The 56,774-nt window shown below is 74.9% G+C and carries 50 protein-coding genes and 1 pseudogene (1 of these 51 running past the window's edge); 24 read left to right on the top strand and 27 right to left on the bottom strand.

All coding sequences use genetic code 11. From position 1 onward, the window contains the following. From ACIQTO_RS34335 to ACIQTO_RS34310, 6 genes are all read right to left on the bottom strand, one after another. Positions 1–329 carry the 5' portion of an NUDIX hydrolase gene (locus tag ACIQTO_RS34335; protein WP_402396558.1) on the bottom strand. The gene continues 160 nt to the left of window position 1, outside the view, so only the first 329 of its 489 coding nucleotides appear in the window; the start codon lies at positions 327–329; its stop codon lies off the left edge, out of view. Between the two features lie 54 nt (positions 330–383). Then, positions 384–1,013 carry an acetyltransferase gene (locus ACIQTO_RS34330; protein ID WP_402396555.1) on the bottom strand — a complete coding sequence of 210 codons (630 nt, stop codon included), beginning with the start codon at positions 1,011–1,013 and terminating at the stop codon, positions 384–386. A 26-nt stretch (positions 1,014–1,039) separates the two neighbouring features. Next, complete coding sequence (locus tag ACIQTO_RS34325; RefSeq protein WP_402396552.1) at positions 1,040–1,768, bottom strand: sugar transferase; 729 nt, start codon at positions 1,766–1,768, stop codon at positions 1,040–1,042. Between the two features lie 43 nt (positions 1,769–1,811). Next, positions 1,812–3,020: a glycosyltransferase gene (locus ACIQTO_RS34320; RefSeq protein ID WP_402396550.1), complete on the bottom strand. Its 1,209-nt coding sequence runs from the start codon at positions 3,018–3,020 to the stop codon at positions 1,812–1,814. Continuing rightward, on the bottom strand, positions 3,013–3,846 hold the full coding sequence (locus ACIQTO_RS34315) for a polysaccharide deacetylase family protein (RefSeq protein ID WP_402396547.1): 834 nt from the start codon (positions 3,844–3,846) through the stop codon (positions 3,013–3,015). The genes ACIQTO_RS34320 and ACIQTO_RS34315 overlap by 8 nt, the downstream gene beginning before the upstream one ends. A gap of 276 nt (positions 3,847–4,122) precedes the next feature. After that, positions 4,123–4,347 (bottom strand): hypothetical protein, encoded by a 225-nt coding sequence (locus ACIQTO_RS34310; protein WP_380577601.1) that lies wholly within the window; start codon positions 4,345–4,347, stop codon positions 4,123–4,125. Between the two features lie 576 nt (positions 4,348–4,923). On the opposite strand from ACIQTO_RS34310, the gene ACIQTO_RS34305 reads away from it, so the two are divergent. Then, on the top strand, positions 4,924–5,943 hold the full coding sequence (locus ACIQTO_RS34305) for a polysaccharide deacetylase family protein (RefSeq protein ID WP_402396544.1): 1,020 nt from the start codon (positions 4,924–4,926) through the stop codon (positions 5,941–5,943). A 140-nt stretch (positions 5,944–6,083) separates the two neighbouring features. Here ACIQTO_RS34305 and ACIQTO_RS34300 read toward each other — a convergent pair whose 3' ends face one another. Together ACIQTO_RS34300 and ACIQTO_RS34295 are read right to left on the bottom strand one after the other, a co-directional pair. Further along, a complete protein-coding gene (locus ACIQTO_RS34300) occupies positions 6,084–6,374 on the bottom strand; it encodes a hypothetical protein (RefSeq protein WP_402396541.1) in 291 nt (96 codons plus the stop codon). Positions 6,375–6,486: 112 nt separating this feature from the next. Next, positions 6,487–7,266 carry a glutamate racemase gene (locus tag ACIQTO_RS34295; RefSeq protein ID WP_402396538.1) on the bottom strand — a complete coding sequence of 260 codons (780 nt, stop codon included), beginning with the start codon at positions 7,264–7,266 and terminating at the stop codon, positions 6,487–6,489. Positions 7,267–7,323: 57 nt separating this feature from the next. Here ACIQTO_RS34295 and ACIQTO_RS34290 point away from each other — a divergent pair, with 57 nt between their 5' ends. After that, positions 7,324–8,463, top strand: a complete 1,140-nt coding sequence (locus ACIQTO_RS34290) for a glycosyltransferase (RefSeq protein WP_402396535.1) — start codon at positions 7,324–7,326, stop codon at positions 8,461–8,463. A gap of 25 nt (positions 8,464–8,488) precedes the next feature. Continuing rightward, positions 8,489–9,232 carry an SAM-dependent methyltransferase gene (locus ACIQTO_RS34285; RefSeq protein ID WP_402396532.1) on the top strand — a complete coding sequence of 248 codons (744 nt, stop codon included), beginning with the start codon at positions 8,489–8,491 and terminating at the stop codon, positions 9,230–9,232. Positions 9,233–9,284: 52 nt separating this feature from the next. Here ACIQTO_RS34285 and ACIQTO_RS34280 read toward each other — a convergent pair whose 3' ends face one another. From ACIQTO_RS34280 to ACIQTO_RS34260, 5 genes are all read right to left on the bottom strand, one after another. Further along, the gene (locus ACIQTO_RS34280; protein WP_402396529.1) at positions 9,285–10,484 is read right to left on the bottom strand and encodes a glycosyltransferase family 4 protein; all 1,200 of its coding nucleotides are present in this window, start codon (positions 10,482–10,484) and stop codon (positions 9,285–9,287) included. Between the two features lie 3 nt (positions 10,485–10,487). Continuing rightward, positions 10,488–11,687, bottom strand: coding sequence for a polysaccharide ABC transporter ATP-binding protein (locus ACIQTO_RS34275; protein WP_402396526.1), 1,200 nt, complete (start codon positions 11,685–11,687; stop codon positions 10,488–10,490). Beyond that, entirely contained in the window at positions 11,677–12,585 is a 909-nt protein-coding gene (locus ACIQTO_RS34270; protein WP_402396523.1) for an ABC transporter permease, read from the bottom strand. Before ACIQTO_RS34270 ends, ACIQTO_RS34275 begins: the two co-directional genes overlap by 11 nt. A gap of 156 nt (positions 12,586–12,741) precedes the next feature. Beyond that, complete coding sequence (locus tag ACIQTO_RS34265) at positions 12,742–13,419, bottom strand: thiol:disulfide interchange protein DsbA/DsbL (RefSeq protein ID WP_402396520.1); 678 nt, start codon at positions 13,417–13,419, stop codon at positions 12,742–12,744. 196 nt (positions 13,420–13,615) lie between these two features. After that, the gene (locus ACIQTO_RS34260) at positions 13,616–14,728 is read right to left on the bottom strand and encodes a glycosyltransferase family 4 protein (RefSeq protein ID WP_402396517.1); all 1,113 of its coding nucleotides are present in this window, start codon (positions 14,726–14,728) and stop codon (positions 13,616–13,618) included. A 311-nt stretch (positions 14,729–15,039) separates the two neighbouring features. Between ACIQTO_RS34260 and ACIQTO_RS34255 the strand changes: the two genes are divergently transcribed. The 11 genes from ACIQTO_RS34255 (at position 15,040) to ACIQTO_RS34205 (ending at position 29,667) form a co-directional block, all read left to right on the top strand. Further along, complete coding sequence (locus ACIQTO_RS34255; RefSeq protein WP_402396514.1) at positions 15,040–16,170, top strand: glycosyltransferase family 4 protein; 1,131 nt, start codon at positions 15,040–15,042, stop codon at positions 16,168–16,170. Between the two features lie 345 nt (positions 16,171–16,515). Next, positions 16,516–18,399: an AAA family ATPase gene (locus ACIQTO_RS34250; RefSeq protein ID WP_402396511.1), complete on the top strand. Its 1,884-nt coding sequence runs from the start codon at positions 16,516–16,518 to the stop codon at positions 18,397–18,399. Next, positions 18,396–19,535 (top strand): glycosyltransferase, encoded by a 1,140-nt coding sequence (locus ACIQTO_RS34245; RefSeq protein WP_402396509.1) that lies wholly within the window; start codon positions 18,396–18,398, stop codon positions 19,533–19,535. The genes ACIQTO_RS34250 and ACIQTO_RS34245 overlap by 4 nt, the downstream gene beginning before the upstream one ends. Positions 19,536–19,604: 69 nt before the next feature. Then, on the top strand, positions 19,605–20,720 hold the full coding sequence (locus tag ACIQTO_RS34240) for a GNAT family N-acetyltransferase (RefSeq protein ID WP_402396507.1): 1,116 nt from the start codon (positions 19,605–19,607) through the stop codon (positions 20,718–20,720). Continuing rightward, the gene (locus ACIQTO_RS34235; protein WP_402396504.1) at positions 20,720–22,393 is read left to right on the top strand and encodes a hypothetical protein; all 1,674 of its coding nucleotides are present in this window, start codon (positions 20,720–20,722) and stop codon (positions 22,391–22,393) included. Before ACIQTO_RS34240 ends, ACIQTO_RS34235 begins: the two co-directional genes overlap by 1 nt. After that, a complete protein-coding gene (locus tag ACIQTO_RS34230) occupies positions 22,390–23,583 on the top strand; it encodes a DegT/DnrJ/EryC1/StrS family aminotransferase (protein ID WP_402396501.1) in 1,194 nt (397 codons plus the stop codon). Before ACIQTO_RS34235 ends, ACIQTO_RS34230 begins: the two co-directional genes overlap by 4 nt. A gap of 128 nt (positions 23,584–23,711) precedes the next feature. Further along, a complete protein-coding gene (mscL, locus tag ACIQTO_RS34225) occupies positions 23,712–24,167 on the top strand; it encodes a large conductance mechanosensitive channel protein MscL (protein ID WP_402396498.1) in 456 nt (151 codons plus the stop codon). Between the two features lie 355 nt (positions 24,168–24,522). Further along, on the top strand, positions 24,523–25,371 hold the full coding sequence (locus tag ACIQTO_RS34220; RefSeq protein WP_402396495.1) for a DUF6643 family protein: 849 nt from the start codon (positions 24,523–24,525) through the stop codon (positions 25,369–25,371). Between the two features lie 219 nt (positions 25,372–25,590). Further along, the gene (locus ACIQTO_RS34215; RefSeq protein WP_402396492.1) at positions 25,591–26,478 is read left to right on the top strand and encodes an MOSC domain-containing protein; all 888 of its coding nucleotides are present in this window, start codon (positions 25,591–25,593) and stop codon (positions 26,476–26,478) included. Between the two features lie 322 nt (positions 26,479–26,800). After that, entirely contained in the window at positions 26,801–29,203 is a 2,403-nt protein-coding gene (locus tag ACIQTO_RS34210) for a right-handed parallel beta-helix repeat-containing protein (RefSeq protein WP_402396489.1), read from the top strand. 98 nt (positions 29,204–29,301) lie between these two features. After that, positions 29,302–29,667 carry a DUF6191 domain-containing protein gene (locus tag ACIQTO_RS34205; protein ID WP_402396486.1) on the top strand — a complete coding sequence of 122 codons (366 nt, stop codon included), beginning with the start codon at positions 29,302–29,304 and terminating at the stop codon, positions 29,665–29,667. A gap of 28 nt (positions 29,668–29,695) precedes the next feature. On the opposite strand, the gene ACIQTO_RS34200 is transcribed toward ACIQTO_RS34205, so the two are convergent. After that, positions 29,696–30,292 (bottom strand): TetR/AcrR family transcriptional regulator, encoded by a 597-nt coding sequence (locus ACIQTO_RS34200; RefSeq protein WP_402396484.1) that lies wholly within the window; start codon positions 30,290–30,292, stop codon positions 29,696–29,698. A 116-nt stretch (positions 30,293–30,408) separates the two neighbouring features. Here ACIQTO_RS34200 and ACIQTO_RS34195 point away from each other — a divergent pair, with 116 nt between their 5' ends. Continuing rightward, positions 30,409–30,909, top strand: coding sequence for a DUF4267 domain-containing protein (locus tag ACIQTO_RS34195; protein WP_402396481.1), 501 nt, complete (start codon positions 30,409–30,411; stop codon positions 30,907–30,909). Positions 30,910–31,018: 109 nt separating this feature from the next. Here ACIQTO_RS34195 and ACIQTO_RS34190 read toward each other — a convergent pair whose 3' ends face one another. Both ACIQTO_RS34190 and ACIQTO_RS34185 read right to left on the bottom strand, forming a co-directional pair. Continuing rightward, complete coding sequence (locus ACIQTO_RS34190) at positions 31,019–32,155, bottom strand: PLP-dependent cysteine synthase family protein (RefSeq protein WP_402396479.1); 1,137 nt, start codon at positions 32,153–32,155, stop codon at positions 31,019–31,021. A gap of 198 nt (positions 32,156–32,353) precedes the next feature. Next, positions 32,354–33,535 carry an ROK family protein gene (locus ACIQTO_RS34185; protein WP_402396609.1) on the bottom strand — a complete coding sequence of 394 codons (1,182 nt, stop codon included), beginning with the start codon at positions 33,533–33,535 and terminating at the stop codon, positions 32,354–32,356. Between the two features lie 116 nt (positions 33,536–33,651). Between ACIQTO_RS34185 and ACIQTO_RS34180 the strand changes: the two genes are divergently transcribed. Together ACIQTO_RS34180 and ACIQTO_RS34175 are read left to right on the top strand one after the other, a co-directional pair. Continuing rightward, positions 33,652–34,938 (top strand): MFS transporter, encoded by a 1,287-nt coding sequence (locus tag ACIQTO_RS34180; protein ID WP_402396476.1) that lies wholly within the window; start codon positions 33,652–33,654, stop codon positions 34,936–34,938. Between the two features lie 130 nt (positions 34,939–35,068). Beyond that, complete coding sequence (locus ACIQTO_RS34175; RefSeq protein WP_402396473.1) at positions 35,069–35,644, top strand: HutD family protein; 576 nt, start codon at positions 35,069–35,071, stop codon at positions 35,642–35,644. Positions 35,645–35,774: 130 nt separating this feature from the next. On the opposite strand, the gene ACIQTO_RS34170 is transcribed toward ACIQTO_RS34175, so the two are convergent. Continuing rightward, positions 35,775–36,743, bottom strand: a complete 969-nt coding sequence (locus tag ACIQTO_RS34170) for an esterase/lipase family protein (RefSeq protein WP_402396470.1) — start codon at positions 36,741–36,743, stop codon at positions 35,775–35,777. 114 nt (positions 36,744–36,857) lie between these two features. Between ACIQTO_RS34170 and ACIQTO_RS34165 the strand changes: the two genes are divergently transcribed. Continuing rightward, a complete protein-coding gene (locus ACIQTO_RS34165; protein WP_402396468.1) occupies positions 36,858–38,135 on the top strand; it encodes a PucR family transcriptional regulator in 1,278 nt (425 codons plus the stop codon). Between the two features lie 90 nt (positions 38,136–38,225). Here ACIQTO_RS34165 and ACIQTO_RS34160 read toward each other — a convergent pair whose 3' ends face one another. Next, on the bottom strand, positions 38,226–38,984 hold the full coding sequence (locus ACIQTO_RS34160) for an acyltransferase (protein WP_402396466.1): 759 nt from the start codon (positions 38,982–38,984) through the stop codon (positions 38,226–38,228). Positions 38,985–39,102: 118 nt separating this feature from the next. On the opposite strand from ACIQTO_RS34160, the gene ACIQTO_RS34155 reads away from it, so the two are divergent. Continuing rightward, positions 39,103–39,888, top strand: a complete 786-nt coding sequence (locus ACIQTO_RS34155) for a maleylpyruvate isomerase family mycothiol-dependent enzyme (RefSeq protein WP_402396463.1) — start codon at positions 39,103–39,105, stop codon at positions 39,886–39,888. A gap of 18 nt (positions 39,889–39,906) precedes the next feature. Here the strand turns inward: ACIQTO_RS34155 and ACIQTO_RS34150 are convergent, their stop codons facing one another. Further along, a complete protein-coding gene (locus ACIQTO_RS34150; RefSeq protein ID WP_402396460.1) occupies positions 39,907–40,680 on the bottom strand; it encodes an enoyl-CoA hydratase family protein in 774 nt (257 codons plus the stop codon). A gap of 188 nt (positions 40,681–40,868) precedes the next feature. Between ACIQTO_RS34150 and ACIQTO_RS34145 the strand changes: the two genes are divergently transcribed. Together ACIQTO_RS34145 and ACIQTO_RS34140 are read left to right on the top strand one after the other, a co-directional pair. After that, on the top strand, positions 40,869–41,666 hold the full coding sequence (locus ACIQTO_RS34145) for an ATP-grasp domain-containing protein (protein WP_402396457.1): 798 nt from the start codon (positions 40,869–40,871) through the stop codon (positions 41,664–41,666). A 70-nt stretch (positions 41,667–41,736) separates the two neighbouring features. Beyond that, the gene (locus ACIQTO_RS34140) at positions 41,737–42,150 is read left to right on the top strand and encodes a RidA family protein (protein ID WP_402396454.1); all 414 of its coding nucleotides are present in this window, start codon (positions 41,737–41,739) and stop codon (positions 42,148–42,150) included. A gap of 51 nt (positions 42,151–42,201) precedes the next feature. Here the strand turns inward: ACIQTO_RS34140 and ACIQTO_RS34135 are convergent, their stop codons facing one another. Beyond that, complete coding sequence (locus tag ACIQTO_RS34135) at positions 42,202–43,572, bottom strand: MFS transporter (protein ID WP_402396452.1); 1,371 nt, start codon at positions 43,570–43,572, stop codon at positions 42,202–42,204. Positions 43,573–43,652: 80 nt separating this feature from the next. Here ACIQTO_RS34135 and ACIQTO_RS34130 point away from each other — a divergent pair, with 80 nt between their 5' ends. Beyond that, entirely contained in the window at positions 43,653–44,645 is a 993-nt protein-coding gene (locus ACIQTO_RS34130) for an ArsR/SmtB family transcription factor (protein WP_402396449.1), read from the top strand. Between the two features lie 295 nt (positions 44,646–44,940). Further along, entirely contained in the window at positions 44,941–47,244 is a 2,304-nt protein-coding gene (locus tag ACIQTO_RS34125; protein WP_402396446.1) for a glycosyl hydrolase family 18 protein, read from the top strand. A gap of 138 nt (positions 47,245–47,382) precedes the next feature. Here ACIQTO_RS34125 and ACIQTO_RS34120 read toward each other — a convergent pair whose 3' ends face one another. Beyond that, entirely contained in the window at positions 47,383–48,660 is a 1,278-nt protein-coding gene (locus ACIQTO_RS34120; protein WP_402396443.1) for a geranylgeranyl reductase family protein, read from the bottom strand. Between the two features lie 174 nt (positions 48,661–48,834). Between ACIQTO_RS34120 and ACIQTO_RS34115 the strand changes: the two genes are divergently transcribed. Continuing rightward, a complete protein-coding gene (locus ACIQTO_RS34115; protein WP_402396440.1) occupies positions 48,835–50,199 on the top strand; it encodes a dipeptidase in 1,365 nt (454 codons plus the stop codon). Between the two features lie 120 nt (positions 50,200–50,319). Here the strand turns inward: ACIQTO_RS34115 and ACIQTO_RS34110 are convergent, their stop codons facing one another. The 6 genes and pseudogenes from ACIQTO_RS34110 to ACIQTO_RS34085 all read right to left on the bottom strand — a co-directional run. Continuing rightward, positions 50,320–51,111 (bottom strand): DUF4184 family protein, encoded by a 792-nt coding sequence (locus ACIQTO_RS34110; RefSeq protein WP_402396438.1) that lies wholly within the window; start codon positions 51,109–51,111, stop codon positions 50,320–50,322. Between the two features lie 27 nt (positions 51,112–51,138). Beyond that, positions 51,139–52,206 (bottom strand): NUDIX domain-containing protein, encoded by a 1,068-nt coding sequence (locus ACIQTO_RS34105; RefSeq protein ID WP_402396436.1) that lies wholly within the window; start codon positions 52,204–52,206, stop codon positions 51,139–51,141. 561 nt (positions 52,207–52,767) lie between these two features. Then, on the bottom strand, positions 52,768–53,733 hold the full coding sequence (locus ACIQTO_RS34100) for a C40 family peptidase (protein WP_402396433.1): 966 nt from the start codon (positions 53,731–53,733) through the stop codon (positions 52,768–52,770). 303 nt (positions 53,734–54,036) lie between these two features. Next, positions 54,037–55,458 carry an acyl-CoA synthetase gene (locus ACIQTO_RS34095; RefSeq protein WP_402396431.1) on the bottom strand — a complete coding sequence of 474 codons (1,422 nt, stop codon included), beginning with the start codon at positions 55,456–55,458 and terminating at the stop codon, positions 54,037–54,039. A gap of 211 nt (positions 55,459–55,669) precedes the next feature. Beyond that, a complete protein-coding gene (locus tag ACIQTO_RS34090; RefSeq protein ID WP_402396428.1) occupies positions 55,670–56,632 on the bottom strand; it encodes an electron transfer flavoprotein subunit alpha/FixB family protein in 963 nt (320 codons plus the stop codon). 45 nt (positions 56,633–56,677) lie between these two features. Further along, positions 56,678–56,774 (bottom strand): annotated as a pseudogene (locus ACIQTO_RS34085) (electron transfer flavoprotein subunit beta); the annotation flags it as partial.

Below are 56,774 nucleotides of genomic sequence, written 5' to 3'. Positions count from 1 at the left end.
CCCACCGGGCGGCACCGGAAGACCAGGACCAGGTACTGGGTCATGTCACCGTTGGGATAGGTGACTTCGGGCGAGACATCGACCGCGGCGAGCACCTCGGGAACGACCACCACACCGGTCTCCTCCAGGCACTCGCGCGCCGCGCCGTCGGCGGGCTGCTCACCGGGGTCGAGGATGCCGCCGGGCAGGGCCCAGCGACCGTCGTCGGCCCGGCGGACCAGCAGGACCCGGTCGTCGTCGTCGAAGACGACCGAGACCGCGGCGCTGAGCCAGAGCTTGCGGGTACCGACCACGGCGCGGAGTTCGGCGAGGAACGCGGGGATAGCCATGGTCCGCACCCTATCCGGCGCGCCGCGGACCCCGGGGCACCCGCCGCCGGCCGCCTACCGGGGCGGCGTCCTGACCAGTGGCCCGGCCGGTGAACCGACCACCACCTCGCCGGCCGGGACGTCCCTGGTCACCACGGCGGCCGCGCCCACGAAGGCGTTGGCGCCGATCCTGCGGCCCTGCAGCACCACGGCGTTGCTGCCGACGGTGGCGCCGTCGGCGAGCAGCACCGCGCCGGAGACGTTGCCGCCCGGATAGACCGTCACCCGCTCGCCGAACACGCTGTCGTGGCCGACGGTCGCGTTGTAGTGGACCTGGCTGTGCGCGCCCAGGCGCACGCTGCTGGACACGTACGCGCCACCCATCACCAGGCAGCCGGGGCCGAGTTCGGTGTCGGGCGCGATCAGGGCGCGGGGGTGGACCAGGGTGGCGGGCACCGCGCCCCCGGCGTCCAGCAGCGCCGCGAGCCGCTGCCGGACGGCCGGGTCGGCGATCCCGACCAGGTAGCGCGCGCCGGCCGGGATGTCGTCGGGCCGGCGGACGGGCAGGCCGCGGACGGTCCCGCCGTGCCCGCGGTCGTCCAGGAAGCCGGCGACCGGGACGCCGGCCGCGAGGGCGGTGTCCAGCGCCTCGCGGCCGACGCCCCCCGCGCCGGCGATCCAGAGCTCTCGGTGTTCGGTGGCCATGGCGGCCATCCTGCCCGCTTCCGGGTTCAGGACGCCTCCTCGACGGCGGTGCGGACGGGCGGCGCCAGGCGGGGCGCGGTGGCCTGTCGGGGCAGGCTGATCGTGGTGAGCGGCCGGACGACGGGGTCGGCGGGCCTGGGGACGGCGGTCACGGGCTCGTGAGCGGTCGACGCGGACTCGGGGGGCGCCGGAAAGCCGGGGTTGACCCCGCCTGCGGCGGTGATGCCGCTGGGGCGCAGCAGCACCCCGACGGTGAGCGCGAGGATGCGCAGGTCCAGCGGGAGCGAGCGGTGCTCGACGTACCAGAGGTCGAGTTCGATCCGCTCGGGCCAGGTGATCGAGTTGCGGCCCCGGACCTGGGCCCAGCCGGTGAGCCCCGGCCGGACGTCGAGCCGGCCGCGCTGGCGGTGGGAGTAGTGGACGACCTGTTCGGGCAGGGTGGGCCGGGGCCCGATCACGCCCATCTCGCCGCGGGCGACGTTCCACAGCTGCGGCAGCTCGTCCAGGCTGGTCTTGCGGAGCAGGTCGCCGAGCCAGGTGATCCGGGGCGCGTCCGGCTCCTCGGGAAAGCGTTTGTCCCGCATGGTGCGGAACTTGAGGATCTCGAACTCCTTTCCGTGCCATCCGGTCCTGGTCTGGCGGAAGAGCACCGGTCCGCCCGTCGTGCAGCGGATCAGCAGGGCGATCAGCAGGCCCAGCGGAATCGCGACGATCCCGGCCAGGACGGTGACCGCGAGGTCCCCCCCTCGCTTCATGACGGTCCTTCCCCCTGATGCGGTGTGGTGGGAGTTCGTGGACTCAGTCGACCGTCCAGGGCAGTGCCTTGGCGCGGGCGACGGCCGCGTAGGTCTGCAGGGAGACCCCGGCGACGGCGCGCTGGTCGAAGTGCGCCGCGGCCCGGCTCCGGGCGGCGGCGCCGAGCCGTTCGCGCAGGCCGGGCTCGGTGAGGAGCCGGTCCAGCGCGGTGGTGAGGGCCCGGGCGTCCCCGGGCGGGGCGAGGAGCAGGTGCTCGTCGTGGGTGCCGATCTCCCGGCAGCCGCGGATGTCGCTGAGCACCATCGGCAGGCCGCCGGCGGCGGCCTCCATGGCTGAGCGGGAGAACCCCTCCCGGTAGGAGGGGAGGACGAAGACGTCGAGGGCCGCGTACACCGCGGGCATGTCGCCGCGCGGGCCGGGGAACTCGACGCCGGACTCGGGGCCGTGGGCGTCGGGCTTGTCGGGGTCGTCCGGACCGATCCAGACGAACCGGGCCTTGCCGGCCAGCGCCCGGGCCGCCTCGGCGTACTCGCCGATGCCCTTCTCGGCGACCCTCCGACCGACGCCGCCGACCAGCAGGTCGTCCGGTCCGACGCCGAGTTCGGCGCGGAGCCGGGCCCTGGCGCGGGCCCGGTCACCGGGGGCGGTCGCGAACCGGGTGAGGTCCACGCCGTTGCCCACGACGCGCGAGCGGCGGCCCGGGACGGCCCGGGCCAGGGTCCGGCGGTCCTCGCCGTTCTGATACAGCTCGGCATGCGAGAACCGGGCCGCGAAGGCCTCCGCGCCGAGCACGAACGCCCGCTTGGCGAGCGGGTCGTGGGCCTGCGCCCAGAGGCCGTGGCAGGTGTTGACGACGACCGGGACGCGGGCCAGCCGGCCGAGGACGCGACCGAGGACGCCGGTCTTGGGGTTGTGGGTGTGCAGCACGTCGGGGCGGAGCCGGTTCAGCACGGCGAGCAGCTCGCGGGCGGCCGCGGCGTCGGCGCGTGGGTGCCAGGCCCGGGTCAGGGCGTGCAGCGGCTCGTGCCGGACCCCGATCGCCTCCAGGTCGGGGACGTACGGGCCGGGCGCGCTGATGCCGTAGGTCTCGAAGCCGGCCTCCAGGTCCACCGTGAGTTCGGTGGCGAGCAGGAGCTGCAGGCTCATGTCGACGGTGGTGAGGTGGGCGACGCGCAGCGGCCGGCCACCGGGGCCGCGCAGCCGCGGGACGGGCACCGGCGTCCCGGGCGCGGGGTTCTCGGGCTCAGGCACGGGCGCCCACCGCCTTCGCGGTGGCGACGATCCGGGCGTAGGCACGCTCGGGGATCAGCCGTCCGTAGAGCTTGGCACGGAAGAAGTCGATCGGGTCGGTACGGCGGACGGGCACCCGGCGCAGCCGGACCGGGTCGACGCCGGGCAGGTTGCGCCCGACCTCGCCGGTGGCGGCGGTCCGGAACCTGGCGCGCAGCGCCGTCTCCATCGCGGGTACCGGGACGCCCCAGGTGTAGGCGTAGTGCCGGGGGCGGAGGCCGAGGTGCTGTTCGACGTCGTCGTTGCAGGCGTCCAGCTCGTCGGTGGTGAGCAGTTCCGGGCGGGCGTGGCTGCGGGTGTGGTTGGCGACGGCGCACAGGCCGGAGGCGGTCATCTCGCGCAGCTGCTCCCAGCTGAGCGCGGGGGCGCCCGCGGCCTTGGCGGTCGAGCCCTCCCAGCGCATCTCGCCGCCGACGTGGCCGCTGGCGAGGTAGACGGTGAACGGAAGGGCGCGCTCCCGCAGCAGCGGCCAGGCGTTGTCGTACACATCGGCGAAGCCGTCGTCGAAGGTGAGCACGGTGCCCGGGGTACGGCGGCCGGCCGCGATCCGGTCCGCGGCCTCGTCGAGGGAGACCACCCGGCCCGGCGGCAGCTCGGCGAGCAGGTCGACCTGGGCGGTGAAGTCGGCGGTGGTGACGTCGAGTTCGTCCGGACTGCCGCCGCCGACGCGGTGGTAGATCAGGACGGTGGCGCCCGCTCCGGGCCGGGACCCGACCCGGCGGGCCAGCCCGCGCTTGACCCTGGTGCGGATGCCTTCGGCCGGTCCGGGCACGGCGGTGCCGCTCATCGCTCCCCCCTCTGCGGCGCCCTCCCCGGCGCCGTCAAGTGGCCTCGCACCCGGCGCAGTTGAGTGCCGGACGGAAATCACAGTAGGGGGAACTGTGGGGCTGATGGCCCGAAATTGTGAAAGAAGCGAGAAGGAGTTGGCAGATGGGCCGAAACCGGCCGATCCGACCGGTTGGACTCGATCGGCTGTTCAGTCCGCGACCGGCGGCGGACCGGGCCGGTCACCGACCGCCACCTCCCCGGCCCGGCGGGCCTCGGCGGGCGGCGCCGGAGGGCCTCAGAGGGTGGCGCCGCGCCGGTACCGGAGCAGGGCGAACGCGATCCGGCCGAGCAGCAGCACCCCGGCCGCGAGGCAGCCGGCCACCGCCATCGCCCACGCGGGGCCGTCACTGTCCGGAACCGCCACGGCGACCACGATGCCGAGCGCCAGACAGGCCAGGCCGACCACGGCCAACGGAATCTGGTGGGTGACCAGCGCGCCACCACTCCACACGCGGGCCATCCGGGTCGCACCATGGGGGTGCAAATGATCACGTTCCGCATCTGCCATGAGGCCAAGGTACCCCGGAGCAGCGCGGGAAGCAGCCCGCAGGAAGCGATTCTCCGACTACTCTCCGCAACCACGGCCCGGCACGGGGCGGGCCGTGGCGGCACCCCGGCGCACGCGCGGGGCGCCTGTTTTCGGCCCGCCAAAAATCCTCGGCTGTCCGGTACAACCATCTACGCGGCGTATCCGTCTCCACTACATTGAGCGATCCAGGAGCCGTCCGCGGTGCGGGTTGGGAGTCCCCGCCGAGGACCGGAAAACACCAGGGGGCGGAGCCGCCGTGCCCTGGAGTCGGAGGCCGGGCTCCATCCTCCGGCGGTACCGCCACGCCGCACCGGCGACCGAGGGGGAACCGTGCCGCAGTCCAAGTCCACGACGTCGTCGACCTCCATGGCCCGGATCGGGTCCGTCATCAGTACCCTGCCGAGCGCGACCGTGCGCTCGTTGCCGCAGGCGGCCGCCGGGCAGCCGGCCGCTCGGCAACGGGCGACCGGCCGCCCGGGGGCCGCACAGCCGATGACCGCACAGTCCATGACCGCGCCACCCTCGGCCGCCCGTGCGGTGACCGCCGTCCCCCAGCCGCTGCCCCGCGGCCGGCAGGCCACTCGGCGGCACGCCGCGCGGCCCGAGCCGGAGCGATCCGAGGAGCGCGGCGACTGGTTGCGCTTCGCCCCCGTCCAACCACTGTTCCGGGCCCGGGCCGCGCAGCGGCTCGCCGTGCTCGCCTACCACGGCGTGACCGACCCGCGGTCCTTCGGCGCCCAGCTCGACCGGCTCCGAAGACTCGCCACGCCCGTCTCGCTGGCGGCCGTCCAGCAGGCCGTCGCCGAGCGGCGGCCGCTGCCCGCCCGCAGCGTGCTGGTCACCTTCGACGACGCCGACCGCAGCGTCCTCACCCACGCCCTGCCGGCCCTCAACGACCGGGGCATCCCGGCGGCCGCCTTCGTCATCTCCGAGCTGATCGGCACGGAGCGGCCGTTCTGGTGGCACGAGGCCGACTTCCTGGCCCGGCACGGCGGGCGCGCCCGTTCGCTGAACTGCGGGCACCCCTCGGAGTTGCTGCGCCGGCTCAAGGCCATGCCCGACCCGGACCGGCGGCGCAGCCTCCAGGAACTGCGGGTCAGCGCGGACCGGCGGCCGCCCCGGCAGGACCAGCTCACCCCGGCCGACCTGGTCGCCCTGCGCGAGGGCGGTGTCGCCATCGGCAACCACACCCAGGGGCACCCCTGCCTCGGACGCTGCGACGACGTCACCGTCCGAACCGAGATCACCGGCGCCCACGACGCGCTCACCCGCTGGCTGGGTGAGCCGCCGATCGCGTTCGCCTATCCGGACGGGGGTCACGATCCGCGCGCCGAAACCGTCCTGCAGGAGCTGGGGTACCGGCTGGGGTTCCTCTCCGACCACCGCCTCGGCCCCCGCCTCCCCGACCACCCGCTCCAGATCAGCCGGCTCCAGGTCGACTCCACCACCAGCACCCGCCGCTTCGACACCATCCTGTCCGGGCTCGAACCGGCCTACCGGCGCTGGCGCGGCCAGGCCGTGGCGTAGCGGCCGGGAGCCGGGACGCGGCGCGCCGGAAGTCGGCCGGTCCGACGTCCGGGGCGCCGGCGGCCGGGGCGCCCGCGAGCCCGGCGAGCGGGAGCCCGCTGGTGCCCGGGCAGTCGGCCGGGCGGCGCCTTCCTGCGGGATCAGCGGCCGCGGACGGCTTCACCGAGGTCGCTGCCGTAGGAGGAGCAGCGGATCACCGATCCGTCGGAGTCGAGCTGTCCCACGTACCGGTCGTCGTCACCCGTGGCCCTCACCAGGCACAGGCCCTGGAAGTCGATGATCATCTCGGATGGAGGCGTCTCGTCGCCGGCCTGCCCGGCCCACTCGACCACGACCAGCCGCTGGAGCGGGAGCGGAGCCGCGGTCGCGTCTCCCGACAGCGCGCGTACGCGCTCCGGGGTCCAACCGTCGGGCAGCGCGGAATTCACCACGCGAGGATCGCGGTCCCGGAGCGGCACGGTCCACCCGATTGCCGCTCGACCACCGAGAACGCGATCGGGCCCGGCCGGCGGGCGGCCTCCGGTGGGGCCGGCGGTCGCGAGGTCAGGCGGCCGGGACCGCGGCGGCGGTGAGGTCGCGGCCCTGCGGGTAGAGGAGCACCGCGGCGGGGAGGACCGCGCCGCGGCCCGCGTGAAGGACGGTGAGCGTGCCGCCGCCCCGGCGGGCGGGGTCGCCGGCCCGGCGCAGCGCCTGGGCCGCGACGGCGTCGGCGGAGCCGTGCAGGGTGAGGTGCGCGGCGGCGACCGGCGCGACGGCGGCGCGGATGCGGTCGGCGACCAGCTCGTAGTGGGTGCAGCCGAGCACGAGGGCCGCCGTGCCCGCCGGGGTCCGGGCCGCCGCGTCGGCGACGGCCGCGTCGATCGCGGCGTCGTCGCCGTGCTCGACGGCGTCCGCCAGGCCGGGGCAGGCAACCTCGGTGACGGCAGCCGGTCCGGCGAAGTCCCGGATCAGAGCGCGCTGGTAGGGGCTGCCCGTGGTGGCCGGAGTGGCCCAGATCGCGACCGGTCCGCCGAGCGCGGCGGCCGGCTTGATGGCCGGGACGGTGGCGATGACGGGCAGCGCGGGCTCCAGCTCGGCGCGGAGCGTGTCGAGCGCGTGGACCGAGGCGGTGTTGCAGGCGATCACGAGCGCGTCCGGTTCGAGGGCTGCCGCCGCCCGCGCGCACCCGAGCGCGAGTTCCGTGATCTCCTCGGGCGTGTGCGGGCCCCAGGGCATCGAGGCCGGGTCGGAGGAGAGCACCAGGTCGGCGTCCGGACGCAGGCTCCGCAGCGCGGCGGCGGCGGCCAACAGGCCGATTCCCGAGTCCATCAGTGCGATCTTCACAGGGCAAGACTCTAGTCGATCCACCGGGCCGGGCCCTGGGTACGGCAGACTGCCCGGGTGACCGTCCTGCTGTGGATCGCCGTCCTCTCCCTGCTGGTCTGGCTCTGGCTCGCCTGCTGCCACGGGCTGTTCTGGCGCACCGACGTGCGGCTGCCGCCGCGCCGGCCGCCGGCCCGCTGGCCGCAGGTCGCGGTGGTCGTGCCGGCCCGGGACGAGGCGGAGGTGCTGCCGCTCAGTCTGCCGAGCCTGCTCGCCCAGAAGTACCCGGGGCGGGCCCGGGTGATCCTGGTCGACGACCACAGCTCGGACGGGACGGGCGCGCTGGCGACGGCGCTCGGCAGGGCCGAGGGCCTGGAACTGACCGTCACCACTCCTCCCCCGCTGCCGCCCGGCTGGACCGGGAAGCTGTGGGCGCTGCGGCACGGGATCGAGCTGGCCGGTCCGGACGCCGAGTACCTGCTGCTCACCGACGCGGACATCGCGCACGGTCCGGACTCGCTCGCCGACCTGGTGGCCGCCGCCGAGAGCGACCGCCGGGACCTGGTCTCCCAGATGGCCCGGCTACGGGTGGAGACCGGCTGGGAGCGGCTGATCGTGCCGGCCTTCGTCTACTTCTTCGCCCAGCTGTACCCGTTCCGCCACAGCAACCGGCCGGGGGCCCGGACGGCCGCCGCCGCGGGCGGCTGCTCGCTGGTGCGGCGCGAGGCACTGGAGCGGGCGGGCGGCGTGGCGGCGATCCGGGGCGCGGTGATCGACGACGTGTCGCTGGCCCGGGTGGTGAAGGCGGCCGGCGGCCGGATCTGGCTGGGGCTGGCCGACCAGGTGGACAGCGTCCGACCGTACCCGCGGCTCGGCCAGCTCTGGCGGATGGTCTCGCGCAGCGCCTACGCCCAGCTGCGGCACTCACCGCTCCTGTTGGCCGGGACGGTGGTGGGGCTGGCGCTGGTCTACCTGGTACCGCCGACGGCCACCGTGGCCGGGCTGGTCACCGGGCACGCCGCGGTGGCCGCGGCCGGCGGGGCCGCGTGGGCCTTGATGACCGGGACCTTCCTGCCGATGCTGCGCTACTACCGGCAGCCGGCGCCGGCCGCGCTGCTGCTGCCGTTCACGGCGTCGCTGTACCTGCTGATGACGGTGGACTCGGCGGTGCGGCACTGGCGCGGCCTCGGAACGCGGTGGAAAGGCCGCACCTACTGAACCCCGGGTGGGCCACACTGTTCGAATGGACCGTCAGACGATCTCCCGCCTCGCCCACGCCCACCACCCGATCGCCGCCCCGGTCACCGACGAGTCGGTGGCGCGGCTGCTGGCCCGTGCCACCGCGCACACCGAGGCCGGCCGGGCCCTGGACCTCGGCTGCGGGGAGGCCGGTTGGCTGATCCGGGCGCTCGCCGCGCACCCGCGCTGGCAGGCGGTCGGGGTGGACCTCGACGCCGCCGCGCTGACCCGGGCCCGGGAGACGGCGGAGGCGGTCGGGGTGGAGCGGCGGCTCGGCCTGCACCACCTGGAGGCGGCGGAGTTCAGCGCGCGGGAGCCGTTCGACCTGGTGCTGAGCATCGGGGCGACGCACGCCTTCGGCGGTCTGCTGCCGACGCTCGCCGCGGCCCGCGAGCACCTGGCGCCGGGCGGCCAGGTGCTGGTCGGCGAGGCCTTCTGGGAGCGCGAGCCCACCGCGGCCGTCCTGGACGGCCTGGGTGCGGCCCGGGACGACTTCGCGGACCTGGCGACCACCACGGACCGGGTGATCGCGGACGGCTGGACGCCGGTGTACGGCTATGTCAGCAGCCTCCAGGAGTGGGACGACTACGAGTTCTCCTGGACCGGCTCGCTCGCGCGGTGGGCGCTGGACCACCCGGACCACCCGGACGCGGCGGCCGCCCGCGAGGCCGCCGACCGGCACCGCGCCGAGTGGCTGCACGGCTACCGGGGCACGCTCGGCTTCGTCACCCTGCTGCTGCGCCGCTAGGCAGCCGCCCCGCCGAGCGGACCGGGGAGCGCCGTCACCGCCGCCACCGCCGTCACCGCCCCAGCAGCCGCAGCGCGGCCGGCTTGGTGAACTCGTACCTGGTCATCTGCTCCAGGTCCTTCAACCAGCCGGTCACCCGCGCCGGGCGGGCCAGTACCCGGGTGTACAGGTCCTCGAAGGCGGTGGTGACGCTGTCCAGCGAGAACCGTCCGACCACCCACTCCCGCCCCCAGGCGCCCAGTCGCGCCCGGCGGGCCGGGTCGTCGAGCAGGTCGCGGAGCTGGTCCGCCAGCGGCTCGGGCACCCGCGAGCCGTCGCCGAAGCCGTACATGCAGCGCGAGGCGTGCGGTTCGACCAGGGGACCCGGCTCGTGGACGGCGGTGTAGCCGGCGGCGCCGTGGACGACGACGGGCTTGGCGAAGGCGAGGCCGCGCAGGGCCGACCCGCCCATGCCGAGCACGATGTCGGCGGCGTCGTAGGCCGGTCTCGGGTCGGCCAACTGGCCGGGGACCAGCACGGCTCGGCGGCCGAGCGCGGCGTTGGCCGAAGCCGCGCGGGCGCGCAGCCGCTCCAGGCTGGGACCGGCGCCGACCACGGCGAGCCGCAGCCGCGGGTCGTCGAGCCGCCGCACGGCTTCGACGGTGAGCTCGGCGCCGGCGTCCTTCTCCAGCGCGGGGACCAGCCGGGTGACGATGACCAGCAGCAACTCGTCGTCCCGGATGCCGTGTTCGCGCCGGAACGCGGCGCCGTCCGCCTGGCCCGGCCCGTCGGTGGCGGTGTTGACCGGCGGTTCGATCAGGCTGACGTCCTGGTGTCCGAAGGCCCGGCCGTCCCCCAGCAGCGCGCCGAGGCCCAGCACCAGCGGCTGGTGCCGGGGGATGCCACGCAGCATCCGGATGCCGTAGAAGGTGGTGACCACCGGCAGCCGGCCGTAACGGCCGGGCCCGAAGTAGGAGTTGCGGGCCGCCCGGACCTCCCAGGCGTGCAGCAGCTGGCTGCCGTGCTCGGCGGCGAGCCGGCCGAGCCGGCGGCGGACGTCGGCGCGCGGGGTGTCGGGCCCGCCCGCGACCACCACGTCGAGGCCGTGACCGGCCGCGACGTCGAGCAAGGGGGCCGGGCCCGCCACTCCCTGGGCGAACAGCACCGGATCGTGCCCGCGGTCGCGCAGGGTACGGGCGATGTCGACCGCGTTGAGCTGGGCGCCGCCCAGGGCGAGGTTGTTGAGGTGGACCAGCACCCGGACAGGGCTCACGGGTCACTCCTCCCAGTGGTGCGGGACGAACACCGGGGCGGCCAGCACGACCGCGCGCGGCGGCGAGTCCAGCATCGGCCCGAACACGTCGAACTGGCCGACCGAGTGCCAGCTCATCAGCGTGCCGCCGTCGGTCCTGCCGATGCTGTAGACACCCGCCCAGAGCGTGTAGCGCCCGCGCGGCAGCGGCAGTCGGGGGATCACGCAGGCGACCTGGTGGTCCTCCCCGGTGAGCCGGACTTCGTGGCTGATCTGGAAGATCGGACTGGAGGTGCCCTCGCTGACCCCCAGGTGCAGGGTGGCGTCGCCCCGGTAGTCACCGCCGAGGGTCAGTTCGACCGTCATCGGCTCGTCGGTGGTGAGGCTGTCGCGGTCCTCGCCCCGGAGGGCGTGCTTGAGCAGTCGCAGCGGCTCCCCGGTACGGCCGCCGGACTCCGACTGCGCCTCGATGGAGTCCCGGTAGCCGGCCATCGCCTCCTTGATCCCCGCGTCCACCCGCACCGAGCCCTGCTCCAGCCAGATCCCGCGCCGGCAGATGGACTCCACGGCGGGCAGGTCGTGGGAGACGAAGACGATGGTGGTGCCCTGCTCGGCGACCTCGCGCATCCGGTCCAGGCAACGCTGCTGGAACACGGCGTCGCCGACCGCCAACACCTCGTCCACCAGCAGCACATGGGGCTCCAGGTAGGCGGCGACGGCGAAGCCGAGACGCATCTGCATGCCGGAGGAGTAGAACTTCACCTGCCGGTCGATCGCGCCGCCCAGCCGGGCGAACTCCACGATGTCGTCGAAGCGGCCGGCCACCTCGCGGCGGCGCAGACCGAGCAACGCGCCGAACAGGTAGATGTTCTCCCGGCCCGTCAGGTCCGGGTGGATGCCGGCCCTGATCTCGATCAGGGCGCCGATCCGGCCGCGCACGTCGATCACGCCGCCGTACGGGTACATCACCCGGGTCAGCATCTTCAGCAAGGTGGACTTGCCGGAGCCGTTGGAGCCGATCAGACCGACCGACTCGCCCGGCTCGATGTGCAGGGTGATGTCGCGCAGCGCCCAGCGCCACTCCTCACCCTTCTCGCCGCGCAGCCGGCGGGCCATCGCGTCGACCTTGTCGCGCAGCAGCATCCGCTGCTGGTCGGCCTTGAAGCGCTTCCACACCCGGTCGGTGCGGATGGTACCCAGCGGGTGGGTCTGGCTAGGCGACATCGGCGATCCCCGTCTCCAGCTTCTTGAACAGCAGGTACCCGCCGACCAGGAACACCAGCGAGGAGACCGCGGCGATCGAGGTGATCGTGGCGTCCGGCGCGTCGCCGTACAGCAGGGCGCCGCGGTAGCCCTCGATGACCGCGCCCAGCGGGTTGAAGCCGACGTAGACCTCCTGCAGGCGCTGCGGGATCTGCGCCAGCGGGTACGCGACGGGGGTGGCGAACACGCCCATCTGCGTGATGATCGGCAGCAGGTGGCGGACGTCGCGCAGGTAGACCACGGCGACCGAGAGGATCAGCGCGACGCCGTAGGTGAAGGCGAACTGGATGGCCAGCAACGGCAGCACCCAGAGGAAGGTGGCGGCCGGGGCGGTCCAGAAGATCAGGAAGAGCAGGCCGAGGACGCCGACGCCGATCACCATGTCCACCCCGGCGACCAGCATGGTGGCCAGCGGGAAGACCTCACGCGGGCAGTACACCTTGTTCAGCAGGCTGAGGTTGTTGGCCAGGCTCAGCGCGCCCTGGTTCATGGTGTTGCTGAAGAACTGCCAGACGATCAGGCCGACATAGGCGAAGAGCGGGTAGTCCACCGAGCCGGTGTCGATCTTCACGGCACGGTGGAAGACCAGGGTGAAGATGGCACAGAGGGCCAGCGGGGTCAGCACCGCCCAGGCGAAGCCGAGCACGGCCTGCTTGTAACGGGCGCGCAGGTCGCGCTCGGCCAGGGCCCGTACCAGCTCCCGCGCGCCCCACAGCTCCCGGGCCACCTGCGCGGGGCGCAGCCGGCGCTTGAAGACCAGTTCGGGTGGCGGCCCGTCGGCGACCGCGGGCCGCCCCGGCCCGGCCGATGTCTGGCTGTCGCGCTCGTCGACGACGAGCTGCGCGCGTTGTCCCCCCACGGACCCCTGCCCTCTCCGGTACCGCCGGTATCGAGAAGTGGGCCTGCCACCACGGCAGTTCTCGACCCCGGCGGTGCGGCCCGGCGTCCACTCTGGCACAGAGTGTGGTCACCGGGGGTCGGTTCGGTGAAGGTGATCGGTCCGACCGGAGGGGGGTCAGTGCCGGGGGTTGCGCTGCTGGTCCTGCTCGACCAGCCGGTCGAGGACGGCGGGCATCGCCTCGACGCCGCCGGCCCCGGTCGGCGAGGTGCGCTCCGCGCCCTGGACGACCACGGTGGGCAGCTCGGTGATCTGGTACTGGACGAACTGCGCGGCGGCGTCGTCCACGGACCGCTGCACGTCGGCGGAGCGGTACGCGTCACGGAAGGCCTGCGGGTCGATGCCCTGGCGCACCGCCCAGTCGGTCGTGGCGTCCTCGGTGGTGAGGTCCTGCTCGTTGGAGTGGACGGCGCGGAAGGCGCTGGTCTGCAGGCGCTCGACCAGGCCGAGGCGCTCCAGCGTGTAGTAGAGGCGCGCGTGACCGCGCTGCGCGCGCTCCTCGGGGCTGCCCTGCCAGATCGCGGGCACCCGGCGCAGGGTGACGTCGGCCCGGTGCTTCTCGGCCCAGGCCTGGAGCGGCTGCTCCAGTTGCTGGGAGTGGCCGCAGTCGTACCAGAAGAACTCGACGGCCTCGGTCCGGGCGCTCTCGCGCACCGGCTTCAGCTGGTCGACCCGGACGGACTGGGCGCCCTCGCGGGACGGTTGGTGGGTGGTGGCCGCGCCGGCCTGGACGGGGGACGCGGCGATCCCGGTGGCGACGGCGAGCAGGAGGGTGGACCTCAGGAGGTTCTTCACACCGGGCAGTGTGGCGGTGACGGAGCGTCAGGAGCGACTCGCCCCGAGGGGCCGGGCCGGGATTCGCCCGATCGGCGCAGCACGGCCCGGCGCGGCGGCGCAGCACGGCCCGGAGCAGCCCCGCCCGGAGCAGCTCGGCACGCCGCGGCCCGGCCGGCGTCCGCGTGCGACCGACCGCTCCGGCCGGGCAGCCCGGTCAGCGGCCCCACACGTCGGCGAAGAGCCGCTGCCAGGCGTCCACGACCACACCGAGTTCGCAGTGCTCCAGCACGTGCTCCCGGGCGGCCGCGCCGAGCGCCGTCCGGTCGCCGGCCAGCACCTTGGCCAGGGCCTCGGCGAGCGCGACCGGGTCGCCGGGGGCGACCAGCGCGCCGGTGACACCGTCGCGGACCACCGACCGGACCCAGCCGACATCGGTGGCGACCGCGGGCAGTCCGGCCAGCGCCGCCTCGATCAGGACCCCGGGCACGCCCTCGCTGTCGCTGCTGAGCAGCAGGGCGTCGGCGGCCCGGTAGAGCGGGACCGGGTCGGCGAGGGTGCCGAGGAACTGCGCCCGGGCGGCCGCCGGATGCCGTTCGAGGGCCGCCCGCAACGGACCGTCACCGGCCACCGCGAGGCGCACGTCGGGGAGCCGGTCGAGGGCGTCCAGGGCGAGGTCGAGCCGCTTCTCGGGGGCGATCGCGCCGACCCAGGCGACCAGCAGGCCGTCGGCGGGCAGACCGAGCGACTGGCGGGCGGCGCGCCGGTCGGCCTCGCTCCCGGCGGGCGGGTAGCGGTCGGCGGAGCGGGCGTTGGGGATGGTCCGGACCTTCCCGGCGGGCAGCTTGAAACGCTCCTGCAGGAGGGTGCGGGCCTCGTCGGCGAGCGCGGTCACGGCGGCCGCGCGGTGCAGCAGGACCCCGGTGCGCAGCCGGCGCAGGGGGCTCGCCGTCCAGTGCCGGGGGTCGCCGATGGAGGCGTAGACGAACGGGGTGCGGGTGCCGGCCAGGGCGAGGGCGCAGGCGGGGAGGGTGGCGGAGCCGTGCGCGACGACCAGGTCGGCGGTGCGCGCGGCGGAGCGGAGGGCGAGCAGGGTGGCGGGGTGCAGCCGGGCGGGGCCGAGCACGGCGGTGGCGAGGGTGTCGGGCGCGTCGGGGGCCGCGTCGGGGTGCGGGGCGAGGGCGCGCAGGGCGGAGGCCTGACCCCGGCGGCGCAGTTCCCGGTGGATGTCCCGGGCGAGGTTCTGGGCGCCGCGGCGGCGCGGGTCGGTGATCACGTGCAGGATGCGGGGGCGGGTTCCGGCCGTCTTCGCCGGCGTCGCGTCGGGCATGGGGAAGACCTTGGCACAGGGGCAGGCGCGGGGCAGCCCCTTCGCGCAACCCGGCGGTGGTCCGCGCGCCAGCGCGAGTGCCCCGGTCGGGCGCCGATCGGGTGCCGTCGTACGCCGCCGGCGTCGGTCGCGCGCCCGACTGCGCGCCCCCGGCCGCCCCCGGCCGCTCCGCGACGGCGGGAGGCTCCTGGCCGAATACCTGGCGGGCGGGCGGCGCCACCTGCGATGCTGATCGGCAGTCAGGGTGCCGGCCGGCATGGGAGACCGGCCGCGCCCAGGAGGGCGGGGGTTGGCCTGTGCATGTGCTCTATGTGATCGACAGCGTGAGCCGGGTCGGCGGGGCCGAGCAGGGCCTGGTGGCGATGGCCCCCCAACTGGTGCGGGCCGGGGTGAAGCTGGATGTCGCGTACCTCAAGGACTCGCCCGGCGGCTTCCAGCCGGAGCTGACCGGGGCGGGCGCCGATGTGTTCGGCGTCGGCCGGGCCACCCGGGGCCGGACCGTCGCCGCACTGCGCAGGCTGGTCCGTGAGCGCCGCCCGGATCTCGTCCACACCACCCTGTACGAGTCGGACGTGCTCGGCCGGGCCGCCGCACTGTCGGCCCGGACGCCGGTGGTCTCCAGCCTGGTGAACTCGGCGTACGGACCGGAGCACCTCAACGCGCGCGGTCTCAGCCCCTGGAAGGTGCGGGCCGCGCAGGCGGTGGACGCGGCGACCGCCCAGGGCACCCGCCGGTTCCACGCGCTGACCAGGCACGTCGCCGGGGCGATGGCGCAGCGGCTGCGGGTGTCGCGGGAGCGGATCGACGTGGTGCCGCGCGGGCGCGACCCGGAGCTGCTGGGCATCGTCACCCCGGAGCGACGGGCCGCCGTCCGGGCCGCGCTGGGCCTGCCGCAGGACGCGCCGGTGGTGCTCGCGGCGGCGCGCCAGCAGTACCAGAAGGGCCTGGACGTCCTGTTGGAGGCGTGGCCGGCGGTGCTGCGGGCCGAGCCGGACGCGGTGCTGCTGCTGGCCGGCAGCGAGGGCACCGAGACGCCCCGGCTGACGGCGCTCGCCGAGGCGGCGGGCGGCGTGCGCTTCCTCGGGCCGCGCGGCGACGTCTTCGACCTGATGGCCGCGTCCGACGCGTTCGCCGTGCCGTCCCGTTGGGAGGGCCTGGGGAGCGCGGCGATGGAGGCGATGGGCGTCGGCGTGCCGCTGGTCTGCGCGGACGTGCCGGCGCTGCGCGAGACGGTCGGCTCGGAGGACTACGCCCGGCTGGTGCCGGCCGAGCGGCCGGGCGCGTTGGCGACGGCGCTCGTCGACACCCTGCAGGACCGGGCGTCGGCCCGGGTGCGGTCGAAGTCCGCGCGGGCGCGGTTCCTCACCTCCTTCACGCTGCATCAGGTGTCGGCGCAGATGGTCGAGTTCTACGAGCGCTCACTGCGCTTGCGCACGGTCTGACGGGATCCGACCGGTCATGGCCGCCTCCCGGTCACCGGGCGGCCCCAGTATCGCCAAAGCGGTTGCGCCGCACGTCGCGGCTCGGCAAGCATCGCAGGAGGACCGGCGGGCGGGGGTCGGTGCGCGGGGTGACACGAGCGCGGCCGGGCCGGTGCGGCCCGGCCAGGCGCCGCCGCGCCGCCGGGAGCGAGTCGTCAGGGGGGGCGAGTTGCGACATCGGGCGAGGGATTCCACCGGGCCGGGAGCACGGCGCAGGACGGCCAGAGGCAGCAGCACCGGGACCGCCGCGCTCCCGACGGGAGCTCAACAGCACCACCGCACCACGAACGCGAGGGGATCCGACCGGTGGAACCGGCAAACCACTTCACCGTCCTGCGGCGGTACTGGCGGCTGCTCGTCGGCTGCACGCTCGCCGCGCTCGTCGTCGGCTGGCTGCTGACCCCCACCGGTGACACGGTGGACAACGCCAAATGGAAGTGCAAGGTCGCCATCACGCCGGTCGCGGGGGCCGGCGACACCGTGCGGGCCGACCAGGTGCTCTCCTACGCGCAGGGCTCGGACGTCGCGACGGCGGCGGCCAGGCAACTCGGCATCGCCGACGCGGCGGCGGTGATCGCCCGCCGGACGGTGACCGCCGACAGCGCCCAGATGCTCTCGATCGCCACCACCGGACCGACCCAGCAGTCCTGCTCCGACCTGGCGGCCGCCTACTCGGCCGCGATCATCAAGGGCTTCAGCGACGAGTCCGCGAAGAGCGCCGCCGAGACCGTCAAGAAGCTGCAGACCCAGGCGGACGCCCAGCAGAAGCAACTGGACGACATCCAACAGCAGTTCAACCGCTCCTCGCCCGGCGACCAGCCCAAGCTCCAGCCCAAGCTGACCGCCGCGTCCACCTCGCTGACCGCCACGCTCACCGCGATCAGCAAGCTGCAGAACGGCGTCCAGACCGACGCCATCCAGCAGTGGGGCAGCATCGACGCCCGGCAGAGCGCCGGCAACCTCCTCTCCACCCCCAGTCGGAGCGTGCGGCTGGGCCTGGCGGTCGCGCTCGGCCTCGGGCTCGGGGTGGTCGCCGCGCTGATGCTCAGCCGGATGGACACCCGGCTGCGCACCCGCAACGCCGTCGAGGAGGGGTTCAACCTGCCGGTGATCGGCGAGGTGCCGCAACTCTCCCGCCGACTGCGGAGGTTGCGCGAACCGCTGGTCCGCGCCCGCCCCTCGGACCCGGCCGCCGAGGCGTACCGCTCGCTGCGCTCCACGCTGCTGCTCACCGGTCCGGACGCGCTCGGCCGGTCGGCCGCCGGGCCCGCCGAGTGGGAGCGCGCCGACCGCGCGCCGCGCCGGGCCGCCGATCCGGCGCCGGTGGTGCTGGTCGCCTCCGGCAGCAGCCGTGACGGCCGGACGACCACCGTCGCCAACCTGGCCGCCGCGCTGGCCGAGACCGGGCGCGAGGTCCTCGTCCTGGACTGCGACTTCCGCCACCCGCAGCTGCACGCCCACCTCGGGGTGGGCGGCGGTCCGGGGATGGCCGAGCTGCTCAGCGGCGAGCAGCTCGGCGAGTTGGACGAGCTGATCCGGCCGACCAACGTGGCGGGCGTCTCGCTGATCACCGGCGGCAACACCACCGCGTACCCGGCCGCGCTGGTGCTGCGCGCCGCCGAAGTCCTGCGCCGGGCCCGCCGGTACGCCGACGTGATCCTGGTGGACACCTCGCCGCTGCTGCACGCCAACGACGCGTTCGACCTCGTCCAGCACGCCGACGCGGTGCTGGTGACCGTGCGCAACGGCAATGTGACCCCCGAACAGGCGGATCGGGTGGCCGAGTTGCTCGCCCGGACCGGCGTGCCGGTGGCCGGTGTGGCGCTGCTCGGCAGCTACGGACCGGCCGGACGGCGTCGGCGCACCGCGGTGGGCGGCGGGCCGGTGGCGGCGGGCGGACGGGCCGACCGGTCCGCCCTGCCACGCACGGCCGCGCCGGCGCCGGCCGCGGCACGGGGCACCGACCGGGGCGCGGAGCCGGGCACCGACCGGGGCGCCGACCGGACGACGCCGAGCTGGGCCCGACGTGACGCCCTCGACCCGGGGGCGGACCGCCCCGGTACCACCGGCCCCGGCGTCTACGACCCCGGCTCCTACGGCCCGGGCGCCAACGGCCACGGCCCCAAGGCCGGCCCGGCCGGCGGCGACCAGGCCGAGCCGGCCCTGCTGCGCGAGGCGGAGGAGCGGTGACCGGCCGCACCCGGGTGCTCTGGCTCGCCAAGGGCCTCGGCCGGGGCGGCGCCGAGCAGCTGCTGCTCAACTGCGCCCGTCACGTGGACGGTTCACGCTACGAGGTCGAGGTCGCGTACGTGCTGCCGTGGAAGGACGCGCTCGCTCCGGCGCTCACCGGGGCCGGGGTGCGGGTGCACTGCCTGGGCGGCGTGCCGGGCACCCCCGGCCGGGCCGACCCGCGCTGGCCGCTGCGGCTGCGCCGCCTGCTCGCCGAGCGCCGCTACGGCCTGGTGCACACCCACATGCCCGTCCCGGCCGCCGCGGCCCGGCTGCTCTCGTACGGGCTCGGCGGCGCCGGAGCGCCTCGCCTGGTGCACACCGAGCACAACGTCTGGGACCGCTACCGCCCGGTCACCCGCTGGGCCAACGCGCTGACCTACCGGCGCAACGACGCGGTGGTGGCCGTCTCGCACGCCGTCGAGCGCACCATCCCGGCCGCCCGCCGCCGCCCCGGCGCCTGGGTGCACGTGGTGCACCACGGCCCGGATCTGGCCGGTGCCCCGCAGGGACCGGCCGCCCGGACCGCCGCCCGGACCGAACTCGGCCTGCCGCAGGACGCGTTCGTGGTCGGCACGGTCGGCAATCTGACCCCGAAGAAGGACCAGGCCACCCTGCTCGTCGCCCACGCGGAGCTGCTCCGCCGCCACCCCCGGGCCCGGCTGGTGCTGATCGGCGCCGGCCCGCTGGACGGGCGGCTGCGGGTCCACGCCGCCGAGTTGGGCGTGACCGACCGCGTCCTGTTCGCCGGCTCGCGCCCGGACGTCCCGGCCCTGCTCCCCGGCCTGGACGTGTTCACCCTGAGCTCCCGCCAGGAGGGTCTGCCGGTGGCCCTGATGGAGGCGATGACCAGCGGCCTGCCGGCCGTGGTCACCCGGGTGGGCGGCATGCCGGAGGTCCTGGACGACGGCGAGCAGGGTCTCCTGGTCGAGCCGGGCGATCCGGCCGCCCTGGCCGCCGCCCTCGGCCGGCTCGCCGACGACCGGCAGCTGCGGGAGCGGCTCGGCGCGGCGGCCCGGCAACGCGCCCGGCGGTTCGACGTCGCGGGCGCCCAGCGGGCCGTCGAGGCGGTGTACGAGCAGGTCCTGCGGCACTGAGCCGCTCGGTCGACACCTCCCGTCGATCCCCCGAAGGCTCCAACCACCGAACGGAGAGCGAGTCCGGACGTGAGTGCCCTGCCCGCTCCTGCCGAGCTGACCTTCCGCCCGTTCACCGAGGCCGACCTCCCGGCGGTGCTCGATCTGCTGACCGCGTCGCTGGCCGGCGGCCCGACCGGCACCCGCACCGCCGACTTCTTCCGCTGGAAACACCGGCTGGGGCCCTTCGGCGCCAGTCCCGGCCTGGTCGCCGAGACCTCCGACGGACGGCTCGCGGGCGTGCGACTCTTCCTGCGCTGGCAGTGGCACGAGGGCGTCACCGGCCGCACCGTCGCCGCCGTCCGACCGGTGGACACCGCCACCCACCCGGACTTCCAGGGCCGCGGCATCTTCCGCCGGCTCACCCAGGACCTGCTCGAACAGGTGAGCGGCGAGGCCGAGTTGGTGTTCAACACGCCCAACGGCAACAGCCTGCCCGGCTACCGGACGATGGGCTGGCAGGAGCTCGGCCGGGTGCCGGTGGCGCTGCGGCCGGTCCGGCCGGCCGCGTTCGCCCGGGGCGTGCGGGCAGCGCTGGCCCGCACCCCGGGCGGCGCGACCACACCGCCGGACTGCCGGCTGCCCACCGCCCGCTCCTGGTTCGCCGACCGGGTGACGGGCCCAGACCCGGACGCCGGCTCCACCGGCACCTCCACCGGCGCCTCCACCGGCGCCGACGGCCCGCTGGCCGAGCTGCTGCGCGAACGGGCCGCCGCCGACCGCGCCGATCCACGGCTCGCCGTCCTGCGCACCCCGGCGTTCCTGCGCTGGCGCTACGGCCGGGCCCCCGGCCTGGACTACCGGGTACTCACCTGCCACCGCGGCGGCGAGCTGACCGGTCTGGCCATCGGCCGGCCCCGACGGCGCGGCCCGCTCGCCGAGTTCACCCTCGCCGACCTGGTGGTCCGCCCCGGCGACCGGGACAGCGCGGCCCGGCTGCTGCGCGCCGCCGCCCGCGAGTCCGGGTGCGACCATGTCGCCACCCACCTCTCCCCCGGCACCGAGGCCGCCGCCGCGGCGCTGCGCTCCGGCTTTCTGCGGGCCCCCCGCACCGGGATGACACTGGCCGCCCGCACCCCGACCGGCCAGACCGAACTGTCGCTGTCCGACTGGCGGTTCAGCCTCGGCGACCTGGAGGTCTTCTGATGACCCGGCCGGCTCCGGCCCGGGCTACGCCGGCCCGCGGGCCCCGGCCGTCCGCCGTCGCCGCCGTCCGGGCCCGGGTGCCCTGGCCGTCCGCCGTCGCGGCCGCGCTGGTCACCGGCTACGTCACGCTCTTCGTCGTCGCGATGACGCACACCTCGTACGACACCTGGGGCGCGCTGCTGATCCTCCCGGTGCTGATGGCCGTCGGCACCCCGGTCCTGGCCCGGATCGCCGCCGCGAACCCCGAGCGGGACGTGTTCCGGCTGCTGATGCTGGCCATGACCGCCAAACTGCTCTGCGCCTTCCCCCGCTATCTGATGGCCTTCGTGCTGTACGGCGGCGCCGCCGACGCCAAGATGTACCACCAGAAGGGCACCGAGCTCGCCGCCTACCTGGACCAGGCCGACCTCCTGGCCGGCGTCCACTACGACCTCGGGATGAAGGTCGCCGGTACCGGCTTCGTCATCATCGTCACCGGCGTGGTCTACGCGATCACCGGCCCCTCGCTGATCGGCGGCTTCCTGGTCTTCTCCTGGCTCGGCTTCTGGGGTCTGCTGCTGTTCTGGCGGGCCCTGCAGATCGCCTTCCCCGAGGCGGACACCCGTAAGTACGCCAAGCTGGTCTTCTTCCTGCCCTCGCTGCTGTTCTGGCCGTCCAGCATCGGCAAGGACGCCTGGATGATGTTCTGCCTGGGCCTGACCACCTACGGCACCGCCCGGCTGCTGGACCGCCGGTTCGGTGCCTTCGCCTGCATCGCGCTCGGGTCGGTCGGCACCGCGATGGTCCGCCCGCACGTCACCGCACTCGCCGGGGCCGGCCTGATGGTCGCCTACGTGCTGCGCAAGCGGCCGCGGCAGGCCAGCGCGCTCGGGCCGCTGCGGACCATCCTGACCGCCGTGGTGCTCGGCGCGATGGCGGTGCTGATGCTGCAACAGGTCTCGACCTTCTTCGGCACCGACGGCACCGGCGGCGACGCGGTCAACCAGGTGCTCTCGGAGACCTCGCGGCGCACCAGCCAGGGCAACTCGATGATCAACGCGACCGCCCCGGAGGACGCCGCGCCGAAGTTCAGCCTGAACCCGGCCGGGCTGCCGGTCGCCGTGGTCAGCGTGCTGTTCCGGCCGTTCCCGTTCGAGGCCTCGAACATCCAGAACCTGATCCAGTCGGTGGAGTGCTTCGCGCTGCTGGTGATGTTCATCCGGGGCTGGCCGCGGCTGCGCCGGCTGCCCCGGCTCTTCGTGCAGCGCTCCTACATCGCCTTCACCGCCGTCTACACCCTGCTGTTCTGCTGGGCCTTCTCGACCATCAACAACATGGGCATCCTGTCGCGCGAACGCGTCCAGGTCCTGCCACTGGTCCTGGTCCTGCTGGTCGTCCCGGCCGCCTCCACCGCCGTCCGGGGGGCCGCCGAGCGCCGGCCGCCGCCGGTCTGGCGGGTCGCGCCGGGCCAGTGGGGCGGGGGCCGGCGGCCACCCGAGGCCCACCCCGTCCGCGTGGGCGGGTCGGAGCCCGGCGAAGCCTCCGCGGTCCGGCCGCCGGGCCGGTCTCCGGCTCAGCCGCCCAGCCGGCCGCCGACCCGGTCACCGACGCAGGTGCCGACCACGTCACCGACCACGTCACCGGCCCAGTCACCGAGCCAGTCACCGAGCCAGGGGGGATCCACCGCGCCATGACCACCGACACCCTTGCCCTGCCCGCCGCCCTCGGCGGCACGCCCGCCTTCCCCGAGGGCCTGCCGCTCACCCGCGTCCAGGTCCCGGACCGCGCCGCCCTGTTGGAGCGGCTCGGCACCGTGCTGGACAGCGGGCAGCTGACCAACGGCCGGACCGTCGCCGAGTTGGAGGAGGCCGCCGCCGAACTGCTGGACGTGCCGCACGTGGTGGCCGTCTCCAACTGCACCGCCGGCCTGATGCTGGTACTCCAGGCGGCCGGCGTCGCCGACGGCCGGCCGGTGGTGATGCCCGGCTTCACCTTCTCCGCCACCGCCCACGCCGCCCACTGGGCGGGCGGCACCCCGGTGTTCGCCGAGGCCCGCGCGCGGGACATCACCCTGGACCCGGAGGACGCCGCCGCCCGGCTCACCGCGGCCGACCGCCCGGCCGCGCTGATGGCCACTCATGTGTACGGCACGCCCTGCCAGGTGGAGCGTCTCCAGGAGGTCGCGGACGCGGCCGGTGTCCCCCTGGTCTACGACTCGGCGCACGGCTTCGGCAGCAGCCGCCGCGGAGTACCGGTCGGCAACTTCGGCTACGCCGAGGTGTTCTCGATGAGCCCCACCAAGGTCGCGGTGGCCGGCGAGGGCGGTCTGGTCGCCACCCGGGACGCCGCCCTCGCGGCGCGGCTGCGCACCGCCCGCGACTACGGCAACCCGGGTGACTACGACACGCTCTTCCCCGGCCTCAATGCCCGAATGAGCGAGTTGCACGCCGCCGTCGGTCTCAACTGGCTGACCGGCCTGCCCGAACGGGTGGCCCATCGGGGCACACTCGTCGCCGAGTTCGCCGCCGCGACCGCCGGGCTGCCGGGGCTGCGCCTGGCCCTGCCGGAGGAGGGCGACGTCTCCACCTTCAAGGACCTCACGCTCATCCTGGACGCCCCGGCCTTCGGGCTCAGCGCCCGCCAACTCGCCGACGCGCTAAGGGCCGAGGGCATCGACTCGCGCCGCTACTTCCACCCGCCGGTGCAGCGCCAGCGGGCCTACGCCCACCTGGGCCAGGCCGAGTCGCTCCCGCTGACCGACCGGCTGGCGGACTCGGTGCTGACGGTGCCGCTCTGGACCCAGATGGACGCCGCCACCGTGCGGCGGATCGCCGGGGCGGTGGTCCGGATCCAGCCGTACGCGGAGCGTCTGCGCGCCGCCTGAGCGGGGACCGCCGCGTTAGGCAGATCGAGTGAACGCGGTTGGACCTCGGGCCCACCCGGTCGGCAGGATGTCCGGCCGGGGCCCGCGGTCCCATCTCACCCTCTCCCGTACGGATTTGGAGTCACCCGGTGCTCAAGGGATTCCGCAGCTTCCTGCTGCGCGGCAACGTCGTGGACCTCGCGGTCGGCATCGTCATCGGTGCGGCGTTCACCGCTGTCGTCACCGGGTTCGTGACCGCCTTCCTGACCCCGCTCATCGGGGTCGCCACCGGCGCCGTCGGCGACTTCACCCAGAAGACCTTCGCGGTGGCCGGCACCCGCTTCCCGTACGGCGTGTTCGTGAACGCCCTGATCAGCTTCGTGCTGGTGGCCGCGGTGATCTACTTCATCGTGGTGGTCCCGGTCGGCCGGCTGCAGACGCGGCTGGAGGGCGCCAAGCCGGCTCCGGTGGCCAAGGCGGACTGCCCGGAGTGCCTGAGCCCGATCCCGGTGGCGGCGGTGCGCTGCTCGTTCTGCACCTCGGAGGTGGCGGGCCGTCCGGGCTTCCCGACGCAGGCCGTGCCGACACCGGCACAGGCGCGCTGACCTCGGGTTCTGTCGCCCCGGACCGCCCTCACGGGAACTTTATCCCCGAAACATTCACGAGCCTCTGCCGCCCGGTCGGCAGGGGCTCGAATGCGCCGGCGCACGCCCCGACCGCAAAAGTTTCTTCGCCTGGCCCCGAACCGTCCACCGGCCCGTTACCGCACGGGGCTTCACCGGCTCAGTCCGGGCACCGTTCGAGCCCGCACCCCGCCCCGAAGCTGGCCTGAAGTGGTCGCCGGAATGTCCGTTCTTCACACTTTCGAAACTTTTGTGCGAGCGAAGACTGTGTAAACACTCGAACTGCTCGGGCTCCCACTCTCCTCAGCAGGCGCATTGTGGGCTTACCGTATGCCCCATGACCTCGCCCCGCTCCTACGACGGAGTCGGCTACCCCTCTCCGTCCTTCTCCTCCGGCACGCCCATCTACGACAGCCTCGTCGCAGAGCGCGGTGTCCCGCAGATCGCGCCCATCAACGTGCCGGCCGCCCTGCCGCCGGCGCTCTCGTCCGGTTACGGATCCGGCCTCGGCCCGTCCTACGAGAACCGGTACGCGACCGGGTACGACTCCCCCGGCAGCAACCTCCCCGCGCTGCCGCCCGCGCGCCTCGCCCTGGGCCCCGGCCCGAGCAGCGCTCCCTCCGCCGGCCCCGCCACGGCGTACATCCCGGCGCAGCCCGCGCCTGCGTACGCCGCCGCGCCCCAGCCCCCCGCCCCCGGCTACGGCGGCCCCCAGCCGTACCTGTCCGGGCAGCGGCCGCAGGCTCCGGCCCCCGGCTTCTCGCAGGCCACCGGCGGCGGCTACCAGCCCTCCGGCGGCCAGAGCTTCGGCGGCCAGAACACCTTCGTCGGCGCCGGCCAGGGCGGCCAGCAGACCTTCGGCGCGCAGCCGATGGGCGCTCCCGGCCCCTTCGGCGGCCAGCCGAACGCGGCCGGCCAGCCGAACGGGGGTCCGCAGAGCTTCGGCGGGCAGCAGGGCTTCGCGAGCCAGCAGTCCTTCGGCGGGCAGCAGTCCTTCGGCGGCCCGGGCCAGGCCGGTGCCGGCTTCCAGGGCAACGGCGGCGAGCAGGGTTTCGGCGGCGCCCAGCTGCGCCCGGCCGTCTCCCCGGTCGCACCGGTCCGCCCGATGCAGCCGCAGCGCCCGGGCCCGTACGGCGAGCCCGGCCAGTTCCAGCAGGGCTACCAGCCGCAGGGGCAGGGCTACTGACCGACACACCCCGGGGCCGGCCCCACCCGGCCCCCACCCACGGCACCTGAGCACCACCCCGACGCGTTCCCGCGCCGGGCGTACGGAGAAACGGGTCATCCACGGACCGCCCGGACCGCCACCCCCACGGCGTCCGGGCGGTCCGTGCGCGTACGGGGGCCGGACGAGCCGCGGCGGGCAGGGGGCCGGTCGTTCACGGGGAACTGGCAGGATGGAGGAATGCTGCTCACCGGACTGCACGTCTACCCCGTCAAGTCGATGTACCGCCTGAGCCCCGAGCATGCCCTGGTCGAGCCGTGGGGTCTGGCCGGCGACCGGCGCTGGATGCTGGCGGACGCCACCGGACGCTTCGTCAGCCAGCGTGACAACACCGCCCTCGGCCAGGTCCGCGCGGAGCCCGCCGCCGACGGCGCCCTGGTGCTCACCGCCCCCGGCGGCGCCCGGATCGAGGTGCCGGCGCCGGCCGCCGCGGTCGGCGACCCGCTCGCCGAGGTCGAGGTCTGGGGCACCCGCTTCCACGCCGCCGAGGCCCTCAAGGAGGCCCAGCTCTGGATCGCCGAGCACCTGGGCGACTACCGGCTGGTGCACCTGGACAACCCCCGCGCGCGACCGGTCGACCCGCACTTCGGCGAGCCCGGCGACACCGTCTCGATGGCCGACGGCTTCCCGCTGCTGCTCACCACCACCGCCTCGCTGGACCGGCTCAACGCCCTGATCGCCGAGGAGCACCCGGAGCACCCGGAGCACCACGAGCCGCTCCCGATGGACCGCTTCCGCCCCAACGTGATCGTCTCCGGCAGCGAGCCGTGGGCCGAGGACGGCTGGCGGCGGATCCGGATCGGCGGGCTGACCTTCAAGGTGGTCAAGCCCTGCGGTCGCTGTGTGGTCACCACCACCGACCAGGAGAGCGGCGAGCGGCGCGGCCCCGAGCCGCTGCGCACGCTGGCCCGCCACCACCGGCTGCTGAAGAAGGCGGCCTTCGGGCAGAACCTGATCCCCGAGCGCCCGGCCGGTGTCGAGGGCGACGCGCTCGGCACGCTCCGGGTCGGCGACGAGGTCGAGGTGCTGGAGGGCGGCGCGCACTGGCCGGCGGACGAGCGGGTGTGAGCCGGGGGCGCCCGCCGACGACGGGCGCCCCTCCCGCTTCCACCGCCGACGGACGTTAAGGTGCTGCGTACGGCGCCCGGTCCGCCGCCGCGTACGCCAGGTACGCCACGGCCCCGCCCGGCCGGTACCGGCGCCGCGTTCGGAACCCGAACTGTGCGCGCTCGTTGAAGCATGTGTGGAACACGCGACGGTCCCCGGCCGGGCCGGACGACCGGCGGCCGGACCACCCGCGCGGGCGCGCTACGGTGGGCGGGCCGCCGTGCACCCCGCGCGTACGGCCCGTTGATCGCCGGCTCGATGAAGGTGGGGACGACAGACCGTCATGGCTGAGCACAGGGTCCGGGTCACCCAGGACAGCGCCTCGCGCTGGCGTCGGCGCGCCGGCGAGTACGACACCCTCGCGGAAGCCCTCGCGGCCGCCGAACCGGGCGACACCGTGACCGTCCGGCCGGGCACCTTCCGGGAGAACCTGGTGCTGGACAAACCGGTCACACTCGTCCCGGCGCAGGGCCCCGGCACCGTCCGGATCGACCCGCCGAGCGGGGTGCCGCTGACCGTCACGGCCGCCGCCACCGTCCGCGACCTGGTGATCGAGGGCAGCGACAGCTCCCTCCCGGCCGTGCTGGTCACCGGCCCCGAGGCAACGCCCGCGCTCAGCGGCTGCCGGGTGGAGACCCGCTCGGCCACCGGCGTCGAGGTCACCGGCGGAGCCCGGCCCACCCTGCGCGGCTGCGTGGTCGTCAACCCCACCGGACTGGGCCTTCGACTGCGCGGACCGGGCACCGCGGCGGCCTTCGAGGACTGCGAGGTCGCCGCCGCCGGACAGGCCGGACTGGCCGTCCTCGACGGCGCGACCGCCGTGCTGGAACGCTGCCGGGTCCACCACGCGACCGGCGCCGGGGTCCTCCTCGCCGACCCGGGCAGCGCCGCCGAACTCACCGGCTGCGAGATCTACGAGATCCGGGGCAGCGGCGTCCAGGCCGAGGCGCACGCCGGCGGTCGGCTGGTCGACTGCGACATCCACCGGGTCACCGGCAACGGGATCACCCTGGACAGCGAGGCCGAACTCGTCCTGACCGGCTGCCGGGTGCACGACCTGCCGGAGAACGGCGCCGACCTGCGCGGCCGGGCCCGGCTCACGCTGACCAACAGCACCGTGCGCGACTTCGGACGCGGCGCGCTCTCGGTCTGGGACCAGGGCACCGAGGCCACCGCCGAGTCCTGCGAGATCCACAGCTCGACCGGGGAGTACCCGGCCCTGTGGGTCAGCGACGGCGCCCGGCTCACCCTCACCGACTGCTCGCTGCACGACCTGCCGGACGCGCTCTTCGTCCTGGACCGCGACTCCGCCGCCACCGCCGAGGGCTGCTCGTTCAGCCGGATCCGCAGCTCCGCCGTGTCGGTCAGCGGCGGCGCCGGGGTGACGCTGAGCGGCTGCCGGGTCCAGGAGGCCGGCACCGGGCTCTGGTTCCGCGACCACGGCAGCGGCGGACTGCTCACCGACTGCGAGATCTCCGACGTCGCCACCGGCGTGATCGTCACCAAGGGCGCCGACCCGGTCCTGCGCGACTGCACCGTCCGGGCCAGCTCGGACGCCGGCGTCTACGTCTCGGCCCAGGGCCGGGGCACCTTCGAGGACTGCCGGGTCTCGCACGGCAAGGGGTTCGGCTTCCACATCATCGACGGCTGCCGCACCGTCCTGACCCGCTGCCGGGCCGAGCAGAACGAACGGGCCGGCTTCGAGTTCTCCGAGCCCGGTCCGGTGGTGGAGGCCTGCACCTCGGACGACGTCGCCCCGCCCGCGCCCGCCTCCGACCTGCCGGCCCCCCGGTCCGCCAGGGCCTCCCAAGTCGCCACGACGGCACCCGCCTTGACGGCACCTGCGGCGATCGGGCCGATCCCGGACTGCCGCCCCGCCGACGAGGCCCTGGCCGAACTCGACGCGCTGGTGGGCCTGGCCACCGTCAAGCAGGAGGTCCGGACCCTGATCGACCTGATCGCGGTCGGCCGCCGGCGCCGCCAGGCCGGGCTGAAGGCCCCCTCGCTCCGCCGCCACCTCGTCTTCACCGGGGCCCCCGGCACCGGCAAGACCACCGTGGCCCGGCTCTACGGCGAGATCCTGGCCTCGCTCGGGGTGCTCCAGCGCGGACACCTGGTCGAGGTGGCCCGGGTCGACCTGGTCGGCGAGCACATCGGCTCCACCGCGATCCGTACCGCGGCCGCCTTCGACCGGGCCCGCGGCGGGGTGCTCTTCATCGACGAGGCGTACGCACTGGCTCCCGAGGACGGCGCCCGGGACTTCGGCCGGGAGGCGATCGACACCCTGGTGAAGCTGATGGAGGACCACCGGGACGAGGTGGTGGTCATCGTGGCCGGCTACACCGCCGAGATGGAACGCTTCCTCTCCGCCAACCCCGGTGTCTCGTCCCGGTTCTCCCGCACCGTCACCTTTCCCGACTACACCGCGGACGAGCTGCTGGAGATCGCCCGCGCGCAGTGCGCCGAGCACGAGTACGCGCTGGCCGAGGCCACCGAGGGCGCGCTGCTCCAGCACTTCGGCACCCTGGAGCGCGGCCCCAACTTCGGCAACGGGCGCACCGCCCGGCAGGTCTTCGAGACCATGGTGGAACGGCACGCCATGCGGGTCGCCCAGCTCGCGGACCCGTCCACCGAGGAGCTCCAGCTGCTCGTGCCGGCCGACCTGCCGTTGGCCCGGCTGCCCTGACCGGGGCGGGGCAGGCGCGGGACCGCCAGCGGGGGGGCGGGGCCGGGGTGGCGGCATGGACGGGGAACTCACGCCCGGCCGAGGGCCGTTGGGCCGGAATGAGCATGCTTCTCACCGGCGCCGCGGGCGGCCTGCTGCTGCCGGCCGGCCTGGTCGTGGCGTTCTTCCTCGGCGCGGTCACCCGCCGGCTGCTCGCTCGGCCCGCAGGTGGGCCGGGCACCCCTCACCCGGGCCCCGGTCGCCCCCGCCCCGGCGAACGGGGTGCCGGAGCGACGGCCACCGAGGAACTGCACGCGCTGCTCTATCCGGGCAAGCGCGTGCAGCTGGAGCAGCGCCGCATCGAGCTGGTGCTGCGGGACGACGAGCACGACGGCGCACCGAAACGCACCGGCATCGACCTCGCGGGCGGCACGGCGGTGATCCGCCGGGCGGCCGGCGTGGGCGTGGACCGGCCCGGCGGCTGAGCCGGTACCGCCGGCTGCCGGTACGCCCTCAACGGCGCTCCGGGGCCGCCTCCTTCCCCAGCATCCGCTCCACCAGCAACGCCAGGCGGTGCTCGGCGTGGTCCGGCCGGAGGCGGCCGCTCCGGGCGAGGGTGACCAGGCCGTGCAGGGCCGCCCAGACCACCTCGGTGAACGGCTCCGGATCCTCCGGGCCGGCCACCTCGGCGACCGGTCCGGCGAGGGCGGCGAAGCCCTCCTTCAACGCGGCGGGCGCGTCCGGGCGCCCGAACGGCAGGTCCGTGGCCAGGGTGAACATGGCGTCGTAGAGTGCCGGATTGGCCGCCGCGAACGCCAGGTAGCGGCCCGCCACGGCACGGAAGGTCTCGACCGGCCCGTCCGCCTCGCGGGCGACCGCCCGGAGATCGGCGGCCAGCTCCGCGAAACCCTCCAGCGCCACGGCGGCCACGATCGCGTCCTTGCCGGCGAAGTGGCTGTACAGCACGGGCTGGCTGTACTCGATCCGGTCGGCCAGCCGACGCGTCGTCACCGCCTCCCAGCCCTCGGCCTCCGCCAGCTCCCGGGCAGTTCGAATGATCAGCTGATGCCGCTCGGCGCGTTCGCGCTCGCGGCGCTCCTGGATTGACATGACATCGATCCTAGCAGTGCTAGACAGTAGAGCGGTGAACGCGCTAGCTTCATTCCTGTTCCTAGCAGCGCTAGCAGTCAGTGCGGCGCAAGCCTCACGGATCCAGGGGGATTCACATGTCCGGCACCAGCATCGCGCCCACCCGCGACACCTACGCCGTCTCGGCAGCCGGCACCACCGGCACCACCGGCACCGACCCGGCCACCGGCACCGTCCGACGGAGGATCGCCACCGTCCTCACCGTGCTGATCGCACTCGGGATCGGCTACGTCGGCGTCAGCTACCTGTTCGTCCCGGAGAGCACCGTCTCCGGCTTCGGTCTGCCCGAGTGGCCGCACGGCGACGCCGCCGCGTTCTTCTCGATCAAGGGCATCCGGGACCTCGCCACCGGCATCGCCCCGCTCGTCCTGCTCGCCACCGGCCAGCGGCGGGCCCTCGGCTGGCTGCTGCTGGTGGAGGCGCTGATCCCGCTCGACGACGCCGTCACCGTCCTGACCCACCACGGCTCGACCGCCGCCGCGCTCGGCATCCACGCCGCGACGGCGCTCCTCGTCGCGGCGACCGCCGCGCTGCTGCTGACCGAGCACCGGACCGCCCCGCGCACCCCGGCCGCCTGACCACCCCACCGCCCTGCCACCGCCCTACCGCCACACCGCCCCGCCACGGAGCCCGGCGCCGCCCGGCGGCGCCGGGCCGTGACCGGTCGGCCTTCGGTCCGGCGCGGGGTCAGCCCGTCCAGACCGCGCCGGCCAGGAACGACTCCAGCCGGGCCCGGTGGGGCGCGATGTCGATCCGCTCACCGGCCAGCCAGTCGTCGGAGTAGTACTTGTCGAGGTAGCGGTCCCCCGGGTCGCAGATCAGGGTGACCACGCTGCCCCGCTCCCCCGCCGCACGCATCTCGGCGACGATCTTCAGGGCGCTCCACAGCCCCGTCCCGGTAGAAGCGCCGGCCTTCTTGCCGAGCACCCGCTCCAGCACCCGCACGGCGGCGACCGAGGCGGCGTCCGGGACCTTCATCATCCGGTCGATCGCCCCGGGCACGAAGCTCGGCTCCATCCGCGGCCGGCCGATCCCCTCGATCCGCGACCCGCTCTCGCAGACCGCGTCCGGATCGTGGCCGACCCAGCCCTCGAAGAAACAGGAGTTCTCCGGGTCGGCGACGCAGATCCGGGTGTCGTACTGCATGTAGTGCACGTACCGGGCGATGGTCGCCGAGGTGCCACCCGTCCCGGCGGTGGCGACGATCCAGGCCGGCTCGGGGTGCGGCTCCAGCCGCAGCTGCGCGAACACCGACTCGGCGATGTTGTTGTTGCCCCGCCAGTCGGTGGCCCGCTCGGCGTACGTGAACTGGTCCATGTAGTGGCCGCCGGTCTCCTCCGCGAGCTGGGCGGAGGCCGCGTAGACCTCGTCGGAGCGCTCGACCAGATGACACTCACCGCCGTGGAACTCGATCAGGTCGATCTTGGCCTGGCTGGTGGACTTGGCCATCACGGCGATGAACGGCACACCGATCAACTGGGCGAAGTAGGCCTCGGAGACGGCGGTGGAACCGCTGGACGCCTCGATCACCGGCTTGCCGGGGCGGATCCAGCCGTTGCAGAGCCCGTACAGGAAGAGCGAGCGGGCCAGCCGGTGCTTCAACGAGCCGGTGGGGTGGGTGGATTCGTCCTTGAGGTAGAGGTCGATGCCCCAGTCGACGGGGAGCGGGAAGCGGAGCAGATGGGTGTCGGCGGAGCGGTTGGCGTCGGCGTGGACCTTGCGCACCGCCTCCTTGAGCCAGCCGCGGTAGGCCGCGTCGGAGCGGTCGACATCCTCGGAACGGTCAACGTCCTCGGCCGGTTCGGCACTCAGCTGCGCACCCATGGTCACTCTCCTCGATCGAACCCCCCGATTGCTCACTACGAGTGTACGAGAGTCACGATAAGTGACGGTTTTCGCAGCCCCAGCTTCCGCTTATCCGCAGCCGCCCGGCACGCCCCACCGGCGCCGCGGTCGCGCCCCGGACCGCCCCGCCGATACCGCGGCCACCCCGCCCGACCACACCCCCGACCACGCCCCCGGCTACACCCCTGCCTGGACCGACTGCGGGTCCGCCAGGTACGGCTTCCAGGCCAGCTCGGCCGCGCCCGCCAGCGCGCCGTGTGCCAGCTCGGCGCCGACGATCGGCACCCGGCCGCTGCGCCCCCACAGGCTGCGCTCGGCGACCACCGCGCGCAGCCGCTCCGGCGCGGCCTCCAGCAGGTCCAGGTGCAGGCCGCTGAGCACCACCCGGTCCGGATTGAGGATGTTGGCGACCCCGGCCAGCCCGAGGCCGAGCCGGTCGATGACGTGCTCGACGGCCGCCCGCGCCCGCTCGTCGGTGGCGGCGGCGTGGCAGAGGTCGCGGGCCTGGTCGAGCAGCGGGCGGTCCGGGGCGGGAGTGAGCCCGGCGGCGGCGAACAGCGCGTCCGGGTCGGTCTCGGAGTTGAGGCAGCCGCGGTTGCCGCACTGGCAGGGGCGGCCCTGCGGGTCGACGGTGAGGTGGCCGACCTCCAGCGCGAGCCCGGCGCTCCCGGTGTGCAGCCGGCCGTCGATCACCAGCGCGCCGCCGACGCCGCGGTGGCCGGAGGTGACCAACAGCAGGTGGCGGGCGCCCCGACCGGCGCCGTGCCGGTACTCGGCGAGGGCGCCGAGGTTGGCGTCGTTCGCGATCGCGGTCGGCAGCGGGTCGAGCGCGAGCGGTCCGTTGTCGGCACGGCCGACCTCGACGTCGTACAGGTCGGCGACGGGCGTGCCGCTGGGCCAGGCGAAGTGCAGGGCGGCGAGCGCGGTGCCGTCCGGTTCGGTGACCGGGTTGGGCAGCGCGAGCGCGGCGGCCAGGCAGCGACGGCCGCTGCTCCGGGCCAGTTCGGCACCGGCCTCGGCCACGGCGCGCAGCATCCGGACCGGGTCGGTGGCGGCGGGCAGCGGTCGGTGCACCGGCGGATCGAGCAGCCCGCCGAGCCCGGCGAGGGTGACGCTGAGTCCGTCGGCGTGGATCTGGCCGGCGATCACGACCGGACCCGCGGGGTCGATGGCGAGCCGGTGCGACGGCCGGCCGCGGCCACCGCCGGCCGGCCGGGAGTCGACGGTGATCAGACCGAGCGCCTCCAGCTCCGCGGTGACCGCTCCGGCCGTGGCCCGGGTGACGTCCAGCGCGCGGGTCAGCGCCGAACGGGTCGGGGTCTGGCCGGTGTGGATGAGCGAGAGCGCCGGGCCGAGCAGTGTGCGACCGCGATCGGGGGCCGAGCGGCGGTGGGCGTCACGCTGGGCGTCGTGGTCGGCCTCGGAACCGGGCTTCGGACTTGATGGAGTGAGCTGCACGCCCCTATTGTTACTTTGTGCCGCTCCGAAACAAAATCCGCGCCCATGACCGAACCGACCGGTCGTCCCCCCAGTCTCGCAGCACCGGCGTCGCCTCCGACACCCCTTGGGGTGCCGCACGGCTCGCGCTCACCGCTTTCTTCGCCGTCGACGGCTTCCTCTTCGCCGCCTGGGTGATCCGCATCCCGGACATCCGCAGCCAGGTCAGCGCCTCCCACAGCGCACTCGGGCTCGCCCTGCTCTGCGTCTCGGCCGGCGCCGTCGCCACCATGCCGCTGGTCGGCCGGCTCTGCCTCCGGTACGGCTCCCGACCGGTCACCGTCGGCTCGCTGGCGGTCCTCAGCCTCGCCGTCCCCCTGCCCGCCCACGCCCACTCGGTGGCGGCGCTCGGCGGGGTCCTGCTGCTCTTCGGGGCGGGGTACGGCGGCGCCAACGTCGCGATGAACAGCGCCGCCGTCGACCTGGTGGCCCAGCTCCGGCGCCCGGTGATGCCCAGCTTCCACGCCGGGTACAGCCTCGGCGGCCTGATCGGCGCGGGCGTCGGCGGACTCCTCGCCGGCACCCTGACCACCGCGTGGGCACTCGCCCTGAGCGGCCTGCTGGGCCTGGCCGTCACGGTGGGCGCGGGCGTCGTCCTGCTCCGCGGCCCGGCCGCCCCCCTCGTCGCGCCCGGCCGCCCGACCGCCGCCACCACGTCGCCCGAGTCCGCCACCTCCCCCACCTCCCCCAGTTCCACCGGGACCGCCGGGAGGCCGGCCCGAATACCGCACGCCCGGCTGTTGGTCCTCCTGCTCGGCCTCACCGCGCTCTGCTGCGCCTACGGCGAGGGCGCCATCGCCGACTGGACCACCCTGCACCTCACCGATGACGTCCACGCCGGGGCCGGCACGGCCGCCGCCGGCTACGCCGCGTACGCCTTCGCGATGACCAGCGGCCGGGTCGCCGGCACCTGGCTCTCCATCAGGCTGGGACAGACCCGGGTGATGGTCCTCGGCGGCCTCACCGCCGCGGCCGGCATGCTGCTCGCCGCCCTCGCGCCGTCGGTCCCGCTCGCGCTGACCGGATTCGTCCTGGTCGGCCTCGGCCTGGCCAACATCTTCCCGCTCGCCATCGCCCGGGCCGGCGCCGCCGGCGGCCCGCAGGGCGTCGCCCTCGCCTCCACCCTCGGCTACGGCGGCATGCTGATCGGCCCGCCGGTGATCGGCTTCCTCGCCGACGGCGTCGGCCTCCCGCTCGCCCTCACCACGGTGGCCTTCGCCGCCGTGCTCGCCGCGCTGCTCCCCCTCACCGCCCGCACGCGCTGACGGCCCGGCCAGGCGGCCGGCCCACGCACCGACGACCCACCCACCGACGGCCCGGCCGGGAGCGATCCGGATCGTCCCGCCCGGCCACCTCGCCCGGCCACCCCGTCCGGCCGCGTGGCAGGATGCCGCCATGACGACGACCGGGCGGTTCCAGGTACTGCGGGCGGGCGAGCGCCCGGCAACGGCGTGGCTGAACGGGGGCGGGGTGACCAGGGAGGTCGCCGGGTTCCCCGCCGGTGCCGGGCTGGACTCCTTCGACTGGCGGGTCAGCCTCGCCGACGTCGCCTCCGCCGGGCCGTTCTCCGCGTTCCCCGGCATCGACCGGGTGATCACCCTGGTCGACGGCCCCGGCATGGCCCTCACCGTGGACGGTGCCGACCACCTCGTCGACACCCCGTTCCGCCCGTTCGCGTTCGCCGGCGAGGCCGATACCGGGTGCCGGCTGCTCGACGGTCCGGTGGTGGACTTCAACGTGATGACCCGGCGCGGGCGCACCACCGCCGAGCTCACCCTGGCCGCCGCCCCGGGGGCCGTCGGCGCCCCGGCCGACGGCACCGTCCTGCTGGTCTGCCTGGCCGGCGGCACCGTCCTCGGTGACACCGTGCTCGACCGCTACGACGCCGTCCTGCTGGACGGGCCGGGCCCGTACGAGCTGCGGCCGGACGGGGTGACCGCCGTCGTCACCTTCCGCCCGCTGCCCGCCTGACGCTCGTCCTCGACCGCCGACCGCCACCCGCCGTGAACACACCGCCGCACAGGAAGTCGGACCCGCCGACTTCCTGTGCGGTTCTCAGCCGCCGGCCTCCCCTGCGGTCCTCACCGCCGGCGGTCGGGCGTCACCCGCAGTACACCGGGGACGCGTGGGCCGGGTCGAGCGCGTTGGTGACCAGGTGCAACGCGGTCGGCGAGAAGGCGATCGCCACGTGCTCGGCGAGCGAGAGCGGGCAACGGTCCTGCAGGACGACGTTGTTCACGTTCGGACCGGTGAGGAACTGCGTCCGGTACGGCGTGACGACCTCGTCGTACACCGTCGAGATCACCGTGTAGGTGACACCGGGCACGGTGTCCGCCACCGTGGCCATCTTCCGGTTGAAGGCGGAGTCCACCACCTGGTCCTTGCACGCCGCGCAGGCCGTGTAGATCAGATCCGCCACCCCGGGGAAGTACGGGGCGAGATTGGTGATCCCGGAGAGCGTCGTCCCGTGGTTGGAGGGCGCCAGGCCGATCAGTTTGTCGACCTTCGCCGCGCCCCCGAGGAACTTCACGTAGTAGTTCGGGAGCATGCCCCCCTGCGAGTGGCCCACCAGGTCGACCTTGGCCGCGCCGGTCGCGCCGCGCACCAGGTCCACGAAGCGCCCGAGTTGGGCGGCCGACTCGGCGGCCGGGGCGAGACCGCCGATCGGCAGCAGCAGGCCGCTGCCGGAGGAGGTGATGCCGGGGACCGTCCCGTAGTCGAGGGCGAAGACGCAGTAGCCCTGGCTCTTCAGCAGCGGGGAGAGGGCCAGCCAGTTCTCGTAGCGGTTGGCGAAGGTGCCGTGCACCAGCACCACCGGGTCGGGGTGGGCCGCCGTCGGCTTACAGGCCCAGTCGTTGGCACCCGGCGGCGAGGCCACCGTGTCACCGTCCGGGGGCAGTTGGGCCGCCGGTCCGGACGCGGTGGGGGTCACGTCCGGACCGGCGGCGGCGTACGCGGCGGTGGCGGGTGCGCCGGCGAGCAGCGTGCCGGCCAGCAGGGCCGAGCCGAGCACTCCGAGGAGTCTGCGGCGGACCGGCCCGGCGGAGAAGCGGAGAAGTGGGGTTCTCAACTGTTGCCTCCACAGCGGAAGTTTGTTACCAACAGGTAACCCGAGTGCCTCCATCATGCGGTCGCCCCTCCGACCCGGCCCTTGGGTGTCCCCCAGACCTGGACGGTGTTTTCTGTGACCGGTCACAATTCACCCGCACGCGCCCCCGGTTGGCGGATCCCGGTGATCGGCGGCGTACCCGCCGACCAGCGGCTGCTCGGCGCCGTACCCGCGTTGGTCGAGACCGTCATCGCCGCCCTGCTGGCGCGGGTGCCGACCTACCGCCGTCTGCCGCACGAGCAGGTGGCGGGCGAGCTGAGCCAGGTCACCGAACGCCGGATCCGCGCCCTCGCCCAGGCCGTGCGCACCGGACTCCCCGCCGACCAGGAGGAGTTCACCTCCGTCCGGGAGGCCGCGGCCCGGCGCGCCGAGGAAGGACTGCCGTTGGACGCCGTCCTGCTCGCCCACCACCTCGGGATGGAGGTCTGCTGGGAGCTGGTCACCCGGGACGCCCGCGACGACGACGCCGCCGACCTGCTGGTCCTCAACCGGCTGCTGCTCGACCAGCTCCGCCAGGCCACCTCGGCCGCCGGGGCCGGGTACGTCGAGGAGCGCCGCGCCATGGCCGACGAGCGGCAGGCCGCCCGCCACGCCCTGCTCACCGCCCTGCTCGACGGCGCCCCGGCCGAGGAGGCCGCCACCAGGGCCGGGATCCGGCTGCCGCCCTCGTACGCCGTCCTGTGCCTCGCCGTCGCCGACCACCCCGACGAGCGGGCGCCCGGCGTCGACCGGACGGTGGCCGGCCATCGCAAGCTGCGCCGGCTGCGCACCGAACTCGCCCACCGCACCCGGCAGTCGGCGCTCTCGGCGCTCTCCTCCTCGGGCGGTCCGGTGCTGATCCCGCTGGACTGCCGGCCGGACGGCGTCCCGGCCGGCACCTGGCACCGCCTCACGGACACCGTGAGCGGCACGGCCCGGGCCGCCGGGGTCCCCGTCCAGGCCGGAGCGGCCGTCACCGCCCCCGCCGGAGTGGCCGCGGCGGCCGTGCTGGCCGCCGAGGTACTGGGCGTGGCACAGGCCTTCGACCGCCCGCCCGGGCTGCACCGGCTGGACGACGTGCTGCTGGAGTACCAGCTCAGCCGGCCGAGCCAGGCGAGATCCCGGCTCGCCTCGCTGCTCGCCCCGTTGGAGGACGGCGGCGAACTGCTCGCCACCCTGCGCACCCATCTGGCCGGCGGCCTCAACCGCCGTCACACGGCGCGCGCCCTGCACCTGCACCCGAACACCGTCGACTACCGGCTGCGCCGGGTGGCCGTCCTCACCGGCCTCGACCCGACCCGGCCGGCCGACCTGCTCCGGATCACCGCCGCCATCGCGGCCCGGGACGCCGAGCGCGCCCAGGAGCCGGCCTGACCGGCGGCGCCCCGCACCCGGTCGAAGCCGCCCGCCTCACACCGGAGCCGGCCCCCCGCCGCCCCCTCCCCGCCGCCCGGCCGCGCCGCCTCACACCCCCGTCTCGCCGGGCAGCCGCAGGTCCCACCCGGCGAGGGCCCGCAGTTGGTCGGCGGTGATGCCGTCGGGCAACGGGTTGGGCGGGTCGGTACGGAACGGCGGCTGCCACCCCTCCTCGACCGTCCAACGACGGACGATCTTCGCCGGGGCGCCGGCCACCACGCTGTGGTCGGGGACCTCACCGCGCACCACCGAACCGGCCGCGACCACCACGTTGCGGCCCAGCCGGGCACCGGGGAGGATCACCGCACCGGTGCCGATCCAGCTGCCCGCGCCGATCTCGATCGGCTCGTTGCGCGGCCACTGCTTGCCGATCGGCAGATCGGTGGCCCGGTACTCGTGCGCCTGGTCGGATATGTAGACGCCGGGACCGGTCCAGACGTCGTCACCGAGGACGATCGACTGGTGGCCGACGATGTGGCTGTCACGGCCGATCACACAGCCGCCGCCGATCCGCACGATCGGGTCCGGCCCGAGGTCGAGGCCGGGCAGGAACCCCGCGCTGATGGTGACGCGCTCACCGATGATCGAGAACGGGCCGATCGTGATCCACCGCTCGTTGAAGATCGCGCCGAGCGGGAACGTCAGCTTCGTCCCCGCGCCCAGCTCACCGAACCGGTACGGACCGGGGCTCTCGTCGGACACCGCGCCCGCCCGCTGCACCCACGCCCAGCCCCGGTGGACGAGCCGGCCCGCGACGCGGCGCCCGCCGGCCCGGACGGTGGAGAGCAGGGAACTGGTGATCGACATGCGGCCACGCTACCGGTCACCCCGATGCCGCCACCGGGGAGGCGGCCAACATCACACCGGCCGAGGCCACCCCTCCCGCCGGGTCCGAAATCCGCGCGTGCTGCGACACTCGTCGACCATGGAGATCACCGAACACATCGACGCGCTGCGCCGCGAGGGCGTCCTGCTGGCCGACGCGGCCGCCCGGACCGACCTCACCGCGCCCGTCCCCACCTGCCCCGACTGGCAGCTGCGCGACCTCGTGCTGCACACCGGCCGGGTGCACCGCTGGGCCACCGCCTATGTGCGGGACGGGCACCGGACCCCGCTGGACGCCGACGGCGAGCGTGCCGCCTGGGGGCCGGAGCCCTCGGAGGCGGCCCTGGTCGACTGGTTCCGCGCGGGCCACGGTGCCCTGGTGGAGGCGCTTTCGGCAGCACCGGCCGATCTGGACTGCTGGAGCTTCCTGCCCGCACCGACCCCGCGGGCGTTCTGGGCCCGCCGGCAGGCGCACGAGACGGCGGTGCACCGTTTCGACGCCGACGCGGCCGCCGGGGCGGCGGGCCCCCGGGTGGCCGCCGGCCTCGCACTGGACGGGATCGACGAGCTGCTGCGCGGATTCCTGGCCCGCGGCCGCGACCGGGTGCGCAGCGAGCGCCCGCGCACCGTCCTGATCCGGGCCACCGATGCCGTGCCCGCCGACGGCCCGGACGCCTGGCTGCTCACCATCAGCCCGGAGCCGCTCGCCGTCGTCCGCCGTGACAGCGCGGTCGACGCGGCCGCGGGCCCGGCCGACCTCACCCTCGGCGGCCCGGCCCACGACCTCTACCTGCTGCTCTGGAACCGGCTGCCCGCCGAGCAGGTCGAGGTCACCGGCGACCGGGCCCTGCTGGACCTCTGGCGGGAGACGGCCGCCATCCGCTAGGGCCGAACCCGGCCGGGCTCAGCGCGCCCAGGGCGCGGGCCGCTTCTCCAGGAACGCCCGCATGCCCTGCTGCGCCTCCTCCGAGCCGAACAGCCGCGCCGAGAGCCGGACCAGCTCGTCCGCGTCCCGCTCGAAGGAGCGCACCACCTCGGCGTTGGCCAGCCGCTTGGACTGCGCGAGGCCCTGCGGCGAACCGAGCCGCAGGCCGTCCAGCAGGCCCTTGAGCGCGGTGCCGGTGGACTCCGCGGAGTCCGTCGCCTCGGTGATCAGGCCGATCCGGGCGGCTTCGGCGGCGCCGAAGACCTCGCCGGTCAGGTAGTAGCGGGAGGCCGCGCGCGGGTCCAGCTTGGGGCGCAGCGGCAGCGAGATGACGGCGGGGGCCAGGCCGAGCCGGACTTCGGTGAACGCGAAGGTGGCGGCCGGCCCGGCCAGGGCGAGGTCGGCCGCGCCGACCAGCCCGAGGCCACCGGCGCGGACGTGCCCGTCGATCACCACGATCACCGGCTTCGCGCAGTCCACGATGGCCCGCTGGAGGTCCACCAGCCCGCGTGGGCCGACCGTCGGGTCCGCGCCGGTCGCCTCGGAGAGGTCCGCGCCCGCGCAGAACACCTTGCCGGTGTGGCCGAGCACCACCGCGCGGACCTCCGGGTCGGCCGCCGCGGCGGCCAGGCCCGCGGTCAGCTCGGCCATCAGCCGGGTGGAGAGCGCGTTGCGGTTGTGCGGCGAGTCGAGGGTCAGCGTGGTGACGGCATCGGTGGTGGCGACACGGACGAAAGGCACTTCGCGGGTCATCGGTGCGGGCCTGCTTTCCGGCTGAGGGTGGGTCGGATTGCGCGCGTCCGCCCTGATCGGGACGGCGCCCGGACGACTCTGACATGCCCACCCACCGCTCGGCCAGAGCCACCCGCCGCGAGACCCGTCAGCCCTTCGCGCCGAAAACCGGTGGTCGGCCCGCCGGCCGGCACGGCAGCATCGGCGCCATGACCACCGACGCCGTCCTGCTGCTCGCGCCCCGGATCAACGACACCGGCCTCCAGCTGCGCACCGCCGCCGGCCGTCGCGGCCTGCGCGCGCACACCGCGACGACCTGGCGCGCGCCGGCGGAGCTGATCGGCTCGCCGGTGCACCTCTACGGCGGCCCGCTGTTCGCCGACGCGGTCGGCGGCGCGTTCGGCCTCGGCCTGCTGGAGCCGCCGGACGACTGGCCGGCCCGGCTGCCGGCGGAGCTGACCGGCCGCTCGCTGACCCTCACCACGCTGGGCGAGGCCCGTCGGCTGCGCCGCCCGATGTTCCTCAAGCCACCGGGCGACAAGCTCTTCCCGGCCAAGGTCTACCCGGACGGGTCCGGCCTGCCCGGCCCGGACGCGCTGGAGGACGAGACGCCGGTCCTGGCGAGCGAGGTGGTCCGGTTCCACCGCGAGTACCGGCTGTTCGTGCTGGACGGCGAGGTGCGCACCGCCTCGCGCTACGCGGTGGACGGCGATCTGGACATCGCGCCGCTCGACGAGGACCGGTACCGCGCCGAGGTGCGGGCCTTCGCCGCGGACGTGCTGGCCGCCTCGGCCGGGACGCTGCCGAGCGCCGTCGTGATCGACGTCGGCCCGCTGGACAGCGGCCGGTGGGCGGTGGTGGAGGCCAACCCGGCCTGGGCCAGCGGCGGTTACGCCTGCGACCCGGCGGCGGTGCTGGACGTGGTGCTGCGGGCCGGCGGACCGGCCGCCGGCCTCCCGGAGGCGGACCGGCCGTACGGCCGGGCGCTGCCCGAAGCGGTGCGCTGAGTCGTATGCCGGGCCCCGGCGGCGCGAAAGCCGCTGGTGCGGTGATCATCCGTCAGCCACGATGGTGACCATGACCTCCCGAGCCCCGCACCTCACCCACATCGCCGAGCCGCCCGGTGTCGCTCCCGGCACCGGCTACACCCAGGTCGTCACCGGCACCGGCCGCCTGGTGGCCGTCTCCGGCCAGGTCGCGTTCGACGAGCGGCGGCAATTGGTCGGAGCCGGCGACCCCAAGGCACAGGCGCGGCAGGTGTTCGAGAACCTGAGCCGCTGCCTGGCCGCCGCCGGGGCCGGCTTCGCCGATGTGATCAAACTGACCTACTTCGTCACCGACATCGCGTTCCTGCCCGCCGTCCGCGAGGCGCGGGACGAGTACCTCGGCTCCACACCGCCGCCCGCGAGTTCGGCGATGCAGGTCGCCGCGCTGTTCCTGCCCGAGGTGCTGGTCGAGATCGAGGCACTCGCCGTGGTCCCCGCGCCCTGACCGGTCCGGCGGCCGGACCGGGACCGCCCGGCCGGCCCGGGCCGGACCTGCCTACCTTCCGGTGGCCCGGCCGCCGCGCCGGGCCCACCGGACGGCCGGGCCCATGGCCAGGCCCGCCGCCGCGAGCAGCACGCCAAGGGCGACCCAGCCGAACAGTCCCCACCCGACCACGGCGGTGCTGACCACCGCCGGCCCGATCATCAGCGAGGCGGCCGACCCGGCGTTGTAAACACCCTGGTAGGCGCCGTGGTCGCGCTCCCCCGCCAGGTCGTAGCTGAGCGCCCACCCGCCGGCCTGGCTCAGCACCTCACCGAACGCCTGGAGCGCCACTCCGGCGAGCACCACCACGGCGGCGACGGTGGCGGGCAGGCCGTGGGCGAGCGCGAGCACCAGACAGGAGGCGGCCAGGATCAGCCCGGCCCGGCCGCAGACCCGGGCGGCCGTCACCGGGTCCTCGGTGCCCCGGGTGGCCCGGACCTGCAGGGTGATCACCAGCAGGGTGTTGACGATCAGCGTGCCGGCCACGGTGATCCGGGGTGCCTCGGTGTGCTGGACCACCCAGAGCGGCACGCCGACCTCCAGCATCGCGAACTGCAGGCAGAGCAGCGCGTTCAGCACCGTCACCAGCAGGAAGGGACCGTCCCGCAGGGCGGGATTGCGCCGCCGGCCGGGCAGCCCGTCCGGACCGGCCGCGGCCGCCCCGTCCTCTCCCGCAGCGCTCGTCCGCGCCGATCGTCCCGCCACCGGGACGGCCAGCCGGTGGAACAGCACGGCGACCACCAGGTAGGAAGCGGCGTCGGCCAGAATCGCCGCCAGATAGGCCGGCCGGCTGTCCACCTGGAGTGCGACGGCGCCGAGCGCCGTGCCCAGGCAGATGCCGACGTTCGTCACCACCCGCAGATAGGCCCGGCCCGCCACCCGGCGGTCCGCGGGCAGCACTTCGGCGTAGAGCGCGTTGCGCACGGCGGCCGCGCCGCGGTCGACGGCGCTCACCACGCACGCCAGCGCCAGGAAGGCCGGATAGCTGTGCACCAGGGCGTAGCCGGCGGTGCCCAGCGCGTTCACCGCGATCAGCACCACCAGCACCGGCCGCGCACCCCAGCGGTCGGCGGCCCGCCCGGCCGGCACGCTGGCGGCGACCCCGCAGAGGCCGGCGGCGGTGAGCCCGAAGCCGAGCTGGGCGGCGCTCAGGCCGAGGACGCGGGTGAAGAAGAGCACCCCGACGGCGAGCGAGAGCCCGCTGCCGACGGTGTTGACGAGGGTGATCCCGGCGAGCCGGCGCACCATCGGGTCGGGGTGCAGCAGCCGCGAGCCCGGGGCCTCGCCGTCGGCGGGCCGGCCGGCGGGGCCGGGCGGATCGGACGCGCCGGGCAGGCCGGCGGAGGACGGAGGCACGGCGGACAGCGCCGGTGAGGTGCTCATGCCCTGATCCCACCGCGTTCCCACTCCCCGCAGTACTGATTTAGGCTCTGCCTCAAAGCAGCTGGACAGGCGGGGGAGAGATGCACCGATTCAGGCTGGATCTCGCCGATCTCGCCACCACCTGGTTCGCCTGCTCGCCGATCCAGGAGGCCGCGCTCAGCCTGCGGATGTGGACCCATCCGGGCGCCTACCCACTGCAGTCCGCCGCCTTCGAGCGGCTGCGGCCGAGCTTCGCGCGGCTGGACTCCACGCTGCTGCTCTCGCTGGTCGCCCCCAACCGGTGGATCCCCGACTTCCTCACCCCCCGCCCGGCCGGCCCCGCGCCCGACATCCGTGCCGAGCTGGCGGTGGTCCGGGCGCTGCCACCCGAGCGGCTGCGCCCCGAGCTGGAGCAGACCTTCCTGCCGCACGGCCGGCCGCTGCCCACCCCGCTGGCGGCCGGGCTGGCCGACCCGGCCCGGCTGCTGGCCCGGATCGCCGACGCGCTGGAGGAGTACTGGGAGGTCTGTCTGGCCCCGGCCTGGTGGCCGCGGGCCCGCGCGGTCCTGGAGGCGGACCTGGTGTACCGGGCGCGGGTGCTGGCGCAGCAGGGCGCCGCGGCGCTCTTCGCCGACCTGGACCACCGGCTGCACTGGGCGGACGGGGTGCTCTCGATCAACCGCCGCTGGACGGACTGGGACGGCGAGATCACCGTGGACGGGCGCGGGCTGGTCCTGGTCCCGACGTTCTTCGCCCGCGGCGCGATCACGATGATCAGCAACGACCTTCCGCCGCAGATCAGTTACCCGGCGCGCGGCCGGGCGGGGCTGGCCGGGCCGGCCGCGCCGGTCACCGCGCGCGCACTGGAGCTGCTGCTGGGCGCGCCGAAGGCCCGGCTGCTGGCGCTGCTCGCCGAACCGGCCTCCACCACCGAGCTGGCCTACCACCTGGGTGTCACGCCGGGCGCCGTCAGCCAGCACCTGGCGGTGCTGCACCGGACCGGCCTGGCCACCCGGGCCCGGCACGGCCGCTCGGTGCTCTACAGCCGCAGCCCGCTGGGCGACGAGCTGACCGGCCACCCGCGCCGGGGGTAGCGGCCCTCCGCCAACTCCCAATTGGTACAGACCTGTTGACGCATTGGTCCAGTCCTCCCTACAGTTCCCATGGCCCCGTCCCCCCACGGCACGGGCACCGATCGGCCACGCACCGGAGGCCGCGGCAGCACAGGCCACGCACCACAGTTCACGCACCACAGTTCACGCACCAGAGGCCACGGCAGCACCGGGCACGCACCACAGGTCACGCGCCACGGACCACGCACCGTGGACCACGCACCACCCGTACGGTTCTACGTCACCCTGTTCAACCCCCACAGTCACAGGGAGAACCATGTCCGCTCCACCCCGGGCCCGACGCCCGCGAGCGCGCAGCAGACTGCTGACGCTGCTCTCCGCCCTGCTCCTCCCGCTGGCCGCGCTCACCGCGCTGGCCACCCCGGCGAACGCGGCCGGCAAGCTGACCGCCACCTTCACCACCGCCGACAACGGCTCCTGGTGGAAGGGCACCTACATCGTCCACAACGACAACGCCGCCGCCGTGTCCGGCTGGACGCTGGAGTTCGACCTGCCGGCCGGCGTGACCGTCCAGAGCAGCTACAACGGCACCGCGACCACCACCGGCCGCCATGTCACCGCCACCAACGCCTTCTACAACGCGAGCGTCCCCGCCCACGGCACCACCGAGCCGTACAGCTTCTGGTTCGTCGCGAACGGTCCGATCAGCACACCGACCGGTTGCCGGATCAACGGGGACAAGTGCGACGGGAGTTCGGACGTCCTGCCGTCCGCGCCCGGCACCCCGGCGGTCACCGAGTCGACCGCGCACAGCCTCGCGCTGAAGTGGCCGGCCGCCACCGGCGGGGACTTCCCGGTCGCCTCCTACGAGGTGCTGAACGGCACCACCGTGCTGGCCACGAGCACCACCACCGACACCGTGGTCACCGGGCTCACCCCGGCCACCTCGTACACCCTGACCGTGCGCGCCAAGGACACCCGGGGCAACACCGGCCCGCTGAGCGCACCCGTCACGGCCGCCACCTTCGACCCGGCGACCGACCCCGTCCCGCCCACCGCGCCCACCAACCTGCGCGCCACGGCGGTGACCTCCACCGATGTGACGCTGGCCTGGAACGCCGCCACCGACAATCTGCGGGTGGCCGCCTACGACATCTACCAGGGCACCGCGCTGGTCCGGACGGTGACCGGCGCCACCCTGACCACCACCGTCAACGGGCTGTCCCCGTCGACGGGTTACACCTTCACGGTGAAGGCCCGGGACGGCGCCGACAACGCCTCGCCCGCCTCCGCGCCGCTCGGCGTCACCACCGCGGACCTGGTCGGGGCCGGCAAGTACGCCCGGGTCGGCTACTTCACCCAGTGGGGCATCTACGGCCGCCAGTACTTCGTCAAGAACCTCGACACCTCGGGCAGCGCGGCCAAGCTCGACGTCATCAACTACGCCTTCGAGAACATCGATCCGGTCAACCTGACCTGCCTGGCGGGGGTCACCAAGGGCACCACGGCGAACCCGCAGGACCCCGACCAGGGCACCGGCGCGGGTGACGCCGACGCCGACTACGCCCGCCCGATGAGCGCGGCGCAGTCCGTGGACGGCGTGGCCGACGACGGCTGGGGCAAACTGCGCGGCAACCTCAACCAGTTGAAGAAGCTCAAGGCCAAGTACCCCAACCTCAAGGTGGTCGTCTCGCTCGGCGGCTGGACGTACTCCAAGTACTTCTCGGACGCGGCCGCGACCGACGCCTCCCGGCAGAAGTTCGTCACGTCCTGCCTCGACGTGTGGATCAAGGGCAATCTGCCGCTCTACAACGGCGCCGGCGGTGACGGCGTGGCGGCCGGGATCTTCGACGGCATCGACCTCGACTGGGAGTGGCCCGGCTCGGCCGACGGCCACGCCGGCAACCACTACAGCGCCAACGACAAGGACAACCTGACCCTGCTGCTCGCCGAGTTCCGCAAGCAGCTCGACGCGCTCGGCGGCTCCCACAAGCTGCTGACCGCCTTCACCCCGGCCGACCCGGTCAAGATCAACCAGGGCTGGGACCTGTCGAAGATCTTCAACTACCTGGACATCGCCAACGTCCAGGGCTACGACTTCCACGGCGCCGGCAGCGACAACTCCTGGGAACCCAACCGGGCCGGCCACCAGGCCAACCTGTACGCCGACAACCAGGACCCGTACCCGTTCCACTTCAGCGTGGACGCGGCGGTCCAGGCCTACCTCTCCGCCGGGGTCAACCCGCGCAAGCTCACCATCGGCTTCCCGTTCTACGGGCGCGGCTGGCAGGGCGTCGCGGACGGCGGCGCGGCGGGCGAGTGGCAGAGCGCGACCGGCGCGGCACCCGGCCAGTTCGCCGAGGAGGCCGGCACCCGCGGGTACAACAACCTGATCACCACCTTCCCCAACCTCACCGTCCACCACGACACCCAGTCCATCGCCACGTACGGCTACACCGGCGCGGGCGGACAGTGGTGGACCTTCGACGACGCCTGGTCGATCGGCCAGAAGACGACCTACCTGAAGTCGAAGAACCTGCTCGGCGCCATGATCTGGGAGATGACCGGCGACACCCCGAACGGCGCCCTCATCACGGCGCTCGACACGGGGCTGAAGTGAGCCCCGGAGTGACCCCGCCTCCGGGCTGACGCCGCCTCCGGAGTGACCCCACCCCCAGGGTGACCGCGAGCCCCCGGGTCCCCGGCCGAAGGGGCTCCCGCGGACCGACCGACGTCCGTCCGCGGGAGCCCCCGCCCGCTACCGCGAGGCCAGCGAGGTCAGCTTCCGGGCCGCCCGGTACTGCCGCAGCACCTGGGCGAAGGTGGTGTGCCCCTGGGTGGTCCGGGCGAACGCCCGCCAGGCCGGGGCGACCAGGCACACCGCCGCGTGGAACAGGTACGGCCGGCGCTCGAAGGCGGCCAGCATGAGCTTGCCGGCCCGCATCTCCACACCCAGCCCGGCCTTGATGGCGAACGCGTAGTTCAGCGCCTCCCGGCGGACGTCGGCCGCGTTGCCCGCCTCGGCCACCTTGACCGCCCACTCCCCGGCCAGCCGGCCCGAGCGCAGCGCGTAGGAGATGCCCTCGCGGGTCCACGGCTCCAACAGGCCGGCCGCGTCCCCCGCGACCAGCACCCGCCCGCGCGAGAGCGGCGAGTCCTCGGCCCGGCACCGGGTCAGGTGCCCGGACTCCACGCTCGGCGGGAAGCCCGCCAGCCCGAGCCGCCGGATGTAGTCGGCCAGGTACTGCTTGGTCCGCTCGCCGTCGCCGCGCGCCGAGATGACGCCGACGGTCAGGCTGTTCGACTCCGTCTTCGGGAACACCCAGCCGTAACTGCCGGGCAGCGGGCCCCAGTCGAGGTGGATCCGGCCGGCCCAGTCGGCCACGACCTCCGCCGGGACGGGGATCTCCGCCTCCAGCCCGAGGTCGATCTGGTCGAAGGAGACCCCGACGTGCCGGCCGATCCGGCTGGCGCTGCCGTCCGCCCCGACCACCGCCCGCGCCTCGAAGGTGCGCCCGTCGGCGGCGGTGACGACGGCCGTACGGTGCTCGCCGCCGCGCTGCTCGACCCCGGTGACGGTCACTCCGGTGACCAGCACCGCCCCCGCCTGCTTGGCCGCCTGCACCAGACGCAGGTCGAACTCGTCGCGGTTGACCAGCCCGAACAGCATCCGCTTCGAACGCCTGGTCCGGGTGAACCGGCCCCCGTACGCGAAGGTGACGGCGTGCACCCGGTCCTGCAGCGGCAGCCGGAAGCCCGGCGGCAGGCTGTCCCGGGAGGGGCCGATGATGCCGCCGCCACAGGTCTTGTACCGGGGGTGTTCGGCCTTGTCGAGCAGCAGGACGCGGCGGCCCTGGGCGGCGGCGGCCTGGGCGGCCGAGGCCCCGGCCGGACCGGCGCCGACCACGACGACGTCCCAGACGCCTTCGAACCGGTCGGACCCGTCCGGTGACGGGGCGGGCCGCGGCTCGGACGGCTGTCCGGGCGCCTCGGCATCGAGCGGGCTACGGGAATCGGAGCTTCCGGAGTCAGTCACGTCGAGCCATCCTATGCGTCCCCCGGAGCCCTCGTCCGTCGCGCCGCCCCGAACGTCCGCACGACCCTCCGGACTGCCCGTTCGATTCAGCCTATGATCGACATATCCCCCTGTCAGCGCCGTCCGCCCGGGCCACCCCCCGGACCCGGACCACTCCACCTCCGGAGCACCCCGATGCCGCAGCAGCCCCTGGCCGACGCCGTCCGGTCCCTGATGGACCGTGCCCGCACCGACCTCGCCGAACTGGTCGCCTTCCGCTCCGTCGCCGATCCGCGCCAGTTCCCGGTCGAGGAGTGCCGGGGCGCCGCCCGGTGGGTCGCCGACGCCTTCGCCGCCGAGGGCCTGACGGACGTGCAGCTGCTGGACACCCCCGACGGCACCCAGGCCGTCTACGCCGAACTGCCCGGCCCCGAGGGCGCGCCGACCGTGCTGCTCTACTCCCACTACGACGTGCAGCCCCCGCTGGACGAGGCCGCCTGGCTCAGCCCCGCCTTCGAACTGACCGAGCGTGACGGCCGCTGGTTCGGGCGCGGCGCCGCCGACTGCAAGGGCAACATCCTGATGCACCTGACGGCCCTGCGGGCGCTGCGCCAGGTCGACGGCGGGTACCCGGTCGCCCTGAAGATCATCGTCGAGGGTTCGGAGGAACAGGGCACCGGCGGCCTGGAGCAGTACGCCCAGGCGCACCCCGAGCTGCTCGCCGCCGACGTCATCGTCATCGGCGACACCGGCAACTTCGCCGCCGGCCTGCCCACCGTCACCGCCACCCTGCGCGGCATGACGATGGTCGAGGTGTCGCTCACCACCCTGGCCGGCAACCTGCACTCGGGGGCCTTCGGCGGCGCCGCCCCGGACGCCCTGCAGGGCCTGGTCCGGATGCTGGCCTCGCTGCACGACGAGCACGGCGACGTCGCGGTGGCCGGCCTGACCAGCGACCAGACCTGGCCCGGAGTGCAGTACCCCGAGGAGCAGTTCCGCACCGACGCCAAGGTCCTGGACGGTGTGGCGCTGACCGGCACCGGCACCGTCGCGGACCGGCTCTGGGCCCGCCCGGCCGTCACCGTCCACGGCATCGACGCCCCGCCGGTGATCGGCGCCACCTCCTCCGTCCAGGCCGCCGCCAAGGCACTGGTGAGCCTGCGGGTGCCGCCGGGCACCGACGCCCTCGCCGCCCAGGAGGCGCTGATCGCCCACCTGGAGGCCCAGGCACCGGCCGGTGCCCGGCTCCGGATCGAACGGCAGGGCGTCGGTTCGCCGTTCAACGCGGACACCTCCGGCCCGGCGTACGAGGCGATGGGCGCGGCGATGGCCGAGGCGTTCGGCACGCCGATGGTCGCCTCCGGCGAGGGCGGCTCGATCCCGCTCTGCAACACGCTGCAGTCGCTCTACCCGCAGGCCGAGATCGTGCTGATCGGCGTCGAGGAGCCGACCACCCAGATCCACGCGGTCAACGAGAGCGTCGACCCGCGGGAGCTGGAGCTGATGGCCCTCACCGAGGCCCTCTTCCTGCGCCGGTACGCGGAGCTGCGCTCCGCCTGAGCCGGCCCCTGGTCCGGCCGGGGCCGCCGGCCCGGTGCCGCGCTCCCGGGGTGACGGCCGTCGGTACCGCCGTCACCCCGGGAGCGCGGCCGGCCGTGACACCGGAAGCGCGTACCGCCGTCAGCCCGGGAGCCGGCCGGGTACCCGGCGCCCGCCGCGGCCCGCCACCCGTGCCGCGGCGGCGTGCGCCAGCGCGTACCCGACCGCGCCGACCGCGAGGCCCGCACCGGCCCCGAAGCAGAACTCCGGGATCAGGTTCCGCCGCAGCGGCGTGAGCCGGTGCGCCACCCCGGCCGCCGTGGCCGCGCCGAGCACCGCCACGGCGACCCGCCGGGCCCCGGTCGGGAGCACCCCGGCCGGCCGGACCGGCTCCACCGCGCGGGCCGCCCGCGCCAGGTGCCCGGCCAGCGCCGCCAGTGCCAGTGCCGAACTGCCGTACTGCAGCACGGTGTACAGCGGCAGCCCGGCGACCGTCCGGTCCAGCACCGGCAGCAGCCGGACACCCAGCCGGCCCTCGTGGGTGAAGGCGTCCCAGCCGATGTGGGTGGCCGCGCCCAGCGCCGCAGAGCCGGCGAACCGGGCCGCGCTCGCGGCGCCGCCCCGCCGGACCGTCAGCGCCTCGGCGGCGCCCGCCCACCGCTCGGGGAGCAGGGCCACCAGCGGAGCGCGCAGCAGCCCGTGCCAGCCGGCCACCAGCACGCCGGCGATCGCCACGTCCACGGTGGGCACCGCCCACCAGCGGTGGGTCGTCCCGCCCTGCCCGTAGACGCCGGGCAGCAGCGACTCCAGGAAGAACGGCACATCGGGCGCCATCGACCCGGCGACCAGCGCCGAGGCCACCAGCGGCCCGCGCGCGCCCGCCGCACGCAGCAGGGGCAGGACGGCGGCCGGGTGGCTCAGTGTGAACGGCATGCCCTCATCCTGCCGCCCCCGGGCCGGCTACGCCGCGTCGGCCGCCCGGGCCAGGCCCAGCCCCGCCCGGCGCCCGGCCTCCAGATAGCGCAACTCACCGCTGCGGCGGGCGTCCAGGGCGGCGGCGAGTCGCCGGTACCGGCCCGGGGGCAGCAGACCGGCGGCCTCGTCCAGGCTGACGAAGCGCCAACCGCGCAGCTCCTCCTGCTGGAGCAGCAGGCCCTGCCGGGCGGCGGCGTCCAGCAGACCACCGTCGTAGACCAGCCGCAGGCCGCCGCGACGCGGACCGGTGCGCGGCTCCCAGTCGACGGCGAGCAGCCGCAGCGCGCCCGGGTCGAGGCGCAGGCCCAGCTCCTCGGCGGTCTCCCGCAGGGCGGCGTCGGTCGGCGCCTCGCCGCGTTCGACCACTCCGCCGGGGAACTCCCAGTCAGGCTTGTAGACCGGGTCGACCAGCAGGACGCGGTCCTGCTCGTCGAAGAGCAGGACGGCGGAGGCCACCGTGTCCCCGGTCGGGTCCGGGGTCTGGACGATCGGGCAGCGGGCCGAGCCCTCCCGGACCAGCTGGGCGAGCCGGGCGGCGGTCTCCCCCGGGGTCAGCTCGCCGTTGTCGACCATCCGCGCGTCCTCGATGAGCCAGCGGCGGGCCGCCCGGTAGCGCGGCAGGTGCTCGAGGCACCACTGCCGGACGCGCTCGCTGCGCTCGGGATCGCCGGGGCACTCGTCACGCTCGGCGATCCGCGCACGCAGGATCGTTTCTTCAGGGTCCAGGACGAGGTGGTGCACCGTGATGCCGTTCGAGGCGAGCGAGCCGAAGATCTCGTCCCGGTAGTCCTCCCGGAGCAGCGTCATCGGGACCACCAGCGGGCCCGGCACCTCACCGAGCAGCGCGGCCGCCGTCTCCGGGACGAGCCGGCGCCAGGCCGGGAGGTCCTGGAAGTCGGACACCGCGGCCAGCCGGTCGGCCGGCAGAAGGCTCCGCAGCCCGAACCCGACGAGCTCGGGGTCGAACAGCGTGCTCCCCGGCAGCAGCTCCACCAACTCACGGCAGGCAGTCGTCTTGCCCGCCCCGAATGTGCCATTGACCCAGACGATCACAACGTCCCCTGCCCCTCGACTTCCCCCGATGCCGTTCGCACCGGGCGGCGCCCCCGTCAGCCGAACCAGCGCCACCCGAGGTGGTACCCCCGCCGCGCCGGTCCCCATACCTCCGTACCGGGCTCGGCCGCCGTAGCCGGCCCCGCCGTGTGACAGGGGCATGTGCCCAGGCCAGGCACCCCGCACCACAGCACGCGCGCCTGCCCGGACGCCGGTCCGCACGCCCCTGATAACCGGCGGCCACCTACCTTACGCGCGCCCCCTTACACACCTCTCGCGCCCCCACCCGCCCCACGACCACCACGGCCCCGACAAAGCGACAAAGCGCTGAATCCCCGAAGCGGTGAATCCCCGAATCCCCGAAGCGCCGAATCCTTGAAGCGCCGAGGCAGCAAAGCCCCAAAGCTCCATGGCGCCGAAGCTCCATAGCGCCGAGCCGCCGAAGCGACAGAACGCCGAACCGGCAGAGCACCGGGCCCCGAACCCCCGAGCGCCCGGCCGGCCGGACGGCGACAGGACCGCCGTCCAGCCGGCCGGGCGTCACCCCGGCGGGCGCAGGCCTCAGGGGCGGCCCATGTGCGTCGGGTAGTAGCCGCTGCTGATCCGCGAGACGCGGATGTTGGTCCCGGGCCGGGCGGCCTCCACGTACTGGTTGTCGCCCAGATAGATCGCCACGTGGTGGATGCCCCGGGCGCTGCCGTCGTCCGACCAGAAGAGCAGGTCACCGCGCTGGAGCTGGCTGGCGCGGACCGGCGTGGACGCGGCGTACTGGTCGTTGGCCACCCGTGGCAGGTCGATGCCGCCGCGCCGGAACGACTGCTGCACCAGGCCCGAGCAGTCGTACCCGTCCGGCCCGTTGCCGGCCGTCCGGAACGGCTTGCCGAGCTGGGCGAGCGCGAACTGCACCGCCGTCTCGACGTCCCCGTCGGCCGCCGACGCGACGGACCCGGCGGACGAACCGGCCGAGCCCGACGAGGAGCCCGACGAGGAGCCCGACGACGAACCGGAGGACGACCCGCCGGCGGAACCGTCACCCGTCCGGGCCTGGTAGACGTCGTAGTGGGTGGTCCAGCGCCACTGGCCCTGGCTGTTCTTGAACCAGTACCGCGAACCGTCCCAGCCCTGCGTGATCCCCGTGGACGAGGACGACGGGGACGACGGGGAGGACGAGGACGACGGGGAGGACGAGGACGACGGCGCGGCGGCCGCCGAACCGCCCCCGCTCCGGGCCTGGTAGACGTCGTAGTGGGTGGTCCAGCGCCATTGACCCTGGCTGTTCTTGAACCAGTACCGCGAACCGTCCCAGCCCGCGTGGGCCGGCGCCGGCTCGGCGGCCGCGCTGCTCACGCCGGTACCGAGGCCGATCACGCCGGCACCGGCCGCGATCACGGCCACCATGCCTATCCCCCGGCGGACCCGCGCCGCCCGGGAGGGTCGGGCGGCGCGCGCCGGCCCGTCGGTGGTGGCGGCGGTCTGCCCGGTCGGCTCGTCGGCTGCACCCGGTGCGCCGGTGTTGACGGTCGTCATCCTGCTGTCTTCCTTTGCTGAACGCGGCTCAGCTCTGCCCAGCACCGCTGACGCTGCTGAACCGCGGCTGAACACTGAACGGGAGGGCAGAGGGGTTCCCGCCGACATGCCGCGGCTCCCGGTCCTGCGACCGGAAGCCGCCGCTTGTCACCCTGGGATTCAGTTCTGCCTGCGTGTCACGTTAGGCACGCGGCCGCTCACAGCGCGCAGTGGAGTGCGCCAAAGGAAGGGTTCACGGAAGGTGAGGAGAACGGGCGGGGTGACGGTCGAGGAGATGAGCGACCGTCACCGGATGACCGCCCGTCACCCGAGTGCCGACTCCGCCAGCAGCTGCTTCTTCAGCACCTTTCCCATGGCGTTCCTGGGCAGTTCGGACACCAGCACCACCCGCCGGGGCCGCTTGTGCACCGAGAGCCGCTCCGCGACGAACGCCGTCAGCTGGTCCCCCGTCACCGCGCCGTCCGGGACGACGTAGGCGACCACCGCCTGGCCGAGGTCCTCGTCGGGCGCGCCCACCACCGCGGCGTCCGCGACCGCCGGGTGGTCCCGCAGGGCCGCCTCGACCTCGCCCGCGCCGATCCGGTAGCCGCCGCTCTTGATGAGGTCCACCGAGGCACGGCCGACGATCCGGTGGAACCCGTCCTCGCCGATCACGGCGACGTCCCCGGTGCGGAACCAGCCGTCCGCCGTCCAGGCCTCGCCGTTGGCGTCCGGCCGGTTGAGGTAGCCGGTGAACAGGGTCGGCCCGGCGACCTGCAGCTCGCCGACGCTCTCCCCGTCGTGGGGGACGGGCCCGCCGTCCTCGCCGACCAGCCTGGTCCGCACGCCCGTCAGCGGCAGCCCGACGCTGCCGGGGCGGCGCTCGCCGTCCGCCCGGGTGGACACGGTGATCAGCGACTCCGTCATGCCGTACCGCTCGATCGGGGCGTGCCCGGTCAGCGCGGCCAGCCTCTCGAAGACCGGCACCGGCAGCGGCGCGCTGCCGGAGACCAGCAGCCGGGCCGAGGAGAGCCGGCCCGCCGCCTCCGGGTCGGCGGCCAGCCGGGACCAGACCGTCGGCACGCCGAAGTACAGGCTGGCCTCGGCGGCCGCGTAGCCGGCCGGCGTGGGCCGCCCGGTGTGCACGAGCCGGCTGCCGGTGCGCAGGGCGCCGAGCACGCCGAGGACCAGACCGTGGACGTGGAAGAGCGGCAGACCGTGCGCCAGGGTGTCGTCGGCGGTCCACCGCCAGGCCTCGGCCAGGGCGTCCAGGTCGGCGGCGACGGCGGAGCGGCGGATCATCGCCCCCTTCGGCGCGCCGGTGGTCCCCGAGGTGTAGAGCACGAACGCCGTGGCGTCCGGCGCGGGCTCGGCGTGGCCGGTGGCGGACCGTTCCGTCAGGTCGACGGGCAGCGCCGACACGGTGCCGGCCTCCGGCACCGTGTCCCCGACGGCGTGCGCGAGCAGCGCGGCACCCGAGTCGCGCAGGATGTGCGCGCGCTCCTTGGGCCCGGAGTCGGGCGGCAGCGGCACCACCGGCACCCCGGCCAGCAGTCCGCCGACCACGGCGACGACGGTTTCGGCGGTGGGCCGGGCGAGCACCGCCAGCGCGGGGGCGCCGGCCACCCGGTCGGCCACCGCGGTCGCCGCGCCGAGCAGCTGCTCGCGGGAGAGCTCCCGCCCGTCGATCCGCAGCGCGTCGCCGGAGTCGCCGAAGTCGCCCTGAAGTGCCGTCAAGAGTGTCATGCGTCTGCCCTCGCCCTTGGTCGCGGTGTGGCGCTCTGTCACCCGGCCGTGTCACCCGCCGGTCCGGCGTCGACTCTACGGGCCCGGTGCCGGGCACCCGCAGAGCCCGCGGCGGCGCACCGCGCCGCCCCGGGCGCCCTCGCGCACAGCGCGCGGGGCGTGCCCGGGATGGCTCCCGGGCACGCCCCGCGCGTTGTCCGACCGCGTCCGGTCAGCCCCTGCGGGCCTGGACCTCGCCGGTGAGCTGCGGCAGCACGGCGAAGAGGTCGCCGACCACGCCGTAGTCGACCAGCTCGAAGATCGGGGCCTCGGCGTCCTTGTTGACGGCCACGATGGTCTTCGAGGTCTGCATGCCGGCCCGGTGCTGGATCGCACCCGAGATGCCCGCCGCGATGTAGAGCTGCGGGGAGACCTGCTTGCCGGTCTGGCCGACCTGGTTGCTGTGCGGGTACCAGCCGGCGTCGACGGCGGCGCGCGAGGCACCGACGGCCGCGCCCAGCGCGTCGGCCAGCTCCTCGACCACGCCGAAGCCCTCGGCGGCACCGACGCCGCGGCCGCCGGAGACCACGATCGCGGCCTCGGTCAGCTCGGGACGCCCGGAGGAGACCCGCGGGGTGCGCGAGGTGACGGTGGCGGCGTTCCCGGTGAAGGCGACGGCGACGTTCTCCACCGCGCCCGCGGCCGGGGCGGCCTCGGGGGCCACCGCGTTCGGCTTCACCGTGACGACCGGGGCGCCGTGCGACACCTTGGACTTCACCTGGAAGGACGCGGCGAACACCGACTGGGTCGCGACCGGACCGTCGGCACCGGCCTCCAGGTCGACGGCGTCGGTGATGATGCCGGAGCCGATCCGCAGCGCGACGCGGGCGGCGACCTCCTTGCCCTCACCGGACGAGGTGACCAGCACCGCCGCGGCCTCCGAGGCCTTGGCGATCTGGGCCAGCGCGTCGACCTTCGGCACGACCAGCTGGTCGGCGAACTCCGCGCCGTCCGCGACGTACACCTTCACCGCACCGAACTCGCCGGCCTTCGCCGCGATGCCGGCCGCGGCCGCACCGGCACCCAGCACGACCGCCGACGGCTCACCGATCCGGCGGGCCAGGGTCAGCAGTTCGAGGGCCGGCTTGCGGACCACACCGTCGGCGTGGTCCACGAGAACCAGGATCTCAGCCATGATTCGTTGCTCCTGATCGATCGTTGGAAGCGCAAACAGCGTGGATTAGATGAACTTCTGGTCGGCGAGGAACGCGGCGAGCTGCTTGCCGCCCTCGCCCTCGTCCTTGACGACCGTGCCCGCCGTACGCGCCGGACGCGCC

Source organism: Kitasatospora sp. NPDC091207 (assembly GCF_044768625.1).
Lineage (GTDB): Bacteria > Actinomycetota > Actinomycetes > Streptomycetales > Streptomycetaceae > Kitasatospora.
Note: the sequence above shows the minus strand (reverse complement) of the source record. Positions and strands in the feature narration are given on the sequence as shown.

Coding starts and splice junctions, on each gene's coding strand:
- ACIQTO_RS34190 (WP_402396479.1), bottom strand. CDS start 32,155: ATGGGTGCGCAGCTGAGTGCCGAACCGGCCGAGGACGTTGACCGTTCC.
- ACIQTO_RS34195 (WP_402396481.1), top strand. CDS start 30,409: ATGTCCGGCACCAGCATCGCGCCCACCCGCGACACCTACGCCGTCTCG.
- ACIQTO_RS34275 (WP_402396526.1), bottom strand. CDS start 11,687: ATGTCGCCTAGCCAGACCCACCCGCTGGGTACCATCCGCACCGACCGG.
- ACIQTO_RS34215 (WP_402396492.1), top strand. CDS start 25,591: ATGCTGCTCACCGGACTGCACGTCTACCCCGTCAAGTCGATGTACCGC.
- ACIQTO_RS34310 (WP_380577601.1), bottom strand. CDS start 4,347: ATGGCCCGCGTGTGGAGTGGTGGCGCGCTGGTCACCCACCAGATTCCG.
- ACIQTO_RS34140 (WP_402396454.1), top strand. CDS start 41,737: ATGACCTCCCGAGCCCCGCACCTCACCCACATCGCCGAGCCGCCCGGT.
- ACIQTO_RS34155 (WP_402396463.1), top strand. CDS start 39,103: ATGGAGATCACCGAACACATCGACGCGCTGCGCCGCGAGGGCGTCCTG.
- ACIQTO_RS34160 (WP_402396466.1), bottom strand. CDS start 38,984: ATGTCGATCACCAGTTCCCTGCTCTCCACCGTCCGGGCCGGCGGGCGC.
- ACIQTO_RS34175 (WP_402396473.1), top strand. CDS start 35,069: ATGACGACGACCGGGCGGTTCCAGGTACTGCGGGCGGGCGAGCGCCCG.
- ACIQTO_RS34090 (WP_402396428.1), bottom strand. CDS start 56,632: ATGGCTGAGATCCTGGTTCTCGTGGACCACGCCGACGGTGTGGTCCGC.
- ACIQTO_RS34130 (WP_402396449.1), top strand. CDS start 43,653: ATGCACCGATTCAGGCTGGATCTCGCCGATCTCGCCACCACCTGGTTC.
- ACIQTO_RS34205 (WP_402396486.1), top strand. CDS start 29,302: ATGAGCATGCTTCTCACCGGCGCCGCGGGCGGCCTGCTGCTGCCGGCC.
- ACIQTO_RS34235 (WP_402396504.1), top strand. CDS start 20,720: ATGACCCGGCCGGCTCCGGCCCGGGCTACGCCGGCCCGCGGGCCCCGG.
- ACIQTO_RS34210 (WP_402396489.1), top strand. CDS start 26,801: ATGGCTGAGCACAGGGTCCGGGTCACCCAGGACAGCGCCTCGCGCTGG.
- ACIQTO_RS34095 (WP_402396431.1), bottom strand. CDS start 55,458: ATGACACTCTTGACGGCACTTCAGGGCGACTTCGGCGACTCCGGCGAC.
- ACIQTO_RS34315 (WP_402396547.1), bottom strand. CDS start 3,846: ATGAGCGGCACCGCCGTGCCCGGACCGGCCGAAGGCATCCGCACCAGG.
- ACIQTO_RS34200 (WP_402396484.1), bottom strand. CDS start 30,292: ATGTCAATCCAGGAGCGCCGCGAGCGCGAACGCGCCGAGCGGCATCAG.
- ACIQTO_RS34115 (WP_402396440.1), top strand. CDS start 48,835: ATGCCGCAGCAGCCCCTGGCCGACGCCGTCCGGTCCCTGATGGACCGT.
- ACIQTO_RS34135 (WP_402396452.1), bottom strand. CDS start 43,572: ATGAGCACCTCACCGGCGCTGTCCGCCGTGCCTCCGTCCTCCGCCGGC.
- ACIQTO_RS34220 (WP_402396495.1), top strand. CDS start 24,523: ATGACCTCGCCCCGCTCCTACGACGGAGTCGGCTACCCCTCTCCGTCC.
- ACIQTO_RS34110 (WP_402396438.1), bottom strand. CDS start 51,111: ATGCCGTTCACACTGAGCCACCCGGCCGCCGTCCTGCCCCTGCTGCGT.
- ACIQTO_RS34150 (WP_402396460.1), bottom strand. CDS start 40,680: ATGACCCGCGAAGTGCCTTTCGTCCGTGTCGCCACCACCGATGCCGTC.
- ACIQTO_RS34100 (WP_402396433.1), bottom strand. CDS start 53,733: ATGACGACCGTCAACACCGGCGCACCGGGTGCAGCCGACGAGCCGACC.
- ACIQTO_RS34285 (WP_402396532.1), top strand. CDS start 8,489: ATGGACCGTCAGACGATCTCCCGCCTCGCCCACGCCCACCACCCGATC.
- ACIQTO_RS34145 (WP_402396457.1), top strand. CDS start 40,869: ATGACCACCGACGCCGTCCTGCTGCTCGCGCCCCGGATCAACGACACC.
- ACIQTO_RS34305 (WP_402396544.1), top strand. CDS start 4,924: ATGACCGCGCCACCCTCGGCCGCCCGTGCGGTGACCGCCGTCCCCCAG.
- ACIQTO_RS34325 (WP_402396552.1), bottom strand. CDS start 1,768: ATGAAGCGAGGGGGGGACCTCGCGGTCACCGTCCTGGCCGGGATCGTC.
- ACIQTO_RS34230 (WP_402396501.1), top strand. CDS start 22,390: ATGACCACCGACACCCTTGCCCTGCCCGCCGCCCTCGGCGGCACGCCC.
- ACIQTO_RS34260 (WP_402396517.1), bottom strand. CDS start 14,728: ATGCCCGACGCGACGCCGGCGAAGACGGCCGGAACCCGCCCCCGCATC.
- ACIQTO_RS34125 (WP_402396446.1), top strand. CDS start 44,941: ATGTCCGCTCCACCCCGGGCCCGACGCCCGCGAGCGCGCAGCAGACTG.
- ACIQTO_RS34330 (WP_402396555.1), bottom strand. CDS start 1,013: ATGGCCACCGAACACCGAGAGCTCTGGATCGCCGGCGCGGGGGGCGTC.